The sequence below is a fragment of the Tritonibacter litoralis genome, assembly GCF_009496005.1.
Lineage (GTDB): Bacteria > Pseudomonadota > Alphaproteobacteria > Rhodobacterales > Rhodobacteraceae > Epibacterium > Epibacterium litoralis.
Genome location: NZ_WIBF01000007.1, coordinates 1 through 55529 on the forward strand (window position 1 = coordinate 1; position 55529 = coordinate 55529).

General features: G+C 57.7%; 57 protein-coding genes, 1 other RNA gene and 1 riboswitch (1 of these 59 running past the window's edge). Of the genes, 38 read left to right on the forward strand and 20 right to left on the reverse strand.

The genetic code is table 11. The features are described 5' to 3' along the window. Positions 1-1273, reverse strand: a 1273-nt coding sequence (locus GFB49_RS11930) for a DNA polymerase III subunit gamma/tau (protein WP_153216115.1), incomplete at its 3' end; no start/stop codon positions are given. A gap of 333 nt (positions 1274-1606) precedes the next feature. On the opposite strand from GFB49_RS11930, the gene GFB49_RS11935 reads away from it, so the two are divergent. Then, the gene (locus GFB49_RS11935) at positions 1607-2038 is read left to right on the forward strand and encodes a protein-tyrosine phosphatase family protein (protein ID WP_246149699.1); all 432 of its coding nucleotides are present in this window, start codon (positions 1607-1609) and stop codon (positions 2036-2038) included. A gap of 19 nt (positions 2039-2057) precedes the next feature. Here GFB49_RS11935 and GFB49_RS11940 read toward each other — a convergent pair whose 3' ends face one another. From GFB49_RS11940 to GFB49_RS11950, 3 genes are all read right to left on the reverse strand, one after another. Continuing rightward, positions 2058-2474, reverse strand: a complete 417-nt coding sequence (locus GFB49_RS11940) for a hypothetical protein (RefSeq protein WP_194269333.1) — start codon at positions 2472-2474, stop codon at positions 2058-2060. Positions 2475-2602: 128 nt separating this feature from the next. After that, a riboswitch (cobalamin riboswitch) is annotated at positions 2603-2844 on the reverse strand. A gap of 123 nt (positions 2845-2967) precedes the next feature. Further along, an RNA gene (ffs, locus tag GFB49_RS11945) (signal recognition particle sRNA small type) lies at positions 2968-3066 on the reverse strand. Positions 3067-3162: 96 nt separating this feature from the next. Then, on the reverse strand, positions 3163-4953 hold the full coding sequence (locus GFB49_RS11950) for a 5'-nucleotidase C-terminal domain-containing protein (protein ID WP_246149700.1): 1791 nt from the start codon (positions 4951-4953) through the stop codon (positions 3163-3165). 328 nt (positions 4954-5281) lie between these two features. Between GFB49_RS11950 and nudC the strand changes: the two genes are divergently transcribed. Both nudC and GFB49_RS11960 read left to right on the forward strand, forming a co-directional pair. Further along, entirely contained in the window at positions 5282-6268 is a 987-nt protein-coding gene (gene nudC / locus GFB49_RS11955) for an NAD(+) diphosphatase (protein ID WP_153216118.1), read from the forward strand. A gap of 48 nt (positions 6269-6316) precedes the next feature. Further along, complete coding sequence (locus GFB49_RS11960) at positions 6317-6781, forward strand: SRPBCC family protein (RefSeq protein ID WP_153216119.1); 465 nt, start codon at positions 6317-6319, stop codon at positions 6779-6781. 24 nt (positions 6782-6805) lie between these two features. Here the strand turns inward: GFB49_RS11960 and GFB49_RS11965 are convergent, their stop codons facing one another. Continuing rightward, on the reverse strand, positions 6806-7639 hold the full coding sequence (locus tag GFB49_RS11965) for a prephenate dehydratase (RefSeq protein ID WP_153216120.1): 834 nt from the start codon (positions 7637-7639) through the stop codon (positions 6806-6808). A gap of 118 nt (positions 7640-7757) precedes the next feature. Here GFB49_RS11965 and GFB49_RS11970 point away from each other — a divergent pair, with 118 nt between their 5' ends. The 5 genes from GFB49_RS11970 to GFB49_RS11990 all read left to right on the forward strand — a co-directional run bounded on the left by GFB49_RS11970 (position 7758) and on the right by GFB49_RS11990 (position 14173). Then, positions 7758-8252: a c-type cytochrome gene (locus GFB49_RS11970; protein ID WP_153216121.1), complete on the forward strand. Its 495-nt coding sequence runs from the start codon at positions 7758-7760 to the stop codon at positions 8250-8252. A 184-nt stretch (positions 8253-8436) separates the two neighbouring features. Beyond that, positions 8437-10353 (forward strand): extracellular solute-binding protein, encoded by a 1917-nt coding sequence (locus GFB49_RS11975; protein WP_153216122.1) that lies wholly within the window; start codon positions 8437-8439, stop codon positions 10351-10353. Between the two features lie 2 nt (positions 10354-10355). Beyond that, positions 10356-11465 (forward strand): microcin C ABC transporter permease YejB, encoded by a 1110-nt coding sequence (locus GFB49_RS11980; protein WP_153216123.1) that lies wholly within the window; start codon positions 10356-10358, stop codon positions 11463-11465. Beyond that, positions 11466-12587 carry an ABC transporter permease gene (locus tag GFB49_RS11985; protein WP_153216124.1) on the forward strand — a complete coding sequence of 374 codons (1122 nt, stop codon included), beginning with the start codon at positions 11466-11468 and terminating at the stop codon, positions 12585-12587. Continuing rightward, positions 12584-14173: an ABC transporter ATP-binding protein gene (locus GFB49_RS11990; RefSeq protein WP_153216125.1), complete on the forward strand. Its 1590-nt coding sequence runs from the start codon at positions 12584-12586 to the stop codon at positions 14171-14173. The genes GFB49_RS11985 and GFB49_RS11990 overlap by 4 nt, the downstream gene beginning before the upstream one ends. A gap of 230 nt (positions 14174-14403) precedes the next feature. Here GFB49_RS11990 and hemN read toward each other — a convergent pair whose 3' ends face one another. Next, positions 14404-15759, reverse strand: a complete 1356-nt coding sequence (gene hemN / locus GFB49_RS11995; protein ID WP_153216126.1) for an oxygen-independent coproporphyrinogen III oxidase — start codon at positions 15757-15759, stop codon at positions 14404-14406. Positions 15760-15820: 61 nt separating this feature from the next. Here hemN and fnrL point away from each other — a divergent pair, with 61 nt between their 5' ends. After that, entirely contained in the window at positions 15821-16558 is a 738-nt protein-coding gene (gene fnrL, locus GFB49_RS12000) for a transcriptional regulator FnrL (protein WP_194269334.1), read from the forward strand. Between the two features lie 178 nt (positions 16559-16736). Here fnrL and GFB49_RS12005 read toward each other — a convergent pair whose 3' ends face one another. Then, positions 16737-17576, reverse strand: a complete 840-nt coding sequence (locus GFB49_RS12005) for a universal stress protein (protein WP_153216128.1) — start codon at positions 17574-17576, stop codon at positions 16737-16739. A 178-nt stretch (positions 17577-17754) separates the two neighbouring features. On the opposite strand from GFB49_RS12005, the gene ccoN reads away from it, so the two are divergent. Genes ccoN through ccoP form a run of 4 tightly spaced genes read left to right on the forward strand, consistent with a single transcriptional unit; the run spans position 17755 to position 21163 of the window. Continuing rightward, positions 17755-19359 carry a cytochrome-c oxidase, cbb3-type subunit I gene (gene ccoN / locus GFB49_RS12010; RefSeq protein WP_153216129.1) on the forward strand — a complete coding sequence of 535 codons (1605 nt, stop codon included), beginning with the start codon at positions 17755-17757 and terminating at the stop codon, positions 19357-19359. Between the two features lie 14 nt (positions 19360-19373). After that, positions 19374-20102: a cytochrome-c oxidase, cbb3-type subunit II gene (gene ccoO / locus GFB49_RS12015; protein WP_153216130.1), complete on the forward strand. Its 729-nt coding sequence runs from the start codon at positions 19374-19376 to the stop codon at positions 20100-20102. Between the two features lie 12 nt (positions 20103-20114). Further along, the gene (locus GFB49_RS12020; RefSeq protein ID WP_153216131.1) at positions 20115-20300 is read left to right on the forward strand and encodes a cbb3-type cytochrome c oxidase subunit 3; all 186 of its coding nucleotides are present in this window, start codon (positions 20115-20117) and stop codon (positions 20298-20300) included. Then, the gene (gene ccoP / locus GFB49_RS12025; protein WP_153216132.1) at positions 20297-21163 is read left to right on the forward strand and encodes a cytochrome-c oxidase, cbb3-type subunit III; all 867 of its coding nucleotides are present in this window, start codon (positions 20297-20299) and stop codon (positions 21161-21163) included. The genes GFB49_RS12020 and ccoP overlap by 4 nt, the downstream gene beginning before the upstream one ends. Before the next feature lie 193 nt (positions 21164-21356). Here the strand turns inward: ccoP and GFB49_RS12030 are convergent, their stop codons facing one another. Further along, the gene (locus GFB49_RS12030) at positions 21357-21563 is read right to left on the reverse strand and encodes a hypothetical protein (protein WP_153216133.1); all 207 of its coding nucleotides are present in this window, start codon (positions 21561-21563) and stop codon (positions 21357-21359) included. A 99-nt stretch (positions 21564-21662) separates the two neighbouring features. On the opposite strand from GFB49_RS12030, the gene GFB49_RS12035 reads away from it, so the two are divergent. From GFB49_RS12035 to GFB49_RS12095, 14 genes are all read left to right on the forward strand, one after another. Continuing rightward, on the forward strand, positions 21663-22535 hold the full coding sequence (locus GFB49_RS12035) for a LysR family transcriptional regulator (protein ID WP_153216134.1): 873 nt from the start codon (positions 21663-21665) through the stop codon (positions 22533-22535). A 139-nt stretch (positions 22536-22674) separates the two neighbouring features. Beyond that, positions 22675-24105 carry a cytochrome c oxidase accessory protein CcoG gene (gene ccoG, locus GFB49_RS12040; protein WP_343032554.1) on the forward strand — a complete coding sequence of 477 codons (1431 nt, stop codon included), beginning with the start codon at positions 22675-22677 and terminating at the stop codon, positions 24103-24105. 2 nt (positions 24106-24107) lie between these two features. Further along, positions 24108-24581, forward strand: a complete 474-nt coding sequence (locus GFB49_RS12045; RefSeq protein WP_153216136.1) for a FixH family protein — start codon at positions 24108-24110, stop codon at positions 24579-24581. Beyond that, positions 24578-26764 (forward strand): heavy metal translocating P-type ATPase, encoded by a 2187-nt coding sequence (locus tag GFB49_RS12050; protein ID WP_153216137.1) that lies wholly within the window; start codon positions 24578-24580, stop codon positions 26762-26764. Before GFB49_RS12045 ends, GFB49_RS12050 begins: the two co-directional genes overlap by 4 nt. Before the next feature lie 13 nt (positions 26765-26777). Continuing rightward, on the forward strand, positions 26778-26936 hold the full coding sequence (gene ccoS, locus GFB49_RS12055; protein WP_153216138.1) for a cbb3-type cytochrome oxidase assembly protein CcoS: 159 nt from the start codon (positions 26778-26780) through the stop codon (positions 26934-26936). A 264-nt stretch (positions 26937-27200) separates the two neighbouring features. Beyond that, positions 27201-28271: an aldo/keto reductase gene (locus GFB49_RS12060; protein ID WP_153216139.1), complete on the forward strand. Its 1071-nt coding sequence runs from the start codon at positions 27201-27203 to the stop codon at positions 28269-28271. A 187-nt stretch (positions 28272-28458) separates the two neighbouring features. Beyond that, positions 28459-28626, forward strand: coding sequence for a hypothetical protein (locus tag GFB49_RS21020; protein WP_194269335.1), 168 nt, complete (start codon positions 28459-28461; stop codon positions 28624-28626). A gap of 68 nt (positions 28627-28694) precedes the next feature. Next, positions 28695-28892, forward strand: coding sequence for a hypothetical protein (locus GFB49_RS12065; RefSeq protein WP_153216140.1), 198 nt, complete (start codon positions 28695-28697; stop codon positions 28890-28892). A 79-nt stretch (positions 28893-28971) separates the two neighbouring features. Beyond that, positions 28972-29829 carry an urea carboxylase-associated family protein gene (locus tag GFB49_RS12070; RefSeq protein ID WP_153216141.1) on the forward strand — a complete coding sequence of 286 codons (858 nt, stop codon included), beginning with the start codon at positions 28972-28974 and terminating at the stop codon, positions 29827-29829. A 391-nt stretch (positions 29830-30220) separates the two neighbouring features. Then, on the forward strand, positions 30221-31507 hold the full coding sequence (gene ccrA, locus GFB49_RS12075) for a crotonyl-CoA carboxylase/reductase (RefSeq protein WP_153216142.1): 1287 nt from the start codon (positions 30221-30223) through the stop codon (positions 31505-31507). Between the two features lie 410 nt (positions 31508-31917). Next, positions 31918-32658 (forward strand): helix-turn-helix transcriptional regulator, encoded by a 741-nt coding sequence (locus tag GFB49_RS12080; RefSeq protein WP_246149701.1) that lies wholly within the window; start codon positions 31918-31920, stop codon positions 32656-32658. A gap of 91 nt (positions 32659-32749) precedes the next feature. Continuing rightward, positions 32750-33403 carry an acyl-homoserine-lactone synthase gene (locus GFB49_RS12085; RefSeq protein ID WP_153216143.1) on the forward strand — a complete coding sequence of 218 codons (654 nt, stop codon included), beginning with the start codon at positions 32750-32752 and terminating at the stop codon, positions 33401-33403. Between the two features lie 70 nt (positions 33404-33473). Further along, positions 33474-35006, forward strand: a complete 1533-nt coding sequence (locus GFB49_RS12090) for an ATP-dependent DNA helicase (RefSeq protein WP_153216144.1) — start codon at positions 33474-33476, stop codon at positions 35004-35006. After that, positions 35003-35740, forward strand: coding sequence for an SDR family oxidoreductase (locus GFB49_RS12095; RefSeq protein ID WP_153216145.1), 738 nt, complete (start codon positions 35003-35005; stop codon positions 35738-35740). Before GFB49_RS12090 ends, GFB49_RS12095 begins: the two co-directional genes overlap by 4 nt. A 112-nt stretch (positions 35741-35852) precedes the next feature. Here GFB49_RS12095 and GFB49_RS12100 read toward each other — a convergent pair whose 3' ends face one another. From GFB49_RS12100 to GFB49_RS12145, 10 genes are all read right to left on the reverse strand, one after another. Next, positions 35853-36638, reverse strand: a complete 786-nt coding sequence (locus GFB49_RS12100) for a TIGR02186 family protein (RefSeq protein ID WP_153216146.1) — start codon at positions 36636-36638, stop codon at positions 35853-35855. 1 nt (position 36639) lies between these two features. Next, positions 36640-37554, reverse strand: coding sequence for a sulfite exporter TauE/SafE family protein (locus GFB49_RS12105; RefSeq protein ID WP_153216147.1), 915 nt, complete (start codon positions 37552-37554; stop codon positions 36640-36642). A gap of 118 nt (positions 37555-37672) precedes the next feature. Continuing rightward, a complete protein-coding gene (locus GFB49_RS12110) occupies positions 37673-38683 on the reverse strand; it encodes an ABC transporter permease (RefSeq protein ID WP_153216148.1) in 1011 nt (336 codons plus the stop codon). Then, positions 38683-39783 carry an ABC transporter permease gene (locus GFB49_RS12115; protein WP_153216149.1) on the reverse strand — a complete coding sequence of 367 codons (1101 nt, stop codon included), beginning with the start codon at positions 39781-39783 and terminating at the stop codon, positions 38683-38685. Before GFB49_RS12115 ends, GFB49_RS12110 begins: the two co-directional genes overlap by 1 nt. After that, positions 39783-41312: an ABC transporter ATP-binding protein gene (locus GFB49_RS12120; protein WP_153216150.1), complete on the reverse strand. Its 1530-nt coding sequence runs from the start codon at positions 41310-41312 to the stop codon at positions 39783-39785. The genes GFB49_RS12115 and GFB49_RS12120 overlap by 1 nt, the downstream gene beginning before the upstream one ends. A 203-nt stretch (positions 41313-41515) precedes the next feature. After that, on the reverse strand, positions 41516-42514 hold the full coding sequence (locus GFB49_RS12125; RefSeq protein ID WP_153216151.1) for a BMP family lipoprotein: 999 nt from the start codon (positions 42512-42514) through the stop codon (positions 41516-41518). Positions 42515-42718: 204 nt separating this feature from the next. Then, a complete protein-coding gene (locus tag GFB49_RS12130; RefSeq protein WP_246149702.1) occupies positions 42719-43144 on the reverse strand; it encodes a GNAT family N-acetyltransferase in 426 nt (141 codons plus the stop codon). Then, positions 43137-43757, reverse strand: coding sequence for a tRNA (adenosine(37)-N6)-threonylcarbamoyltransferase complex dimerization subunit type 1 TsaB (gene tsaB / locus GFB49_RS12135; protein WP_153216152.1), 621 nt, complete (start codon positions 43755-43757; stop codon positions 43137-43139). The genes GFB49_RS12130 and tsaB overlap by 8 nt, the downstream gene beginning before the upstream one ends. Then, the gene (locus GFB49_RS12140; protein ID WP_153216153.1) at positions 43747-44310 is read right to left on the reverse strand and encodes a NifU family protein; all 564 of its coding nucleotides are present in this window, start codon (positions 44308-44310) and stop codon (positions 43747-43749) included. Before GFB49_RS12140 ends, tsaB begins: the two co-directional genes overlap by 11 nt. A 150-nt stretch (positions 44311-44460) precedes the next feature. After that, positions 44461-45075: an FMN-dependent NADH-azoreductase gene (locus tag GFB49_RS12145; protein WP_153216154.1), complete on the reverse strand. Its 615-nt coding sequence runs from the start codon at positions 45073-45075 to the stop codon at positions 44461-44463. A gap of 130 nt (positions 45076-45205) precedes the next feature. On the opposite strand from GFB49_RS12145, the gene GFB49_RS12150 reads away from it, so the two are divergent. Further along, positions 45206-45787, forward strand: coding sequence for a CGNR zinc finger domain-containing protein (locus tag GFB49_RS12150; RefSeq protein ID WP_153216155.1), 582 nt, complete (start codon positions 45206-45208; stop codon positions 45785-45787). Between the two features lie 53 nt (positions 45788-45840). On the opposite strand, the gene GFB49_RS12155 is transcribed toward GFB49_RS12150, so the two are convergent. Beyond that, entirely contained in the window at positions 45841-46296 is a 456-nt protein-coding gene (locus tag GFB49_RS12155; protein ID WP_153216156.1) for a universal stress protein, read from the reverse strand. 195 nt (positions 46297-46491) lie between these two features. Here GFB49_RS12155 and rpe point away from each other — a divergent pair, with 195 nt between their 5' ends. The 6 genes from rpe to GFB49_RS12185 all read left to right on the forward strand — a co-directional run bounded on the left by rpe (position 46492) and on the right by GFB49_RS12185 (position 52201). Next, positions 46492-47181, forward strand: a complete 690-nt coding sequence (rpe, locus tag GFB49_RS12160) for a ribulose-phosphate 3-epimerase (protein ID WP_153216157.1) — start codon at positions 46492-46494, stop codon at positions 47179-47181. Between the two features lie 260 nt (positions 47182-47441). Next, the gene (gene phnC, locus GFB49_RS12165) at positions 47442-48266 is read left to right on the forward strand and encodes a phosphonate ABC transporter ATP-binding protein (protein ID WP_343032555.1); all 825 of its coding nucleotides are present in this window, start codon (positions 47442-47444) and stop codon (positions 48264-48266) included. 66 nt (positions 48267-48332) lie between these two features. Next, positions 48333-49241 (forward strand): phosphonate ABC transporter substrate-binding protein, encoded by a 909-nt coding sequence (gene phnD, locus GFB49_RS12170; protein ID WP_153216159.1) that lies wholly within the window; start codon positions 48333-48335, stop codon positions 49239-49241. 68 nt (positions 49242-49309) lie between these two features. Further along, a complete protein-coding gene (gene phnE / locus GFB49_RS12175; protein WP_153216160.1) occupies positions 49310-50185 on the forward strand; it encodes a phosphonate ABC transporter, permease protein PhnE in 876 nt (291 codons plus the stop codon). Between the two features lie 3 nt (positions 50186-50188). Beyond that, on the forward strand, positions 50189-51502 hold the full coding sequence (gene phnE / locus GFB49_RS12180) for a phosphonate ABC transporter, permease protein PhnE (protein WP_153216161.1): 1314 nt from the start codon (positions 50189-50191) through the stop codon (positions 51500-51502). An 84-nt stretch (positions 51503-51586) separates the two neighbouring features. Beyond that, on the forward strand, positions 51587-52201 hold the full coding sequence (locus GFB49_RS12185) for an LbetaH domain-containing protein (protein WP_153216162.1): 615 nt from the start codon (positions 51587-51589) through the stop codon (positions 52199-52201). A gap of 211 nt (positions 52202-52412) precedes the next feature. On the opposite strand, the gene phnF is transcribed toward GFB49_RS12185, so the two are convergent. After that, on the reverse strand, positions 52413-53132 hold the full coding sequence (gene phnF, locus GFB49_RS12190) for a phosphonate metabolism transcriptional regulator PhnF (protein ID WP_153216163.1): 720 nt from the start codon (positions 53130-53132) through the stop codon (positions 52413-52415). 137 nt (positions 53133-53269) lie between these two features. Here phnF and phnG point away from each other — a divergent pair, with 137 nt between their 5' ends. The 4 genes in view from phnG to GFB49_RS12210 are tightly spaced (at most 3 nt apart) and all read left to right on the forward strand, a layout consistent with a single transcriptional unit that may run on beyond the window. Next, positions 53270-53734, forward strand: a complete 465-nt coding sequence (phnG, locus tag GFB49_RS12195; RefSeq protein WP_153216164.1) for a phosphonate C-P lyase system protein PhnG — start codon at positions 53270-53272, stop codon at positions 53732-53734. Continuing rightward, positions 53734-54312 (forward strand): phosphonate C-P lyase system protein PhnH, encoded by a 579-nt coding sequence (gene phnH / locus GFB49_RS12200; RefSeq protein WP_153216165.1) that lies wholly within the window; start codon positions 53734-53736, stop codon positions 54310-54312. Before phnG ends, phnH begins: the two co-directional genes overlap by 1 nt. Before the next feature lie 3 nt (positions 54313-54315). Next, positions 54316-55407, forward strand: a complete 1092-nt coding sequence (locus tag GFB49_RS12205) for a carbon-phosphorus lyase complex subunit (protein WP_153216166.1) — start codon at positions 54316-54318, stop codon at positions 55405-55407. Next, positions 55404-55529, forward strand: the beginning of a protein-coding gene (locus GFB49_RS12210) for an alpha-D-ribose 1-methylphosphonate 5-phosphate C-P-lyase PhnJ (protein ID WP_153216167.1). 753 nt of this gene lie beyond the right edge of the window; 126 of the gene's 879 nt are visible here — the first part of the coding sequence; its start codon is at positions 55404-55406; the stop codon falls past the right edge of the window. Before GFB49_RS12205 ends, GFB49_RS12210 begins: the two co-directional genes overlap by 4 nt.

The following is a 55529-nucleotide window of genomic DNA, read 5'->3' on the forward strand; positions in this document are numbered from 1 at the left end:
CGCCCCCTCCGCTCGCCGCAGGCGCGCCCGCGCTCTGTGCGGGCATGCCGCCGCCAGGGCCACTGGGGCCGCCCGGCAGTGGCGGTGGTGGGGTGTCCTGCAGTTTGCGCAGCAATTCTTCGGGGCTAGGCAAATCGGCCACATGGGTCAGGCGGATCACGGCCATTTCGGCTGCCATCATCGCATTGGGTGCGGCTGCAACCTCTTCCAGCGCCTTGAGCAACATTTGCCACATCCGGGTCAGCACCCGCATTGGCAGGGCCTCGGCCATGGCCTGACCACGCGCGCGTTCATCGGGGCTGATGGTTGGGTCTGCGGCGGCGTCCGGTGTGATTTTTACAACCGAAACCCAATGGGTGATCTCGGCGAGATCACGCAACACCGCCAGAGGATCTGCGCCGGCGGCGTATTGTGAGGAGAGCTCGGTCAGGGCCGCAGCGGCATCGCCGCGCAGGATCATGTCGATCAGATCCAGAACCCGACCCCGGTCGGCCAGACCCAGCATGGCGCGCACCTGATCCGCTGTGGTTTCTCCGGCACCATGAGAGATCGCCTGATCCAACAGCGACGTTGCATCCCGGGCTGAGCCTTCTGCAGCGCGGGTGATCAGGGCCAGCGCGTCCTCGGCAATCGCGGCCCCCTCGGATGTGGCGATCTTGCGCATCAGCGCGATCATCACTTCCGGTTCGATCCGGCGCAGGTCAAACCGTTGGCATCGCGACAGAACCGTGACCGGAACTTTGCGGATTTCGGTGGTGGCAAAGATGAATTTCACATGGGCTGGTGGCTCTTCCAGCGTTTTCAACAGCGCGTTGAAGGCCGAGGTTGACAGCATGTGCACTTCGTCGATGATATAGATCTTGTAGCGGGCCGAGGCCGCGCGGTAGGCGACGCTGTCGATGATCTCGCGGATGTCATTCACACCGGTGCGCGAGGCGGCGTCCATTTCCATCACATCGACATGGCGACCTTCCATAATGGCGCGGCAATGTTCGCAGACGCCGCAGGGTTCCGTGGTTGGTCCGCCGTTGCCATCGGGACCAATGCAGTTCATCCCCTTGGCAATGATCCGCGCGGTGGTGGTCTTGCCGGTGCCGCGGATGCCGGTCATCACAAAGGCCTGCGCGATCCGGCCCGTCTCAAACGCGTTTTTCAGCGTGCGCACCATCGCGTCTTGGCCGACCAGATCGGCAAAGGTCTCGGGCCGGTACTTGCGGGCAAGGACCTGATATTTGGGCGTATCGCCCGCTTCGCCCATGGGGGTGTCGCTCATGATTGTATACCGGATTCGTATTCTTTTGATAGTCCGGCCCAAGGTAAGGAAGCGGGTCAGTTTCGTCCACCGCTCATCTGCCCGAAGCAAGCTTGGCTGATCGAAAGACGAGCAAATCACCCAGAGGTAAAAGAAAACTCTAGGCGCGGGACGCATTCCAGAGTTAGAGTTTGAAGGTAGGAGTGGCGGTACTCTGGCCCAGCTGGGGAGGCGCTGATGCGGATGGAACGCACAACAACTATGACCCCGGGTTCACAGCTACGCGAACCCGGTCAAGCAACACTGACAATTCATGCCCTTTCGGTGGCGAACGGGAGTTTGGCCTTGTGCCGAATGCCTGGGGAGACCGGACACTATCGCGCGGATTTGCAGGATATCAATGATTGGAAGCCCGGGCTGGTGTTGTCGATGACCACCGGAGCTGAACAGGAGGCTGTGGGCGCATTGACGCTGGGGGCGGACATTCAAAGCATGGCGAGCCGATGGTTTCATCTGCCGGTGCCGCGCTGTGGTATCCCGCCGTCAAACGTGCTGTTCAAATGGCCCAAAGCCAGCCATGCCGCGCGCAAAGCATTGGTGGGCGGGGGCCGGGTCTTGGTCCATGCAGGTTGCGGCTCTGGCCGGGCGGGCATGGCGGTGTTGCGTCTGATGATCGAAGTGGGGGAGCCGCCGCATGCGGCTTTGAACCGGCTGCGCAGCTTGGATCCCTTGGCGGTTGAAACGGATGAGCAATTGGCCTGGGCCATCTCGGCGCGCCGTGTGTAACCCCGATTAAACCGCCCGATTAAACCGGCTGTCTGAGGGCTGTATCAATGTGTCGGGTCGTGGCGATCTGCAAAGGCAATGCCTGTGCCACGGCGCAGGGCAGATGGTCGCTGGAGGGGCGCGCTATGCTGGGTATGAGGTCGTTGGAAAACATCGCATCCGCCAGCTGATCCAAAACCTTCTGTTCGGCGCTGTCAGAGACATCACAGAACACGCGTATCTGGGCGTGGGAGGCGACAAAACGGGCTTGGCAGCCTGCGCCACAGGCCTTCAGCGTGCTGTGACCTGTCATTTCAAAATCATCTTGTGTGACGGGTTTGGCCTGGGTCATGGCAGCGCTCAAAGCTTGGAGCATCTCCAACGCGGCAGGACAGGGGCGGCCAAGTTTTGGGCAGTGGGTTGCCGCCATTTCATGGGTTTCACCGGTCCAGATCATTGCATCCTCCATCCGCAAAATTTGCTAGACAGGGCGCAGGTCAGGTCAAAGGCGGTTGTGGTCTCCCCGGGCGTTGCCCTGTTCCAAACCCGCATTTGGATCCCGCCCCGGAGCACCCCGCCCGGTTTCGAGTTATCGTTTTGATGGCAGGTCTCCTGACTTGCGGGTCATCGCGTCCCCGAACCTTCCCGGCGGGTGATCCAGATCACCCATGGCCAGTGGTTCGTTTCGGGGCAGCTCGCCGCTTACAGTTGCGGGGGCAGTCGCGGCATTAAAACAACCTGTGTCACAGGCGTGCTTTGCACCGTGTTCCCTTTTCATCCGGGCCACACATAACGCGCGGCCAAGAACCATCACACACAGGGGTAAAGAACAGGCCCCAGAGTCGTCAAACGAATTCCGGTGTGGCCCGTGTTAATACGGGTGCCGAAGCATGGCATGCGACAAAGCACGCAGGAGATCCGGTCATTTGCGGAAAAATGAGAGTGTGGGAAAGTGAGAGGTTGGACATCGACCCAAGCGGGGCTCGTTGTGGCTGCTTCCTTCCGGACCTGACCAGGTTGGCGAGGCGCCTGCCCGCGCCAACCTCTCGAATCCGGATATAGAGGGCGAGGCCTAGAATGACAAGAGCGTGACAGAAGTTATCGAGGCTCTGCGCGAAGGGGGGCGTTTCGCGCAGAGCCTGTGATCAGAGCTGCAATCGCAGCCCTAAAAACCCGTTGGTATCCACGGGCAAGAGTGAAAGACGATCGGCTGGCAGTTCGGCGATATGGGCCGAAGCCGCGGGGCCTGTGCGCAGTAAAACCTGGGTGTCGCCTATTGGCGCGAACCGCCAAGGGGAGGGAGCTTCTTCCAGCGGGTCGCGCATGAGTTGGCCGGAAATGTAATCCCGAACAACATCGCGCAGGCGGACCTGTGGCAGCGACAATTGCGGAGCATAGCGTACCATATTGAAATGACCGCCGCCGCTGGCGCGATAGCTGCTCAAAGCCACCAGAAAGCGTTGGTCTGGGCGTATAAGGTCGCCGTTCCAGCGCAGGTTTCGGATGCGTTTTGCGGTTGGATTCACCAATGTGCCAACGGCATTGAAACGCGCAGGTTGGGTTACATCAATGTCATATTCAATGCCAAAGATCACATCGTAGTTGTGGCCCGCGCGCGCTTCGTCCACCAGCGCAGCATCCTGGCTGCCGGGGGTGATGCGGTTGAAAATGCCTGCAGACATTTCCAACCAATCCAACAGCTCTATCCCGGTGATCTCCACCGCGCGCAATTGGTTGGGGAATATTTGTAGATCTGTCACATGCCGCATGGTGACGGGGCCCGCAGGTACATCCGTGTAAAAGCTCGGCCCAGCCCGTGCGCCAAATTTGCTGGGAGCGGCGGCCGACAACAAGGGCAAATCGGCCGCGGGCGTTCCAGCCACATAAGCGCGCACAGCAGCCGCCTGCGCACTGGCCGTGAGCGCAAGGGAGCGGTCATGTGAGAAAAAGGTGAAAAACGAATGTAGGGGGGCGTCGACCCGCCCGACGGGCTGGTTGAGGCGGCCGCAGGCTTCGATGTGATCATCATGCAAGGCGGCTTTGAGTTGTGCGTCTTCAGCTACCATTGCAGAGTCACTTGGGGCAACGCTTTGCAATGTGGCCTTCGTGTTCTGGACTTGCCAACCTGTGCCATCCCAGTGAAGCGCGATGTCGATCAGCCCCAAATGGCTGCCAAAGGCGCCGGGCATGACCACGGGGCTGGTTGTGGGAGTCTGCGGATCCGGCAGCGCCAGATGGGTATGGCCGGCAACATAAGCGTCAATGTCAGGCAGAGCCATCAACGGGTAAAGCGCGTTCTCCATATTGAGCACCGCGTCCTGGTCGCCCAGCCCGGTATGCGCCAATGCGACCACCACGTCACAGCCCTGGTCGCGTAAGGCGCGGGCGGCATCCTTGGCGGCGTTGACCATATCCTGAACAACCACCCGTCCTTCCAGGAAATAGGCATCCCAGATTACCGTTTGCGGCGGCAGGACCGACAGGATACCGATCCGCAACGGTGGCGCGTCAGGCACAGCTGGGATGGTTTTGTCGACGATTGTTGATGACACAAAGGGTAATTCCAGACCCGGTTCAATCGCGCTCATATTAGAGCAGATCGCAGGGCAGGGGGCGTCCTTTAACAGCCGGGCCAATGTGGGCAACCCATAGTTGAAATCATGGTTGCCAAGCCCCATCGCGTCATAGCCCATGATCGAAAACGCAGTCATCAGCGGGTGGCGCGCCTCTTGGCCGTGCAGGATGTTTTCGCCCAGGGGCGCACCCTGAAACCCGTCGCCATTGTCCACCAACAAGGTGGCGTTTCCGTCCTCTTGGGCTTTGGCCCTTGCGGTTTTTACAAGTGTTGCAACGCGGGTTAGGCCAAGTGGAATTCCGGAGCTGTCAGAGTAATAATCATGCGCCACAAGATGCGCATGCAGGTCTGTTGTCGCCATGACGCGTAGCCGAGCCGGTTGGCTTTGCGAGGGCGATTGTCTTCCTGTCATTTTGCCGATGCTGGGCGCATATTGAGCCTGCTCACAGTTTGAATTCTTCTATATTCTTACACATAGAAGCAATGTTTAAAGCATGTGCAAAGGGTAGAATCTTAACAATTCGCCATTTTTGGGGGGGTCGAACAACTAGGGCGAGAGGTTGGCGGTAAAATATTGGCAAAGAAGCGATTTTTTGCGAAAACTTGCCGCGAGGTTATTTGAATTTTGCAGGCTGTGAGCTAAGCGAACGCCGTGTCCTGTTAATCTTTAGGCAATAGGCAACGAGCAGATGAAAAACGCAGAAACGGTGACTTTTGGCGGGGGCGGGCTCAATCGGGCGGCGCACCTCCGCAATGATGCGGCAGGGCTTGGACAGCGGTGGGAAAACGGCGGGTTGGTGCTGCTGTTCTGGGAAGGTAAACCGCTGGTGCAACGCAATGATGTGGATGGTGAGGCAGGGCCCGATCAACTGGTTTGGTTAAGCAGCGACCACCCATTGGTGACGGGTGCCGCCGCGCGGTCGGTGTTCCTGGGGCTGAATTCAAGCGGTGACGCGTTGTTTGCCGCCGAGCTTTTGGAGTGGCAGCCGGATGGCGAGGATCTGAGCCAGATCGGTGCCTTTCGTGATCTGACCGAGCAACAACACCCGGATCTGCCAGAGGGTCAGATCTTTGCCGAGCTGCGCAGTTTTATGGCTGGTTTGTCGCCCTGGGATGCCGAAGTTGCCGCCACTGGCAAAGCGGTTTTGGCTTGGCATCACACCCATGGGTTCTGCGCCAAATGTGGCGCAAAAAGCGAGATGATCGAAGGCGGTTGGCAGCGGCAGTGCCCGGACTGCGGTGCGCGCCATTTCCCCCGCACGGACCCGGTTGTGATCATGCTGATCACCCGTGGCGACAAGGTGTTGATCGGGCGCTCTCCGGGGTGGCCAGAGGGGATGTATTCACTGTTGGCGGGCTTTGTGGAGCCCGGCGAAACCCTGGAGGCTGCGGTTCGGCGTGAGGTGTTTGAAGAGACCGGCGTCACGGTCGGGCCGGTTGGTTACCTGGCTAGCCAACCCTGGGCATTTCCGATGTCCTTGATGTTTGGCTGCTGGGGAGAGGCGACCAGCGAAGAGATCACCATTGATCCCCATGAAATCGAAGATGCGCTGTGGGCCAGCAAGCAGGACATCATGGAAGCGCAGGCGGAAATGCACCCAAAAATCCGCCCCGCCCGCAAAGGCGCAATTGCGCGTTTCCTACTTGATAACTGGCTTGCGGATAGACTGCAGTGAAAGAGCCCGCCCATTTTGTGCATTTAGCCGTTGCGAACAGGTGAACACATGGAATTGAAAACGTCCGAAGACATCGATGCCCCGATTGAGCAGGTTTTTGGCCTGTTGTCGGATTTTGACAATCTGGAACGCCTGGCCGCCCGTCGCGGTCTGGAGGTTGAACGGTTGAGCCAAGGCGCTGTGCAGGAGGGGATGGAATGGCGTGTCGGCTATCGCCTGCGTGGCAAGGATCGCAGTCTGGATCTGCGGCTGACCCAACTGCAGCCCTCCACCTTTATGGCGGTGACAGGCGAAGGCAGCGGCGTGTCCGGCCAGTTCGGGATCGAGCTGCTGGCGCTGTCGCCGCGGTGCACGCGGGTGTCGATCTCGGTCGATCTGGCCGCCAGCAGCCTGCCGGGGCGGTTGTTGCTGCAATCGCTGAAACTGGCGCGCGGCAAGGTTGAAAAGCGCTTCAAAGAACGCGTTGGTCGGTTTACGGCCGTGTTGGAAGAGCGGCTGAACGACTACGCCTGAGGCCGCAAGGGGTGGGCCTGCAGCTTAGTGGCGCTGCAGGCTGGCCGGGAAGACGCCCAGGATCTTGATGTTGGTGGTGAAATAGGCCAGCTCGTCCATGGCGAGCTGGACATTGGGGTCGTCGGGATGGCCTTCGATGTCGGCGTAGAACTGGGTCGCGGTGAACGAGCCGTCGACCATATAGCTTTCGAGTTTGACCATGTTGATCCCATTGGTCGCAAACCCCCCCATGGCCTTGTAGAGCGCGGCGGGGATGTTGCGGACCTGAAAGACAAAGCTGGTGACCATCCCATGTTCGCCGCGGCGCTCATAATTGGCCTGACGATCCATAATCAAAAAGCGCGTCGTGTTGTTGCCATTGTCCTCGATATGATGGGCAAGGACGTCCAGCCCGTAGATCTCTCCCGCCAGCTCACTGGCCAGCGCCGCAATGGTTGGATCATTGCGTTCCGCAACGTCACGGGCGGCACGGGCGTTATCGGGGCTGACCCGGCCAATGATGTTGCGCTCTTTCAGGAAGCTTGCGCATTGGGGCAAGAGCACCAGATGGGAATAGGCTTCCTTGACATCCGACAAGGTGGCGCCCGGCACGCCCAGCACATTAATGTGCACCCGCACAAAGGCTTCGTCCACGATGTGGAGGTTGGATGTGGGCAAAAGGCGGTGAATATCCGCCACGCGCCCATAGGTGGAGTTTTCAACCGGCAGCATGGCTTGGTCGGCGACGCCTGAGTTTACCGCATCAATCGCTTGTTCAAAGGTGCGGCACGGCAGGACCTCCATATCGGGGCGGGCTGCGCGGCAGGCTTCGTGGCTATAGGAGCCAAGCTCTCCTTGAATGGCGATTTTGCGGGTCATTTGCGTCACTTCCGTAGAAAACATCAATAAACGGGCATTTGGTCGCGCTGTCTATACCTTGTCAGACTATAGGGGAAGCCTTAGACACCTTGGCAGACAGCTAAATGGAAAAGCGATCATGTTCGACACGATGACCCTTACCAAAGCGACCGCAGGCTTCTGTGGCGCCTTTCTCGTTTTCCTGCTCGGCAAATGGGCGGCGACTGAGATCTATGCAATGGATAGCCATGGTGAGGCATCCTATGTGATCGAAGTGGCTGACGCGGGCGGCGCCGAAGAAGTGGAAGAAGTAAGCTTTGAAGAGCTTCTGGCTTCTGCTGACGTCGGCAAAGGGGCCAAGGTTTTCAAAAAATGCGCAGCTTGCCACAAGCTGGAAGATGGCGCCAACGCAACCGGCCCGTATCTGTTTAATGTGGTCGGGCGCGACATTGGCTCGGCCTCCGGCTTTGGCTACTCGGGCAGCTTGCCGGCAGGCGCGTGGACCGAAGACGAGCTGAACGCCTTCCTGACCAAACCGTCCGACTATGCGCCGGGCACATCAATGAGCTTTGCGGGTCTGAAGAAAGACACCGACCGCGCAAACCTGATCGCCTACCTCGCGACGATCAAATAAACACGAGATTGTGTTTCGATGAATTTCAGGCCGTTGTCCCCTGGGACAGCGGCTTTTTATGTTTGCGGGCAGCACTTCGCCTCTTCACGGGCTGTTCACATTCTCTAAACTTGTATTAGCTGTGCTTGGACACATACAAGTAATCCATAACTCTGGCAGTAGAACCCAAATGGAGGATCCGTCGATGCAGTCACCCCGAGCCGAGGCCCGTGTAACCGTCGCCCCGCGAACTGGAACGCTGATGAGGTTGATGGGTATGGGGATTGGCGCGCTGATCCTGGCCGCAGGCATGGCCAAGGCCGAAGAGGGCATCATCAAAAGCCACGGGTATTCGTATTTTGGAAATCTCGACTATCCGGCGGACTTCAAACATCTGGATTATGTGAACCCGGATGCGCCCAAAGGCGGAGAGATGGCGCTGGCCGCATCGGGCACGTTTGACAATCTGAACCCCTATACGGTCAAGGGACGGTCCGGCGCGCTGACGACGTTGCAATATGACAGTCTGATCGACAGCACCGTGAACGAGGTTGGACAGTATTACGGGTTGTTGGCCGAAAGCCTGGAATATGACGAAGGGCGCAATTGGGTGATCTTTCACATGCGGCCCGAGGCGACGTTCTGGGATGGCACACCGGTGACGGCCGAGGATGTGGTGTACAGCCACACGCTGTTCATCACCCAAGGTCTGCCATCCTATGCGCAGGCGGTCAGCCATATGGTCACCGGGGCCGAGGCGCTGGATGATCACACGGTCAAATTCACGTTTAACCCGGATGTGTCGCGACGCAGCTTGATCGAAACCGTAGGCAATACGCCGGTGTTCTCCAAGGCTTGGTTCGAAGCCGATGAAAGCCGCCGTCTGGATGAACCCCGCTACGAGGTCGCGGTGGGCTCTGGTCCTTACAAGCTGGACAGCTATGACGTGAACCGCCGCATTGTGTACAAACGACGGGATGACTATTGGGCCAAGGATCTGCCGATCAATGTGGGTCGCCACAATTACGATACGATCCGGATTGAGTATTTTGCCGATCAGACCGCATCCTTTGAAGGGTTTAAGGCCGGTGAATACACCTTCCGGATCGAATCCGATGCCAAGGTCTGGGCAACCAGCTATGATTTCCCAAAGCTGAGCGAAGGCCTGGTGGTCAAAGAGGAGATCGCCGATCAAAGCGCGCCGTCTCCGTCTGGGTTTGTGTTCAACTTGGGCAAACCGCAGCTAGCGGATAAATCCGTGCGGGAGGCGCTGGCGCTGGCGTTTAACTTTGAATGGGTGAATGAATCGCTGTTGTTTGGCCTGTCCACGCAACGCAGCTCCTTTGTTGAGGGCACCCATCTGGAGGCCAAAGACGTGCCGAAGGATGGTGAGCTGACGTTCCTGAATGGGTTGGGTGATGTGGTTCCTTCTGAGGTTCTGACCACACCGGTTTCTGCAAGCCATACGTCAAAATCCGAACGTCTGCGGGATCGCCGCAACCTGCGCAAGGCGGCCAAGATGCTGGATGCGGCCGGCTGGCCTGTCGGCGAAGACAAGCTGCGCCGCAATGCTGCCGGAGAGACGCTGAAGATTGAAATCCCCTATGCCACCAGCATTCCGGAAACAACTGCCACGATGATTGAGACCTATGTCCAGAACCTGCAGGCGCTGGGTGTGGATGCCAAAGCCGAGAAGGTCGATCCCTCACAGTTCACCCTGCGCCAGCGCGAACGCGATTACGATATGGTCTATTCGGCGCGGTACGGCTCATTCCTGTCCACCGGCGGCGGGCTGACACAGATGTATGGGTCCAAAGAAGCGGCCTTTAGCCTGTTTAACCCAGCGGGGCTTGCCAGCCCCTTGGTTGACGCCATTATCGAGGCCTCCTTTGAAACCACCAATCAGGCAGATCAGGATGCAGCCTTGATGGCCCTGGACCGGGCGTTGCGCTATGAGTTTTTTGTGGTGCCGGACGGCTATGTGCCCAATTACTGGGTCAGCTATTTCGACATGTATGAACACCCAGAAAATATGCCCAAGTTCGCGCTGGGCTGGTTGGATCTGTGGTGGGTCAACCCTGAAAAAGAAGTCGAACTGAAAGCCAAAGGCGCGTTGCGGTAACCATGGCAGCCTATATCCTTCGACGCCTGTTGTTGGTGATCCCCACGCTGTTGGGGATCATGATTGTGAACTTTACCCTGGTGCAATTTGTCCCCGGCGGTCCCATTGAACAGATCATTGCCCAGCAACAGGGGCAGGGCGATGTATTCGCCGGATTTGCCGGTGGTGGCGGGGACAACCTGTCAGAAATCGAAAATGACCTGACCCTTGGCGGCAGTGGGGGAGAGGAAAAATATGCCGGTGCCCGCGGCCTGCCACCCGAGTTCATCGAGGAGCTGGAGCGCGAGTTTGGGTTTGATAAACCACCCTTGCAACGGTTTCTGCTGATGCTTGGCAATTACGTACGCTTTGATTTCGGGGAGAGCTATTTCCGCAAGATCGGTGTGATTGATCTGGTGCTGGAGAAAATGCCGGTGTCGATCACGCTGGGACTTTGGTCCACGCTGATCGCCTATGTGATCTCGATCCCTTTGGGCATTCGCAAGGCGATGCGGGACGGTTCCCAATTCGACACGTGGACCAGTGGTATCATCATCGCGGCCTATTCCATTCCGGGGTTCCTGTTTGCAATTTTGTTGTTGGTTCTGTTTGCTGGTGGGTCCTATTGGCAGGTCTTCCCGCTGCGGGGGCTGACGTCCGATAACTTCAGCGAGCTGAGCCTGATTGGCAAAATTGGCGACTATTTCTGGCACATTGCGCTGCCGGTTCTGGCCTCGACCATTGCAAGCTTTGCGACGCTGACATTGCTGACCAAAAACTCCTTCCTGGATGAGATCAAGAAGCACTATGTCATGACCGCCCGAGCCAAGGGGCTGACCGAGAACCGGGTGCTTTATGGCCATGTGTTCCGCAATGCGATGCTGATTGTGATCGCAGGCTTCCCGGCCGCATTCATGAGCGTGTTTTTTGGTGCCAGCCTGATTATCGAGACGATTTTCTCGCTGGATGGGCTGGGGCGTCTGGGGTTTGAGGCCGCCGTTGCGCGGGATTACCCGATTGTCTTTGGCACGCTGTTCATCTTTGGTCTAATGGGGCTGTTGATCGGCATCATCTCGGACCTGATGTATGTGCTGGTCGATCCGCGCATCGATTTTGAAAGTCGGGAGGGGTAAATGGCTGGATCTGTGTTCAAACTGTCTCCGCTGAACCAACGCCGCTGGCGTAACTTCCGCAACAACAAGCGGGCCTATTGGTCGCTTGTTCTGTTCTCCATTCTGTTTGGCCTGTCACTGCTGGCGGATGTTGTGGCCAACGACAAACCGATCCTGGTGCAATATCGCGGCTCGTTCTATGTGCCTGTGGTCCATTCCTATGCCGAAACCACCTTTGGCGGTGATTTCGAGACCGAAGCCGCCTATCGCGATCCTGAGGTGCAATGTCTGATCCGCTCCGGAGGGGTTGAGGATTGTTTTGACGACCCCGAAGGCATTATCGATGAGATCAACGCTGGCACCTATGCGGCGGATGGGTTTGAAAAAGGCTGGTCGATCTGGCCGCTCATTCCCTATTCCTTTGACACGCCGGTGGATCGTCCGGGTGCGGCACCGTTGCCACCCAATGGCCAGAATTGGCTGGGCACCGACAGCCGCAAACGCGATGTACTGGCGCGGGTGATCCATGGCTTCCGCCTGTCCATCGTCTTTACGCTGATGGTCACCGTGGCGGCGACGGTGATTGGTATCATTGCTGGCGCGGTGCAGGGGTATTTTGGCGGCTGGCTGGATCTGATCTTCCAGCGTGTGATTGAGGTCTGGGCCTCGACCCCTTCGTTGTATGTGATCATCATCCTGTTTGCCATTTTGGGGCGCAGTTTCTGGCTGTTGGTTCTGCTCAGCGTGCTGTTTGGCTGGACCGCGCTGGTGGGCGTGGTGCGCGCGGAATTCCTGCGCGCACGGAACCTGGAATATGTGCGCGCGGCCAAGGCCCTGGGCGTTGGCAATATGACCATCATGTTCCGCCATATGCTGCCCAATGCAATGGTGGCCACGCTGACGATGCTGCCCTTTATCGTGACGGGTACCATTGGCGCGCTGGCCAGTCTGGATTTTCTGGGCTTTGGTCTGCCATCCTCGGCGCCCTCACTGGGAGAGCTGACCTTGCAGGCAAAACAGAACCTGCAGGCCCCCTGGCTGGCCTTTACTGCCTTTATTACCTTTGCCCTGATGCTGTCGCTTCTGGTCTTCATCTTTGAAGGCGTGCGCGATGCCTTTGACCCAAGAAAGACCTTTTCATGAGCGCAGTTTTGCAAGTGAAAGACCTCCGCGTGGCCTTCCAGCAGGACGGCCAATTGGTTGAGGCGGTAAAAGGCGTATCCTTTGCGGTCGACAAGGGGGAAACCGTGGCCTTGGTCGGGGAATCCGGGTCGGGGAAATCGGTCTCGGCACTGTCGACCGTGTCCTTGCTGGGAGATAACGCCCATGTGAGCGGCTCTGTCACCTACGGCGGCACAGAAATGGTGGGCGCGGATGAGGCCCATCTGCGTCAGGTGCGTGGCAATGATATCTCGTTCATTTTTCAGGAGCCGATGACCTCGCTCAACCCGCTGCACACGCTGGAAAAACAGCTGGCGGAAAGCCTGGCCCTGCACCAAGGCCTGGTGGGAGAGGCAGCACGAAAGCGGATCCTGGAATTGATGGATCGGGTGGGGATCCGGGACGCCGAAAGCCGTCTGAACGCCTATCCCCATCAGCTGTCCGGCGGGCAGCGCCAGCGGGTGATGATCGCCATGGCGCTGGCCAACAAGCCCGATATCCTGATCGCGGACGAGCCGACAACGGCGCTGGATGTGACCATTCAGGCGCAGATCCTGGATTTGCTGGCCGAGCTGAAAGAGATCGAGGGGATGGGTGTTTTGTTCATCACCCATGACCTGGCCATCGTGCGCCGGATTGCCGACCGTGTCTGTGTGATGAAAGACGGTGAGATTGTTGAGGCCGGACCAACGGCCGAGATCTTTGCCAATCCGCAGCACCCCTATACGCAAAAGCTTTTGGCGGCTGAGCCTTCTGGGGTGCCAGATCCCGTGGCCGAGGACGCCCCTATGATGGTGGAAACCGAAGGGTTAAAGGTCTGGTTCCCGATCCAGCGCGGTTTTCTGCGCAAGACGGTGGGGCACGTCAAAGCGGTGAACCCCTGTTCGATCTCAATCCGGGCCGGGGAAACCCTGGGCATTGTGGGCGAGTCAGGCTCGGGCAAGACAACAATGGCACTTGCGATTATGCGGCTGATTGCATCCGAAGGGGCGGTGTTGTTTCAGGGGCAGGACTTGCGGCATTGGTCGAGCAGAGATCTGCGCGGCCTGCGCAAGGATATGCAGATTGTGTTCCAGGACCCCTTTGGCGCCTTGTCGCCACGGATGACCTGTGCCCAGATCATTGCCGAAGGCCTGTCGGTCCATGAGGTGGACAAAGGGCGCAACCCCCGCGAATTGGTGGCCGATGTCATGGAAGAGGTGGGGCTGGATCCGGTGGCCATGGACCGTTATCCGCATGAGTTTTCCGGCGGGCAACGGCAGCGGATTGCGATCGCGCGTGCCATGGTGCTGCGCCCCAAGCTGGTGGTGCTGGATGAGCCCACATCCGCGCTGGACATGACGGTGCAGGTGCAGATCGTAGAGCTGCTGCGGGATCTGCAGAAACGCTATGGGCTGGCCTATATGTTCATCAGCCACGATCTGAATGTGGTGCGGGCGATGTCTCACCAAGTGGTGGTGATGAGCCAAGGCGATGTGGTCGAGAGCGGGACGGCAGAACAGATCTTCTCAGCCCCCAAAGAGCTTTATACGCAGCAACTCTTGTCCGTTGCGTCCCCGGCTGGGTAGGCCGGGTCGCACCTTACGTGTCGGACGGATTGCCAACAACGGGGTACTCCCGCGCCCGCAGGTGCCTTGCCTATGGCAAGACCCCTTGGCGGCCTTGGGCCAGGCTCGGCGCGAATGCGCCGAGCCTGGCCCAACGGGAACGGTGCATGTCATACATGCGCCAGTGACGGGCGGGAGCCTTTGGTGGGACGTGCTGCGCGGATAGTGCAAAGGCGCACAGCCCGGCGGGCTTAGATCGCAGCGCTGTGCCCGGCTTTGCTAAGATCATACGCGTCAAAAGCACGCGCGATGACCCGGGTCAGGGGCTGGGCGCGCGGTGGGATCAGGAAATCATTACCCTTCAGCTCCACCATGTCCGGGAACTGAACCGCTACCCGTTCAAACAGGCTGTTGAGCTCCGTTGCGGACACAGCAAACCGCGCCATCACCTCTGCTCCGTCAATGCGGAAGTCGCACATCAAGGCTTCGATCAACCGGGCGCGCAGCTTGTCCTCATCCGTGAACACATGTCCGCGTGACGTCGAAAAACGCCCCGCGCGCACCGCTGAGGTATGCGCGGATGTCGCCGGTGCATTCTGGGCGTAACCCTGTGGAAAGCGGGAAATCGAAGACGCGCCCAGACCGATCAGAACTTCGGAGCGGTCATCGGTGTACCCTTGGAAATTGCGACGCAGCTGCCCCAGCGTCTGGGCCACGGACAACCCGTCTTCGGGGCGGGCGAAATGGTCGATGCCGATGTCTTTGTAGCCGTCCCACCGGAACAGTTGCTGCGCCGTTTCAAAGAGCTCCAGCCGCGCCTCGGGTGTGGGCAGCGCCTCGGACGGGATCATGTTTTGACGACGCGCCATCCATGGCACATGGGCATAGCCATAAAGCGCCACCCGGTCTGGCGACAAGGACAAAAGCTTTTGCACGCTGTCGGCCATGCGCCGGTTGGTCTGATGCGGCAGGCCATAGAGGATATCCGCATTCAAACTGTCGATCCCATTGGCGCGCAGCATTTCAACCGTTGCCAGTGTCGTCTCATAACTTTGCGGGCGCCCGATGGTTTCCTGGATCTGCGGATCAAAATCCTGCACTCCGATCGAGGCGCGGTTCATGCCCGCCGCAACCAAAGCCTCAATCCGCGCGCTGTCGATCTCATTCGGGTCGATTTCGACTGAGAATTCGGCGTCCTTGGCCAAGGGGGCAACCGCAGCTATGGAGGCTGCGAGATCGCGCATCATATCCGGGGACAACAGAGTTGGCGTGCCCCCGCCCCAATGTAGGCGCGACAGCGTCACACCTTGTGGCAAATGCTGGGCCAGCAGGTCCAGTTCAGCCTTGAGAACATCCAGATAGGCACGCACCGGAGAATCAGACTGTGTGCCTTGCGTGCGGCAAGCGCAAAACCAGCATAACCTGCGGCAAAATGGTACATGCACGTAAAGCGAGATAGAGCTGTCGGGGGTAATTGCGCTGATCCACCTTGTAAACAAGGTAGAATCCACAGATGACCCAAAATGAGGCGCTGTTGGGTAACTGGTATAGCGCGGCACTTTGGCGTCGAATAAACCGAGGCGGGCCAATTGTGATTTCGTATCCATGACTATAGTTTAAGAAGAACACACTCCCCAGGTCATTGACCCAGATCAATTGGAAAAAATGATGGCAGCCCCTGTACTCACCCATGTCAAATGCGCTGACTGCCCCATTCGGCACCGTGCTGTGTGCGCGCGATGTAATGCGGATGAGCTGGAGGAACTTGATACGATCAAATACTATCGCAGCTACGAGGCCGGTCAGCCGATTGTCTGGTCAGGCGATTCAATGGATTTTGTTGGCTCTGTGGTCTCTGGCGTAGCGACGCTGACGCAGACAATGGAGGATGGGCGGACCCAGATGGTTGGCCTGTTGCTGCCATCGGATTTTGTGGGTCGCCCAGGACGCAGCGGTGCGGCCTATAATGTGGTGGCAACGAACAACGTGATGATGTGCTGTTTCCGCAAGAAGCCCTTTGAAGAGATGATGGCGCGGACACCGCATATTGCCCATCGTCTGTTGGAGATGACGCTGGACGAATTGGATGCGGCGCGGGAATGGATGCTAGTGCTGGGGCGCAAAACAGCGCGTGAAAAGATCGCGAGCCTGTTGTCAATTATCGCCCGCCGGGATGCGTCGCTGGAAAAAGGACCGCTGGACCGGCTTGAATTCGAACTGCCTTTGACCCGCGAAGCCATGGCCGATTACCTGGGTCTGACACTGGAAACTGTCAGCCGCCAGATCTCAGCCCTCAAGAAATCCGGCGTGATCGAGCTGGAAGGCAAGCGCCATATCATCGTGCCCGATATGAGCCGGCTGATGGATGAAGCCGGCGACGACAGCGACGGTGGTTTTCTGGGCTGATTGCGGGCGCGGCCCAGTCCGTCTGAAAGCAGCCCATCAGGATGCCGGTCGACGCGAGACGCCTTTGAAAAAAGGGACCCGCACCGGGATGGAATGGGTGCGGGTCAACCGAGCCGCCCACCGGAAATTTGGAGACATGGTGCGCGGGCTCGTCCGGGGAAACCGGAGATTGCAGGTTTTAATGCGCCATCAAGACGGGGCGGTTCGCCGCCTCAAGGATGTTGCGGGTGGCTCCACCCAGGATGGCTTCGCGGAACCGGGAGTGGCCATAGGCCCCCATGACCAGCAGATCCGCATCTGTGTCCTCAGCATGACGCAGCAGCACATCAGCGGTGCGCGGCAGGGATTTCGACAGCACGTTGACCTCGCAATGGATGCCATGACGCGACAGCATTTGACACAAAAGCCCACCGGGGTCTGAGCGATCCGGACCATGGCGCGGTGGGTCAATAACCACCACATGGACAGAGCGCGCGGCTTTTAGGAAGGGCATCGCCTTGCGCACGGCGGACAGGGCTTCGGCGCTTTCATTCCAACCGATCTGGACCGTTTTGGGAACCTTCAGGACCGGTGTGTCCTGTGGCACCACCAGAACCGGGGCTGCGCTTTCAAACAGTCCGGCCTCTACAATCGCCTCGCCTTCGATGGCCGCATTGTCCCCATAGGGTTTGGCAACAACCATCAAATCACAAAAGCGCCCGCGGCGCGCAATATGGCGGGTGACTTCGCCCAGCGGCGCAACCGCTGTGGTGGCCGAGAAGGGCAGGCCGTTGCGGGCCAGATGCTCTTCGGCAAAAGCCTGCAGCGCGGCGGCCTGGTCGCGCGCCACTTGCAAGGATTGTTGCAGCAGCATCGCGTTGGCCATCCCATAGTCATAGCTGGTCTGGGTGCGGTCGATGCCCAGACAAAGCGCATCTGTGTGGGCCTCAAACTGCTGTGCCAAAGCGCTGGCTTGATCCAGCGGTGCCTTGGCTTGGTCAATGTCACTGATCACGGTCAGCAAAGTTTTATAACTCATCTTGCACCTCATCCGGTTCAAGGGTTGCGCGTCTCGTCTTGTTTCATGCCACGGTTTGCCGCGTCAGGTTTTGATGCAGATCAAGGCTAGGTTTTGCCAATTCAGGCATCACGGCGTCGGTCTGTAACCGCCCGAAGTCTCTCAAAGAATCGATAAGGGCAAGGTAAAGGGACGAGAAATGTCTAACTATATCAAGCTGATAGCGCTTGGTCTCATCACGTTCTTCGCGATGCTTGGGATCAACTTTGCGCGCGACTTGGCGTATCAGGTGCATGCTGTGATCATCATGCTGGTGGCGGGAGGTTTGTTCCTCTACACGCTGCGCAAGACCGATGAGCCGGTCGCACCTCTGCCAACCAATGAATATATGGACGGCGTAGTACGCGCCGGTGTGATTGCCACTGCGTTTTGGGGTGTCGTCGGGTTTCTGGCGGGCACCTTTATTGCGTTCCAACTCGCCTTTCCGGCGTTGAACTTTAACTGGGCCGAAGGCTTTGCCAACTTTGGTCGCCTGCGCCCGCTGCATACGTCAGCTGTGATTTTTGCCTTTGGCGGCAACGCCTTGCTGGCATCGTCCTTCTATGTGGTGCAACGGACATCGGCGGCACGCCTGTGGGGCGGGAACCTGGCGTGGTTCGTGTTCTGGGGCTACCAGCTTTTTATTGTGCTGGCAGCAACAGGCTACCTGCTGGGCGGCACCCAGTCCAAAGAATATGCGGAACCTGAATGGTATGTTGACCTGTGGCTGACAGTGGTCTGGGTGGCCTATCTGGCGGTCTACCTCGGCACAATCATCAAACGCCGCGAGCCGCATATCTATGTGGCCAACTGGTTCTTCCTCGCCTTTATCGTCACCGTTGCGATGTTGCACGTTGTGAACAACCTGACCATTCCGGTGTCGATCTGGGGGTCCAAATCCGTCATCGTCTGGCCCGGCGTCCAAGACGCGATGGTGCAATGGTGGTATGGCCACAATGCGGTGGGCTTCTTCCTGACTGCGGGCTTCCTGGGCATGATGTACTATTTCATCCCAAAACAAGCTGAACGGCCTGTGTTCAGCTATAAGCTGTCGATCATCCACTTCTGGGCGCTGATCTTCATCTACATCTGGGCCGGTCCGCACCACTTGCATTACACCGCGCTGCCTGACTGGGCCTCGACCCTAGGTATGGTGTTCTCGGTTGTGCTTTGGATGCCCAGCTGGGGTGGTATGATCAACGGTCTGATGACCCTGTCCGGTGCCTGGGACAAGCTGCGCACCGATCCGGTTCTGCGGATGCTGGTGATCTCGGTTGCCTTCTACGGCATGACCACTTTCGAAGGTCCGATGATGTCGATCCGTGCAGTGAACTCGCTGTCGCACTATACCGACTGGACCATCGGTCACGTACACTCTGGTGCGCTGGGTTGGAACGGTATGATCTCCTTTGGGGCGCTGTATTACCTGACACCGGTTCTGTGGAAACGCGACCGTCTGTACTCGCTCGGCCTGGTGTCCTGGCACTTCTGGCTCGCGACCATCGGAATCGTGCTTTATGCCGCGTCGATGTGGGTCACCGGTATCATGGAAGGCCTGATGTGGCGTGAAGTGGATGCCAACGGCTTCCTGGTCAACTCCTTCGCTGACACCGTTGCTGCGAAATTCCCGATGTATGTGGTGCGCGGCCTGGGTGGGGTGATGTACCTCAGCGGTGCGTTGATCATGTGCTACAACCTCTGGATGACTGTCCGTAAGGCCCCGGCTAAAGAAGCCAGCCTGTCGGTTGCAGTCCCGGCTGAATAAGGAGGGCTGCAGAGATGGCAATTCTTGACAAACACAAGGTCCTTGAGACCAACGCGACCCTGCTTTTGATCTTCTCTTTCCTGGTGGTGACCATCGGCGGTCTGGTTCAGATCACCCCGCTGTTCTACTTGGAAAACACCATTGAAAAGGTCGAAGGCATGCGCCCCTACACGCCGCTTGAGCTGGCGGGGCGCGAGGTCTACATCCGCGAAGGCTGTTATGTCTGCCACAGTCAGATGATCCGCCCGATGCGAGATGAGGTCGAACGCTATGGTCACTACTCCCTGGCGGCCGAGTCCATGTATGATCACCCGTTCCAGTGGGGGTCCAAACGCACCGGGCCGGATCTGGCCCGTGTGGGTGGCCGTTACTCGGACGATTGGCATGTGGACCACCTGCGGGATCCGCAGTCGGTGGTGCCGGAATCCGTGATGCCGAAATATGGCTTCCTGGAACGCACTATGCTCGAAGGTGAGTACATCGGCGACCTCATGGCGACCCAAGCGATTGTTGGTGTGCCTTATACTGACGATATGGTTGCGCAAGCGCAGATCGATTTCCGTGTCCAAGCTGACCCGGACAGCGATTATGATGGTTTGCTTGAACGCTATGGCGAAGACATCAATGTGCGTAACTTTGATGGCCAGCCCGGTGTTTCCGAGGCCGACGCGCTGATCGCTTATCTGCAAATGTTGGGGACTTTGGTTGATTTCTCGACCTTCACCCCCGACGCCAGCCGCTAAGGAGGGGATGATATGGAAATCTATACGCTCCTTCGGCAGTTTGCTGACAGCTGGATGCTGCTGATGTTGTTCACCTTCTTTATCGGCGTTGTTGTCTGGGCCTTTCGGCCCGGCAGCACCAAGGTCTATGCCGACAGCGCCGATATCCCTTTTCGCCATGCGGATAAACCCGCCGAGCCCGAGGAGACCCGGACATGAGTAAGAAACCGGTCCAACCTCATGAGATCCCAACCACCGGCCACAGCTGGGACGGGATCGAGGAATTCGACAACCCGATGCCGCGTTGGTGGCTGTGGACCTTCTACCTTTGTATCATCTGGGGGATTGGCTACACCATCGCGTTCCCGGCCTGGCCTTTGGTCAGCGGTGCCACTGCTGGTCTCTTGGGCTGGTCCACACGCGGTGATGTTGCGGCGGATATTGCGGCCGTGGATGAGGCCAATGGCCCAATCAACGCCCGTCTGGAAGCGGCTGACATGACCGCGCTGACCTCTGATCCAGAGCTGCATGGCTATGCGGTATCTGCCGGTGCGGCGGTGTTCAAAACCTGGTGTGCCCAATGCCACGGCTCTGGTGCCGCGGGCGCGGTGGGCTACCCGAACCTGCTGGACGATGACTGGCTGTGGGGCGGCACCATCGAGGACATCCAAACCACCGTGGCGCACGGCATCCGCAACGAAGAGGATGACGACGCGCGGTACTCCCAGATGCCCGCCTTTGGTCGTGACGAGCTGCTTGAGCAGACAGAGATCGCGGCGATTGCCAACTATGTGGTGTCTTTGTCGGGTGAGCCGCAAGATGCATCCGTAGTTGCAAACGGCGCGGTTCTGTTTGAGGAAAACTGCGCATCCTGCCACGGGGAAAACGCCGAAGGCGACATCTACCAAGGGGCTCCGAACCTTGCGGATGCGATCTGGCTTTACGGCGGGTCCTATGCGGATGTGGTTGAAACCATCTCCAATGCCCGCTTTGGCGTGATGCCCGCATGGTCTGGCCGCCTGAGCGAGGCTGAGATCCGCTCGGTCACGGCTTATGTGCACCAGCTGGGTGGCGGCGAGTAACGTCAACCTTTCATTCACACCATTAAAAAGGGCCGCAGTCAGCGGCCCTTTTTGTTTGCGAACATGTTAACAGGTTTTCTCTGTCGGTTTGATGCAGATCAAAGTTCGCGCCTGGCAAAGCTGTCACAAGTAACGCGTGGGTCTTGTGCCGGTTTCGATCGGCGGTCCAAGACAGACCTTCCCCTTTTCGTGCTTACTTTAAGCGCGATGTCGTCGCCGGTGCTTCGTATTGTTCGCGCGTTTCCCGAAGTGTCGGCGACGATTTTTTCCAGACTTCAAAACGTCTTGGTGCCTTTTTGCGGCGCGGTTTCTGGGCGTCATCAATCGGTGGCAATTGGGAGCTATCAAAGCCTGCTGCCGTCAAAAACACATGCGCATAAACATTGGTCAACATCGTCATTCTCCTGATCCTGATTGGGTGTGCCTTGCCTGTACCCTTGCCAATTTTGCGCCTTTATGCGATTCAATAAAAAATCGATTATGTAAGTTGGGATTACATATGGATTGGATGAAGATGCCGCCACTGTCGGCGCTGCGCGCCTTTTCCGCCTTTGCGGAACAGGGGGGTGTTGCCGAAGCTGGGGCCAGCCTGAATGTGAGCCACGCTGCTGTCAGCCAACAGATCAGAGCGCTGGAAAAGCATATGGATGTGGCGCTTGTCGATCGTCAGGGTCGCGCGCTGGAGCTGACGTTTGCTGGTCACCGATTGGCCCAAGCACTGCAACTTGGGTTTGGCGCGATTGGCACGGCGGTGCAGGATCTGGCACAAGAAAGCGACGCGCGGCCAGTGAAAATGACATTGACCCCGATGTTCGCCGCGAAATGGCTGATGCCACGGCTTGGCGATTTTCGCGAGAAACACCCTGACATTGATCTGGTTCTGGATCCAACCGGCGCTGTTGTGGATATGCGAAACGGTGGTTTTGATCTTGCCATTCGGTATGGTGACGGGAATTGGCCCGGTCTGGAGGCGCATATGTTGTTGCCGGTGCAGCGTATCGTGACAGCCGCGCCTGCTTTGTTGAAAAACGAGACAATCACGACCCCTGCGGATTTGCTGGATCTGCCATGGGTCGAAGAGCTGGGCACAACCGAGGCATCATCCTGGCTACGAGAGCGCGGCGTGACCTCAGAGCCCCGAGGCCCACGCATTCGTGTTCCCGGCAATCTGTTGCTGGAAGCGGTGTTGAACGGGCAGGGCGTGGCGGTCAAAATCCGTGAGTTTGTGCAGGACGAGTTGGACAGTGGGCGCCTGACCGAGCTGTTCCATGAAGAAGATGATTGCGGATATTACATCGTTACGCGGCCAGGGGATCTTCGCAGCTCTGCGCGGCGTTTTGTGACATGGCTGCGCCGTCAGGGGCAAAGTTAACACCGCCGCGACAATTTGCGCAGGGAGAGCGGCGCGAAAACATCCATGCGCAATGCCCTTTTTGATCCACGTCAAAGTCGGTTTTGCGCATGTTTGGCAAAAGTCGGGTCGGTCCTATAATTATTCTTGGAGCACGCCCGTGAGCGATTCCAGCCAAACCCCCAGCCTTTATGCCGCCAGGGAACCTATTTTTCCGCGACGCGTTTCTGGTAAATTCCGCAACCTAAAATGGATCATCATGGCGGTGACCCTTGGGATTTATTACCTGACTCCGTTTCTGCGGTGGGATCGGGGGCCGAACCTGCCGGATCAGGCGGTGTTGGTGGATCTGGCGAACCGGCGGTTTTACTTCTTCTGGATCGAGATTTGGCCGCATGAGTTCTATTTTGTGGCGGGTCTTTTGATTATGGCAGGCCTTGGCCTGTTTCTGTTTACATCGGCTCTGGGTCGGGTCTGGTGTGGCTATACCTGCCCACAGACCGTTTGGACCGACCTTTACATACTGGTGGAGCGTTGGATCGAAGGGGATCGTAACGCCCGTCTGCGTTTGCACCGGCAAAAGAAACTGGACCTGCGCAAGATCCGCTTGCGGGTGACCAAATGGATTGTCTGGCTGTTGATCGGCATGGCAACGGGCGGGGCCTGGGTCTTTTACTTTGCGGATGCGCCGACCTTGGCTGTGGATTTGTTCACCGGGCAGGCGCATATCATCGCTTACTCCACGGTCGCCATTTTGACCTTTACCACCTTCTTGTTTGGCGGTTTCGCACGGGAGCAGATCTGCATCTATGCCTGCCCCTGGCCGCGTATTCAGGCGGCGATGATGGATGAGGATACGCTGACGGTAGCCTATCGCGACTGGCGTGGGGAGCCGCGCGGCAAACATCGCAAGGCCAATGCGGACAAGCCTTTGGGCGATTGCGTGGACTGTATGGCCTGTGTGAACGTCTGCCCGATGGGGATCGACATCCGCGAAGGCCAGCAGATGGAATGTATCACCTGCGCGCTGTGTATCGATGCCTGCGATGACGTGATGGACAAGCTGGGCCGCCCCCGTGGGTTGATTGACTATATGGCCCTGTCGGATGAGTCGCGCGAACGGGACGGTGGCAAGGCGAAACCGGTCTGGTCACACATCTTGCGCCCGCGTACCGTCCTTTACACCGCTTTGTGGTCGATGGTTGGCGTCGCGCTGGTCTATGCGCTGTTTATCCGGCCCGAGGTGGATCTGACGGTCGCGCCGGTGCGCAACCCAACCTATGTCACCTTGTCGGATGGATCGATCCGCAACACCTATGACGTGCGCCTGCGCAACAAACACGGCGATGCGCGCCCGTTTGAGGTCACGGTCTCCGGTGACCCTGCCTATCAGATCGAGTTGGAAAATGTTGCGGGTGCTATTGTCGAGGTGCCAGCGGATGCGGCGCATTTGCAGCGTGTCTATGTGATTGCGCCCAAAGAGACCGGGCCTGCACAGGGCGAAGCCACCGATGTACGCATCTGGGTCGAAGACACTGTCAGCGGTGAACGGGCCTACAAAGACAGTACCTTTAACGGACGGGGACAGTAACGATGGAAAAGCCACAGCGCGAATTTACTGGTCGCCATGCTTTGATGCTGTTTGGTGGTGCCTTTGCGATCATCATCGGCGTCAACATCACCCTTGCGGTCAAGGCGGTGTCGACCTTTCCGGGATTGGAAGTTGCGAACTCTTATGTGGCTAGCCAAGAGTTTGATGCGCGCCGTCAGGCGCAGCAGGCCCTAGGCTGGGAGGTTTACGGCGAAGTTCAAGACGATGTCTTGCGCCTGTCGATCACCGACCGTGACGGGCAACCGGTTGAGGTTGCCAAGCTGACCGCCACCTTTGGGCGTGCGACCCACGTCAAGGATGACCAGACGCCGGATTTCACCTTTGATGGCAGCGCCTATGTGGCGCCTGTCACGGTTGGAGGCGGCAACTGGAACCTGCGGATGGTGGCCCGCGCCACGGATGGGACCGAGTTCACCCAGCGTGTGGTGATCCACGTGCGTGAGGGGCAAGAATGAGCGCCAACGCCGATCCGCATCGCCCGCATATAGCTGTCTGCCCAGGCTGTATCGCGGCTCCGGACGGACCTGTCGAGGCCGCGCCGACCGAAGCCCGGTTGGCGTTGTCTTTGCCAACCATCCATTGCCAGGCCTGTATCTCCAAAGTTGAACGCGGTCTGGCCGATGTTCCGGGGATCCGGTCGGCCCGTGTTAACCTGACCTTGAAACGTGCGTTGATCGAGGCCGATCCAGACCTTCATGCCGCAGATTTGATCCCGGTTGTCGAAGGGCTGGGGTATGAGGCGCACGAACTGGATCTGGCGCAGCTGTCCAGCACCCAGACCGATCGGGTTGGGCGTGACCTGGCCATGCGACTGGCGGTTGCGGGCTTTGCCTCAATGAATGTGATGCTCTTGTCGATCTCGGTCTGGTCGGGGGCGTCGGATGCCACGCGGGATATGTTCCACTGGATCTCAGCGGCGATCTCCCTGCCGGCCGTGGCCTATGCGGGCAAGCCGTTTTTTGTCAACGCGTGGAGCGCGTTGCGGGTGCGACGGCTGAATATGGATGTGCCGATTGTGCTGGCCCTGTTGTTGGCTTTGGTGACCTCACTGTGGGAAACCAGCCTCAGCGGGGAACACGCCTATTTCGATGCGGCGCTGACGCTGACATTTTTCCTGCTGGCCGGGCGGTATCTGGATCAACGCACCCGCGCTGTTGCGCGCTCGGCCGCCGAAGAGCTGGCCGCGCTGGAGGTGCCACGCGCCCTTCGCGTGGTGGACGGCGAGGAGACCGAGGTGGCCGTGACCGAATTGGCCATTGGAGATCACGTCCGCGTGCGTCCCGGTGGGCGCATGCCGGTGGACGGGGTCATTGTAGAGGGGCAGTCCGAATTGGATCGCTCGCTTTTGACGGGGGAAACGGTTCCGGTTTTTGCATCCGCGGGGCAGGTCGTGTCGGCGGGTGAGGTGAACCTGACGGGGCCGCTGATGGTCCAAGCCACCGCTGTGGGCGAAGAGACCTCGCTGCATCGAATGGCCGATTTGGTTGCCATCGCCGAAAGCGGGCGGTCACGGTACACATCGCTTGCGGATAAGGCTGCCAAGCTTTATGCGCCGGGTGTTCATATCCTGTCGGCGCTGGCCTTTGTGGGTTGGTATCTGTGGACGCTTGATCTGCGCACCGCGCTGAACATTGCTGCGGCCGTTTTGATCATCACATGTCCCTGCGCCCTTGGGTTGGCGGTGCCTGCCGTCACCACTGCGGCGTCGGGCCGTCTGTTCAAGCGCGGTCTTCTGATCAAAAACGCAACCGCGCTGGAGCGCTTGGCCGAAGTGGACACGGTTGTCTTTGACAAGACCGGCACCTTGACCGAGGGCGCGCCCGCGGTGACCAACCTGGGCGATCACAGCCGCCGCGACCTTGAGGTGGCGCTGGCCCTGGCTGAGGCGTCTTCGCACCCATTGGCGCAGGCGCTGGCGCGGGCTGTGCAGTCTGCAGGCATCAAACCAGCGCGGGTCTCGGATGTGGTTGAACTGCCGGGCTTTGGCACCGAAGGACAGCTGCATGATCAGACCGTGCGTCTGGGGCGTTTGGAGTGGGTTGGCGGCACGCCGGTTGAGGCGACAGCGGCCTATCTGGATGCAGGCGACGGCAAAATCCGTGTCTTTACCTTTGCGGACAGCCTGCGGGCTGGCGCAGAAGAGGCTGTGGCAGCCTTGCAAGCGGCCGGCAAACAGGTGGTTCTGTTGTCGGGTGATACCGAAGGCCCAGTGGCCGCGCTGGCAACACGGCTTGGCATTGCAAACTGGACGTCGGCCGCCTTGCCTGAAGACAAGTTGGAACGAATTCATGCGCTTACTGCGGATGGCCACAAAGTACTGATGGTGGGGGACGGCTTAAACGACACTGCCGCACTGGCGGCCGCGCATGTTTCGATCTCCCCGGCAACCGCTCTGGATGCGGCTCGTGTTGCCTCAGATGTGGTGCTGTTGGGGCGCGATCTGGCTCCCATTGCAGAGGCGTGCACCACCGCGCAAAAAGCCACCCGCCGCATCCGCGAGAACTTTCGTCTGGCAACGGCCTATAACGTGATCGCCGTGCCTTTGGCCATTGCCGGTCTGGCGACGCCTTTGATTGCTGCTTTGGCGATGTCGCTGTCGTCCATAACCGTTTCGCTGAACGCGCTGCGTCTGCGATAAAGGAGGGGTGCGCATGACCGTGATTTCATATTTGATCCCGATTTCCCTGATCCTGGGCGGGCTTGGACTGGCGGGATTTGTGTATACCATCCGCTCCAGCCAATATGACGACCCCGAGGGGGATTCACGCAGGATCCTCAGCGATGATTGGGACGAACATCCCAAACCGTGACACGACTTTTGCCGTGAAATGACAGCACAGATGCACCCGAACCGTGCGGTTCGGGTGTTTTTGTCTGGAAAAATCCGATGAAACCGCTGCGTTACGGCTTCGCAAAAAGAGGGTACAAAATGTTGCGGGAAAAACATCGGAAATGTTTGGGGTGAAGTTGGTTCACCTGTTGAACTGACGCCGTCGGCTTCTTATCCTTTGGTAAACTCAAAGGTTTACCAAAGCCGTCGGCAGGGACGGCGATTTCTTAAGAAAGAGAGCTTGATGCAATACCGTAAGCTTGGAACCAGCGATTTGAACGTATCGCGGATTTGCCTGGGGACCATGACCTGGGGCGTGCAGAACACCTATGAAGAGGCAGCAGCGCAGATGGATCTGGCGCTGGAGCATGGGGTGAACTTCTGGGACACTGCCGAGATCTACCCGGTGCCGCCGACCAATGACACCGCCGGGCGCACCGAAGAGATTATTGGCCAGTGGTTTGAGGCCACAGGCCGTCGTGATGAGGTGCTGATTGCCACCAAAATGGCTGGACCTGCGCCGCTGTGCCGAGGCCGTGGTCTGACCCCTGCGGATGTGGAAGAGGCGGTTGATGGCTCGCTGAAGCGGCTGAAAACCGACGTGATCGACCTGTATCAGCTGCATTGGCCGCAGCGTCAGACCAACACCTTTGCCCAGCGGGATTTCCAGCCCTTCCTGCACACTTCCGATTGTGGCGAGGACATAGAGGGCATGTTGGAGGCCCTTGGCAAGATGGTCGAAAAAGGCAAGATCCGCGAGATTGGCGTGTCGAATGAGACCTCGTGGGGGATCATGAAATACCTGAAGCTGGCGGAAGAAAAAGGCCTGCCGCGCATTCAGTCGAGCCAGAACCCATACAGCCTGCTGCAGCGCAATTGGGATACGTCGACCGCTGAGGTGGCGATGCAGGAGCGGGTCGATCTGCTGGCCTATTCGCCGCTGGCGGGTGGCATTTTGTCGGGCAAGTATCTGGACGGGATGTCGCCGCAAGGGGCGCGGTTTGATCTGCCCTGGGGGCAGGGGATTATGAACCGCCATTACAGCAACCGTGACAGTGTTTATGTGCGCCAATATGTGGATCTGGCCAAGGACCACGGGTTGACCCCCACCCAGCTGGCCATCGCCTTTGTAAACTCACGCCCCTATTTGGGGTCGAACATCATTGGGGCCACATCAGTGACCCAGCTGGAAGAGATCCTGTCCGCCGAGGATGTGACGTTGAGCGAAGAGGTGCTGGACGCCATCGAAGAGCTGCACAACGCCTTCCCAAGCCCATCCTTGGGTCGTGAGGGGCCGAGCGACAACCGCCGGTAATCCGGTGTGACCCGTGGCGGCGCGCGTCCCCTGCGGTGCGCGCCGTTTTTTGTGAATAAGGTGATTGTATACCGCTGCATTGCAGCATTTGCATAGCGAGACTGCAAAATCGTCTGATGTAACAGCTCTGTAAAAGCCTTTTATTGGTGGCATCACGAGACTCACATCCGATCAAAGGAAGCTCGAAATGTCGCAAGCTGTAAACCTGTCCGAGACCCAAAACGCAAAGGCCGCGCAAGAGGCGCTGGCTGTTTTGAACGAAGCCTGGAGCTATTATACCCCCGAGGCGTTGCCTGCAAAAGACGAAGCAGAACCCAAGGCGGGTTATGTGGATTACTACTCCGAAGCTGCGTAATCGCTGCGTGTTAAAGCAACGGCGCCCCAGACGTTGAAACGGGGCGCCGCTTTGGGGTATGGGGCCTTATGCCCGTGATCCTTATTGTCCTTTTGGTGGGTGTGCTTGCCTATTTGCTGTGGAAGCGCAAAACCACCACATTGACCCGCAATTGCCGATGGCGGCGATCCGTGGCGGCGCAGGACTGGCGCTGTGCATATTGTGGGGCAAAATCTGACGACGCAGAGGCGCCCAAATGGTGTGCCAATCGCGCCAAGCCCAACTGAGCGCAAGGATCTGCGCGCATACGGGGGCTTGCATTCTCTGATCCTGCCGGATTGTGTGGGGGAAAACAGGGAATGGACAATGACCAAGCAAGAGATAACAGCACCTGCAGATGCGGCGGCGCGCCGGGCGGTGGCCCCGGTGATTTGTTACCCCAACGAGACCCTGCCTACTGTGGCGATGGATCTGTACCACGCCGCGCGTGAAACGGCGCAAAAGGTGGATGAGGTTCTGGTGCCGCCGCGTGATGCGCGCAGTTTCACTGTTCCACAGGGGCAGTTCTTTCGCATCACCTCGGTTGAGGGGCCACAGGTGGGGGATTTGAACCTGTGGAACGCCAAGGATCTGGGCGAACGGTTTTATTCCGGCAAGACCCGCGCATTACATGGTACTCATCTGACCGCAGGGGAGCAGATGTGGTCGTCCTTTCCCACATTGCGTCCCATGGCGACGATCACCGCAGATACGCTTGGCTGGTATGGGATCGATGAATTTGGGGGATCGGTCCATGATGTGATTGGAACGCGCTGCGATCCCTATACGGGGAAGTTGTTGAAGGGCGTCGATTATCACAACTGCTGCCATTCCAACCTGACGCGGGCATTGGCGGATCATCTGGGCGTGTCCCTGGCAGAGGCCGAACCCCATGTGCATGATGTGTTGAATGTGTTCATGTGCACAGGGTTCACCCGCGACACCGGCCAGTATTTTATGAAGGCGAGCCCGGTGCGCCCTGGAGATTACCTTGAATTCTTTGCTGAAATCGATCTGGTGGGAGCGCTCAGCGCCTGTCCTGGGGGGGATTGTTCATCGGAACATACCAGCGATGCTGCGGCCTGCTATCCGTTGTTGGTTGAGGTCTTTGCCCCCGCCGATGGCGCGCTGGGCGATCGGCAGCCGCCTGCCGTCAATACATATGACCGCAGTCACGGGCGGTGATCTCTGGCGGAGGCCCAAAGCAGCCAGAGGGGTGAACGCAGCTGATCTTTGTTGGTCAAGCCAGCGAGGCGGAACAGGGATTGATCCAGGATCAAACTCCCCGAGAGCGAGCGGCACGAGCACAAAATTGCGCGCGAGCTGAGACAGTTAAAGGCATTCTCTGAATCTCTTCGTGGCTGATGAACACGTCAGCTGTGATTTTGCGCGGTGGGTCTCGTTGGTCATCTTCTAAAGGTCGGTTGATCGCTCATCAGTAGGGAATTATTTGTCGCGACACAAAATTACAAAATAAGTACCTATGGGGTTGCAAAATTACTCTCCTGTTTCTATCCCTACTAGGGAAGTCGCGATTCTGCATTGCGGCAATTTAGTTTGAGGGAAGGAGGCCATGATGGCTTTGGACAATGAAAATCTGACGCTGGCATATGATGCGCCAGAAAAAGACCTCTATGAGATTGGTGAAATTCCTCCTATGGGATTTGTGCCGAAACAAATGTACGCTTGGGCGATCCGTCGCGAACGGCAGGGTGAGCCAAACAAGGCCATGCTGCAGGAAGTTGTGGATGTTCCAGAGCTTGACAGCCATGAGGTGCTGGTTCTGGTGATGGCCGCTGGCGTGAACTACAACGGTGTCTGGGCCGGCCTGGGTGTTCCGATTTCCATGTTCGACGTGCACAAGCAGCCCTATCATATTGCCGGTTCTGATGCTTCGGGCATTGTTTGGGCCGTTGGCGATAAGGTAAAGCGCTGGAAGGTTGGCGATGAGGTTGTGATCCACTGCAACCAGGATGACGGGGACGACGAGCACTGCAACGGTGGCGACCCCATGTTCTCGGACAGCCAACGTATTTGGGGCTATGAGACTCCGGATGGGTCCTTCTCACAGTTCACACGGGTTCAGGCCCAACAGCTGATGCCGCGTCCCAAGCATCTGACCTGGGAAGAAAGCGCCTGTTACACGCTGACGCTGGCGACTGCCTATCGGATGCTGTTTGGTCACGAACCACATGATCTGAAACCAGGCCAGAACGTTCTAGTGTGGGGCGCGTCGGGTGGTCTGGGCTCCTATGCGATCCAGTTGATCAACACCGCAGGTGCCAATGCAATCGGTGTGATCTCGGATGAGAGCAAGCGTGACTTTGTCATGGGGCTGGGTGCCAAAGGAGTGATCAACCGCAACGACTTTAGCTGCTGGGGCCAGCTGCCGACCGTCAACACGCCTGAGTACAACGATTGGCTGAAAGAGGCGCGTAAATTCGGCAAGGCGATCTGGGAGATCACTGGCAAAGGCGTCAATGTCGACATGGTGTTTGAACACCCTGGCGAGAAGACGTTCCCTGTGTCGTCTCTGGTCTGCAAAAAAGGCGGCATGGTTGTGATCTGTGCCGGGACGTCTGGCTTCAACTGCACATTTGATGTGCGCTACATGTGGATGCATCAGAAACGCCTTCAAGGCAGCCACTTTGCCCACCTGAAGCAAGCGGCAGCTGCAAACCTGCTGATGGTTGAACGCCGTCTTGACCCTTGCATGTCCGAGGTGTTCCCCTGGGCTGAACTGCCCGATGCGCATATGAAAATGCTGCGCAACGAGCACAAGCCAGGCAATATGTCGGTGCTTGTTCAAGCTCCTAAAACCGGGCTGCGCACCCTAGAGGACGTACTAGACGCTGGCCGCTGAGGCGAGCCTCAATCCAGGGAAAAATTGGCCTCGCCTCATCAGGAGTTTCTCCGGTGTGGCGGGGCTTTTTTTGTTTTTGAGCGGACTTACCTCGCAGCGGAGCGGATTACCGCATTGTCGCTTGTGCAGTTGAATGGCTAGGGATTTTGCGCGGTTGCTATAGCACGTGGTGGACGGCTTGCGGTGGTGAAAGCTGACTTTGAAGGCTTTCAGAAACGTGAATGTAACGTATCAACGTGAATGAAAGTGTTCACATACAGAACACTGTGCTACAAAATAAGAACAAATTTAGCGGCTCAGAGATCTTTTCCTTGACCAAAAATATATTAGAGCGGAAACGTGTTAATCGTTAACATATGATAAAAATCGAACTAGGGTGACCGAGGAATGTTGCCTTGATTTCGAGATTAATGGAATTGAATCAGTATATTATGGAGAAAATACAAGACTTGGATCAGATCCTTGATCTGTTGGCAGCGACACGTACTTTGCCGAGCTTGCAGCAGATTGTGGAAAAACTGACCGAGTACCTCCAAGTCGATCACGCCGTATACCATTGGGTCGACAGTTTGGGCGATCATTACCATTTTGGAACCTATCCCAGCGACTGGGTCGAGCGTTATCAAAGCGAAGAATATGTGCGTATCGACCCAGTTGTTACTGGCTGCTATCAAAGCTTTCATCCGGTGGATTGGCGGCGATTGGATTGGTCCCCGCGCAAGGTACGCTTGTTTCTGCGTGATGCGTTGGCACATGGAATAGGGAACCAAGGCTATTCGATACCGATCCGCGGACCAAGTGGCCAGTTTGCGGTATTTACCATCAGTCACAACTGTGACGATTCGGATTGGGACGCGCTGATCTCGAACTACAACCGAGAGCTTCTTCTTCTTGCTCATTTCTTCAACCGCAAAGCACTGGAATTTGAGCCAGGGCGTCTCGACACACAAGAAATCAGCCTATCGCCACGCGAAATTGATGCACTAACTTTGTTAGGACAGGGTCAAAGCAGGGCACAGGTGGCGCAGGCTTTGTCCATATCTGAACATACGTTACGGGTATACATAGAAAGCGCGCGATACAAATTGGGTGCGGCCAACACAACTCATGCGATTGCACGTGCCACGAGTTATGGTTTGATCGTCATATAACGCCTGGATGACTGTCGTTTAATATTAGTGCTTTGGCCCACCCTTTGGGTCGTGCCTAACTGTCCTCGTTTCAAGCAAAAGGGGACAAATTATGCTTCGTTACATCTATCGCCATGACCTTCACCTGTTTCCGAAACTGCGTCGCTCGATGCATCTGGACCGTGCCGACCAGTTTCACACCCGGCTTGGCTGGGAGGTCCAAGTGGATGAGACAGGGGAAGAGCATGATCAATATGACCAACTCGACCCGCTTTATGTTATCTGGGAGAAGCCTGATGGCAGCCATGGTGGTTCGATGCGGTTTTTGCCAACCACAGGGCCAGTTATGGTGAATGACTTCTTCCTGGACTTGAACAACGGGGTGCCCTTGCAAAGCCCGTTGATCTGGGAAAGCACACGGTTTTGCCTGTCGCGTGATGCTTCGGGCAATGTGGCCGGTGCGTTGACCCTGGCCGGGATCGAGATCATGCGCAATTTTGGCATCCAGCATTTCGCCGGTGTCTTTGACCGGCGGATGGTACGTATCTATCGCAGTCTTGGGTTCAGCCCCGAGGTTGTTGGCCGCCGTGGAGAAGGGCGCGATCAGATCTGCCTGGGACTTTGGGAGTTTTCACCCGAAGTGTATGAACGGGTGGCAGAGCGGGCGGGCATTGCACCGCACACCTCGCAGGCTTGGTTTGATCATTCTTTTGGGGCCATTTCAAATGCGGCTGTGATGCCAGCAGCGCATATCGCTGCAGAATAATGCACAGGTGAAGGACGGGGGCGGCGCGTCGTGTCTGGCGCTGCCGGCCCCATCCCTGTAGGGTCGCGCCATGACAGCGATCCCCGTACAATTCTCCGAAGATCAGGCCTCGGCCTTTGACAGTGTAACCGAGCTTTTGCGTGGCGCGGGCGTCGACCTTGATGATGGCCTGTTGCAACCGCCCAAAGGGGAAAGCGGCGTGATGGCTGTGATCGGCAAAGCGGGGTCGGGCAAAACGCTGTTGCTGGCCGAACTGTATAAAGCCTTGGAAAATGCAGGGGTTGATGTGGTTTCGGGCGATTATGAGAACCGCAAGAAAGGCGACCGGCGGACCCTGGCGATTTTGGCCCCCACAAACAAAGCCGCAAGTGTTCTGCGTCTGCGCGGCGTACCTGCCACCACGATCCACCGTATTCTCTACACCCCGGTCTATGATCCCGAATACGAAAAGATCGCGGAATGGCTTGCCGATCAGGGCGATGAGCCTGACATTGAAGGTCTGACCGAAGAAGCGCTGGCGCGTGCCAAAGGTTTTTATGAGAAGAACAAATCCATCCCCGGTGCGCTGGCAGCGGCCGGGTTGCGGGGCTCTGATTTTATCACCGGCTGGAAACGGCGGGAGGAGCCATTGGACATCGGCTTTGTCGACGAGGCCTCGATGCTGGATGACCGCCAATTTGATGACCTAAAAGAGATCTTCCCCAATCTGGTGCTGTTTGGCGACCCGGCCCAGTTGGCACCGGTGAACCAATCGGGTTCGATGGTGTTTGACGGGCTGGAGGAGGATCGCCGTTTGATCCTGAACCGGATCCACCGGCAAGAGGCCGGGAACCCTATTCTGGATCTGGCGCATGCGCTGGCGGACCCGCAGCTGGGGTTTGAGGACTTTGAGCGCATGGTCGAAGAGACGGCCCGCCGGGACGACCGTGTGGTCTGGGGGCAGCGGGTTGAGGTTGATCTGATGGCGCGCTCGCCGGTTCTGGTGTGGCGCAACAACACGCGCATACGGCTGATCAATGCCTTTCGGGCCGTCTATGGCGCGCCCGAGGATGAGCTTTTGCCGGGCGAGCCGCTGATCTGCGACGGGATTGAGCTGCCGATGAAACATCGCAAGAAACGATTGGATCTTGAGGCACGCGGGCTGATCAAAGGGGCGCAGGTGGTGTATCTGGGCCCCGGCCGCAAGCCCGGGTTTTCGCGACTGCATGTGATGGGCGCCGAAGATCCGCAGGTGTCGGCGGCCTCGATTGTAAAGATCGAAAAGCCTGAGGAAGAAGAACCCTTTATCCCGTTTGCCGCGCGGATGGGGGCGACGTTTCTGCATGGGGCAGCGGTCACGATCCACAAGGCGCAAGGGTCACAATGGGACACAGCGCAGGTGTTTGCGCCGGATATCTATGCGGCCGCGCGAATGGGCCGGGTTGAGGCCGGGCAGCCCTTGTGGAAACGGTTGGCCTATGTGGCGATCACCCGCGCTCAGGAGCGGTTGATCTGGGTGGTGCGCAATCGGTTGGCCAAACCCAGCGGGACCTTGCGGGTGGATGATTTGAAGACTGCGCCCGTGGCACTGCAGTTGGAAACACAGCTGGAGGGAGAGATATGAGCAAGTCGATCCTAATCACCGGTGCCAGTTCAGGGATCGGGCGGGCAACGGCAGAGCTGTTCCTTGGGTCCGGCTGGACGGTGGGTCTGTTGGCACGGCGGGCGGACCGTCTGGAGGAGGTCGCAAACGGTCATCGCCGTGCCATTGTGTTGGCAGCAGATGTCACCAAGCCCCTTGAGGTCGAAACGGCGGTGGCAGAATTTGCCACACAGGCGGGACGCTTGGATGTGGTGTTCAACAACGCCGGGATCTTCACCGCTTCGGGGTTGATTGATGAGATCCCGCTGGAGGATTGGTATGCCTCGCTCAATGTCAATCTCTCTGGCATGTTCCTAACCGCGCGTGCGGCTTTTGCTCAGATGCGGAACCAAGCGCCAATCGGCGGTCGGATCATCAACAATGGCTCGATCGCAGCGCATGTGCCACGGCCGCAATCTACACCTTATGCGACGACCAAGGCCGCGATCACCGGGCTGACCAAGTCGCTGTCACTGGATGGCCGCGCATATAATATTGCTTGTGGTCAGATCGACATCGGTAATGCGCGTACCCCGATGGTGGAGGATCTGATCGCGCGCGCCGCAGATGCGGATCCAAATGCGCCGGTGATGGAAAGCTTTGCGGTTGAAGACGCAGCCAGATCTGTTCTTCATATGGCAGAGCTGCCCCTGGAGGCCAACGTACAGTTTATGACGGTTATGGCGACCAAAATGCCCTATATCGGGCGGGGGTGAACACCGGCGACGGCGTTCTCCCGCCACCCCCTTTGAGGCCGCAAGCGGCCACAGGGGCTGTTGGGCCAGGCCTCTGGCCCGCGATGCGGACCAGAGGCGGTTTGCGTCCAGATCACCCGTAGCGCAGAAGACGGAAAATTGCAGAGGCACCCCAACCTGCGACCATGGCGATCGCCAATGCGAGCAGCCCGTAGATCACCGGTTGTTCGCGCGATAGGGTGAACAAGAACCGTTCCAAACCAACTTTGCGGACATCGATGCTGCTGCTGTGGTCGGCAATGACCTGCCCGTCGCGGGTCAGGAGAATACGCGCCTGGTATTCCCCTTCGGTGAGGTCAGGGGGCATCTGAATACGTGTGCGAAACAGGGTCTGCTGGTCGACTTGGACGGTGTCTTCCAACAGGATGTATTTCTCTTGGTTCTCGCGGATGCGGACCAGAGCGGCCACGTAATCCTCAGCCTCGGCATGAGCAACCTTTGCACCAATCGAGAGAATGGCGCGCTCAATCGATACGCGGTAGCGGCGGTCGTTGGACTGGCTCAACATCTCTTCAAACGGGGCGCTGGTGGCGACGGCGTAAAAGATCGGTGCCTTGTCTACGGTGACTGAATCCACATTGGTCCAGATGCCAAAGAGTTTCCCCTTGCGTCGAACAACGGTTGGGAGAGAGGGGCCGGACAGGGTGACAAGCACATGCAGGGGGGCGCTGGTTGGAATAGGCCCTTCGCGTTTCACAGCGCCGAAAATCAAAATCTCGGACCCATCAAAATCCGTGGTGATTTCTACCCGGTTTTGGCTGAGCCCAAGAACAACCTCTTCTTTGTCGGTGGTTTGCGCGGTTGCCATGCCGGAAAGCGCCAGGAAACCAAAGGCAAGGATCGTCAGAAACAGGCGCATCTTATCCTCGCTTCAAAATGCTAACAGAAAACAGCTCTGAGGGTTCCAGCAACAGGTCCAGCGCCAGCTTGCCGCAAACCGCCAGAACGATAACAGCCAGCAAAATGCGCAGCTGTTCCGCTTTGAGGTAGGTGCCCAGCCGGGTGCCAAATTGCGCCCCGACCACGCCGCCAATCAAGAGCAGCACGGCCAAGACGATATCAACTGTCTGGTTGGTGATCGCATGCAACATCGTGGTGGCACTGGTGACGGTTATGATTTGGAACAGGGACGTGCCGATCACCACCTTTGTAGGGATCCCAAGCACGTAGATCATCGCGGGCACCATAATAAATCCACCGCCCACCCCCATGACAGCGGTCAGGATCCCCACGAGGAAACCGACCAGAATCGGAGGCAGCACCGAGATGTAAAGCTGGGAGGTGCGAAACCGGGTTTTGAACGGCATCTTGTGCACCCAGTTGCGCTGTTTCCGCTTGGGCGGGGCACCGCGTTTGGATTTGCGCAGAGCGTTGACGCTTTCGATGAACATCAACCCGCCGACAATGCCCAAGAACACGACGTAACACAGCGTGACAAACAGATCGACCTGGCCCAGAGATTTCAGGTAGTTAAAGACCGCCACACCAAAGGCGGCCCCAATCAGCCCGCCGATTTGCAGCACGATCCCCATTTTGAAATCCACCGTGCGTCTTCGCAGATGCGCCAGCACACCAGAGACCGAGGAGGCTACAATCTGGTTGGCACCGGTGGCCACGGCAACAGCTGGGGGAATGCCGATAAAGAACAACAGCGGCGTTAACAGGAAACCACCGCCGACCCCAAACATACCCGACAAGATGCCAACAAGCCCGCCGAGACCGAGCAACGTGAAGGCGTTGACCGAAATTTCCGCGATGGGAAGGTAAATATTCATGGCACTTGTTAGCCCCGAGCTTAGGACAAAATCAATACAATTTGCTGCTGTGCGGCATGGCAACGTGCCAATCCTGTGGGAGGCCAATTAAATAATCAGCCTCCCACAGAACAGCGTATCAGCGTTCTTTCACGTAGGGTTCACCACCTGCTTTGGGCGGGATCGCCTTGCCGACAAAGCCTGCCAGGATCACAACAGTCATAATGTAGGGCAGGGCGCCAAGGAGTTGAGCTTGGATTTTGACGCGCAGCAGAGATTCCAGCACATCCGGGCGCAGTTCCAGCGCTTGGAACAGGCCAAAGAGCAGGCAAGCGCCCAATGCGTGCCACGGTCGCCATTTGGCAAAGATCAGCGCAGCCAATGCGATGAAGCCACGGCCTGCGGACATCTCTTTGACAAATCCGGCCTGTAGCGCGGTCGACAGATAGGCACCGGCCAGACCACAGAGGATCCCGCAGATGCCCACAGCGGCAAAGCGCAGCGTGATGACCGAGACACCCGCGGTATCCACGGCCGCTGGGTTTTCCCCAACGGCCCGCAGACGCAGACCAAAACGGGTGCCAAACAGAACCCAAGCTGTCAAAGGCACCAAGAGGATTGACAGGTACACTAGGATCGAATGGCCCGAGATCAGCTCAGAATAGGCTTGTTGGATTGGACCTGCTTCTGCAAGCAGTTGGGACAGCGGGCGACCTGCAGCCTCGGCTTCGGTCGGGCCAATGGCAAAGGGCAGTTCAATCGGTTCAAACCGCGCGCCCTCTGTGAGGGAGGGGGTGCGACCACCTTGTTTGAACCAGTGCTGGGCCACCAGTACCGTCAGCCCCGAGGCAAGGAAGTTGATGGCAACGCCTGAGATCAGCTGGTTGCCGCGAAAGGTGATAGAGGCCACGCCGTGAAGTGCCGCAAGCACAAGGGACGCTGCAACGCCAGAGAACAGGCCAAGCCACGCGTTGCCGGTTGTGGCCGCAATCGCCGCCGAGAAGAACGCGGCCATCAGCATCTTGCCCTCAAGACCGATGTCAAAAATCCCTGCGCGTTCCGAGAAGAGGCCAGCCAAGCAGGCCAGCAACAGCGGAGTGGCCAAGCGGACAGAGCTGTCGAAAATCTGGATCAGAGTGAGAAAATCCATCAGGTCTTCTCCCGGTGCAGGGCAATCGCCGTAAAGAGTTTTTCAAGGGGCATACGCACCATATTGTCCAAAGCGCCGGTCAACAGGATCACCAGCGCCTGAATAACGGTAATCAGCTCACGCGGGATCGAGGTCCACAGCGCCAGTTCGGCACCGCCCTGATACAGAAAGCCAAAGAGGATCGCGGCCAGAAAGACCCCAAACGGGTGGTTTCGCCCCATGAGCGCCACGGCGATGCCGATAAAACCAGCGCCCTCGGTTGCATTCAGAACCAAACGCTCTGCCTCGCCCATCACATTGTTGATCGCCATCATGCCGCACAGCGCGCCAGAGATCAGCATGGCAATCATGGTGATCTTAAACGGGGACATGCCCGCGTAACGCGCGCCGGTTTCGGATTTGCCATAAGAGCGGATTTCATAGCCAAGCCAGGTGCGCCAGATCAGCAGCCAGACCAGAACACAGGCCACAAGACCCACCAGCAGGCTGACGTTTGCGGGCGCGGATTTGGAGAAGTTGATGCCCAGCGGCAAGAGGATCTCATGCAATGAAGGCAAATGCACGGTTTCAGAGAAACGCGCAGTGGCTGGATCAAAAGAGCCTTCGGGCTTCAGAACGTTCACCAGCATATAGTTCAGCAAGGCTGCAGCGATGAAGTTGAACATGATGGTGGTAATCACCACGTGGCTGCCCCGTTTGGCTTGCAGGAAGGCGGGGATTGCCGCCCAAGCTGCGCCAAAGATGCCGGCGGCAAGCGTTGCAAACAGCAAGGCGACGGTCCAATGGGGCCAGTCGATGAACAGGCAGACATAGGCCACACCCAGCCCTCCAAGCATCGCCTGACCTTCGCCGCCGATGTTAAACAGGCCGGCATGATATGCCACGGCCACCGCGAGGCCGGTAAACAAGAAGTTTGTCGCGTAATACAGCGTATACCCCCAGCCATAGGTCGACCCCAGAGCGCCATCAATCATGAGGCTAAGCGCTTCAACGGGGCTTTCACCGATCCCAAGGATCACCAGAGCTGACAACAGCGCTGCCAGCAAAAGGCTGATCAGAGGGATCAGGACAACGTCCGCCCATTTTGGCATTTTTTCCATTATGCGTTCTCCGATGCCACGCCTGCCATCAACAGGCCCAGCTCTTTTTCATCTGTGTCTGCGGCTTGACGTTCGCCCATGATATGGCCGTCAAACATCACCGCCACGCGGTCCGAGAGGGACAGGATTTCTTCCAGCTCGACCGAGACCAAAAGCACGGCTTTGCCTTGGTCGCGCAGGGCAACGATCTGCTGGTGAATAAACTCGATCGCGCCGATGTCGACGCCACGGGTGGGCTGGCCGATCAGCAACAGATCCGGGTTGCGTTCGATTTCTCGCGCGACGACGATCTTTTGCTGGTTGCCGCCGGAAAAATTCTTGGCCGCAAGCCAGGGGTTTGGCGGTCGAACGTCAAACTTTTCCATCTTGGCAGCGGTATCCGCGCGCAACGCCACATTGTCCATCAAGGGGCCCAATTGGAATTCGGGCGCGCGGTGATAGCCAAAGGCCACGTTCTCCCATGCATAAAAATCCATGATCAGGCCTTCGCGCTGACGGTCTTCGGGCACATGGCCAATATGCGCTGCCCGCCGCGACCGCCCGTCGGCACCTTGGCCAGACAATGGCAGAGACGTGCCATGCAGTTTCACGGAACCGGCACCCGGGCGCATTCCGCCCAAAACCTCCAGCAATTCGGACTGGCCATTGCCCGCAACGCCAGCAATGCCAAGGATTTCACCAGCGCGTACCGTCAGGTTGATGCCTTTGACGCGTTCGACACCGGCATCATCCGAGACGCGCAGGTTCTCGACTTCCAGGATGGGTCTGCCGGGCATTGCAGGAGTTTTGTCAACTTGCAAGAGCACCTTGCGCCCGACCATCAATTCCGCGAGTTGTTCTGGACTGGTCTCAGCGGTTTTGACGGTTGCGGTCATCTGTCCCCGCCGCATAACCGATACAGTATCGGTATATTCCATGATTTCGCGCAGCTTGTGCGTGATCAGGATGATCGTTTTGCCCTCGCTGCGCAGGCGGTCAAGGATGCGAAACAGCTGGTCGGCCTCGGCCGGGGTCAGAACACCGGTGGGTTCGTCCAAAATCAGTATGTCCGCGTGGCGATACAGCGCCTTGAGGATTTCGACCCGCTGCTGCATGCCGACGCCGATTTCATCGATGCGCGCGTCTGGGTCGACGTTCAGTTCATATTCAGTTGCAAGGCTTTGCAGGGTCTTGCGAGCCTTCGCAAGGGACGGACGCAGCAACCCGCCGTCTTCGGCACCCAGGATGATGTTTTCAAGAACCGTAAAGTTCTCCACCAGTTTAAAGTGCTGGAACACCATGCCAATCCCTGCGGCAATCGCGGCCTGGCTGTCTGGTATCTCGGTTCTTTGTCCGTTGATCCAGATCTCGCCTTTGTCCGCTTTGTAAAACCCGTAAAGGATGCTCATCAACGTGGATTTACCAGCGCCGTTTTCGCCGATGATCCCGTGGATGGTACCGGGTTGTACGCGGATTGAGATGTCCTTGTTGGCCTGAACGGGACCAAAGGATTTGGAAATGCTTTTGAGCTCGATTGCGGGGGCGGTCATCGGGGCTCCTGTTGTCGTCTCGGGCGTTACTTATATCGTCTCGGGGCGGGGTGGTTTCTTCGCTGGTTGAGGCGACATTAAATTCAAAGGGCAGCCCGGTATCATGGTAAATCAGGATGCGAAACCCGGAAGACGCAATGGTGGCGCCCTCCGGGTGAAGAATTATTGAGAGAGTGCAAACTCTCCCAGTTTGGATTTTCTGATTAGAAGTCCAGAACCGGGCAGCTGCTGTCGGTGTAATAAGAGACCACGTTCAGCTCACCATCGATGATTTTTTGACGTGCTTCCGTAACCTTAGCCGCCATCTCTTCGCTGACGAGGCTGGCGTTATTTTCATCCATCGCAAAGCCAACGCCTTCTTCGGCCAGGCCCATGCTGAACACACCGGTCTCAACGTCCGCGCCTGCTTTCATTGCTTCATATACCGCAACGTCAACACGCTTCAGCATAGAGGTGAGAACCTTGCCAGGGTGCAGGTGATTCTGGTTGCTGTCGACGCCGATGGACAGGATGCCCTCGTCCGCAGCAGTCTGCAGAACGCCAACCCCTGTGCCACCAGCCGCAGCGTAGACCACATCGGCACCTTGGGAGATTTGCGCCTTGGTCAGCTCAGAGCCTTTAACCGGATCGTTCCAAGCAGCCGGGGTTGTGCCGGTCATGTTAGCCACAACGGTTGCGTCCGGGTTCACGGCTTTGACGCCCTGTGCGTAACCGCAGGCAAAGTGACGGATCAGAGGAACGTCCATACCACCGATGAAACCAACGGTGCCGGATTCAGAGGCCATCGCAGCCAGCATGCCCACAAGATACGAGCCTTCATGTTCCGCAAAACCAACCTGGCGCAGGTTCGGCGCATCCAGCCAGTTCACGTCGATTACAACAAATTTGGTGTCAGGATAGTCGCCAACAACTGTGGTCAACGGATCCGCCATGCCAAAGCCCATGGTGATAATTGGGTTTGACCCTGCTTCGGCAAAGCGACGCAGCGCCTGTTCCCGCTGGGCTTCGGACTGCAGTTCGATCTCACGGTATTTGCCACCGGTTTCCTCTGCCCAACGCTCGGCACCATTAAAGGCCGCTTCGTTGAAGGATTTGTCGAATTTGCCGCCCAGATCAAAGATCAGCGCCGGTTCTGCGCTCGCCAGACCAGCGGTGACGGCCAAAGTTGCGGTTGCGCCCAGAAGGGTTTTCATCAGGCTCATGGTGTTACTCCCAAGTTGGTGTCTTTTGACAGGTTATGTGCTGGCCCATGTGGGGGCAATTGTCGTTTTTTGACCAATCGATTAAGGGCACAGTGACTGGTATGGTCAATGGTTTTTTACACATTGATGTGACCTTGCCGGCGGGAAAAGTAAAAACGTGGAGTAAATTCTGGGCAGACAGTGATGTTGGACGGTGTCTTCCGCTCAAACAAATGCGTGACGCATCACCAGCGCATCCACGTCTGGCCCGTCGGATCTTGCGTAATATCCAGGCCGGGTTGCCACGGTTTCATATGCGCATGTGTCATATAGGCGACGCGCGGCTGAGTTGTCTGCTGCGACTTCCAAAAAGGCATGCTGCGCCCCACGCTGTTGCGCAACTCTGTGCCAGTCCTCCATCAGACCACGGGCCAATCCATGGCGCTGGTGGTCTGGATGTGTGGCCAAGGTGAGCAACTCAGCCTCATCCGCAACCACACGAACCAGCGCGAAACAACGGTTGTCGCCATGGGCAAAGACCAGCGGGCTTTGCAAAAGGGATGTGAACTCCGCCGACGTCCAGGCGCGCCCCTTGGAAAATGCGGCCAGATGGGTTTGGGCCAGCTGGTCTGCGGTCAATGCCTCAGCCATCCAATAACACAGGCCCTTGATCTTTGGACGGGGCGGCGTCTGCGGGCTTCAGATAGAGGGGCGCGGGGGGCGGCAGATCCGTTCCACCCTGTGCCATCATTGCTGCCGCAGATTGGGCAATTCGACCGGCGATGTCAGGGGGGCTGGCCACAGACACCAAGGTCAGCCCCGCGCCGCGGGCGATCTCTTCGGCCTCAGGCATCGGCAGAAGACGCGGCGCTTTGCCCGGCGGCGACACATAGACATGGTCGCGGGGGGCAGGAACCGCGGCCAGTGTGCCGTCAGTTTGACGGCTTTGAAACCCGTCAATGCCAATGGCCGGGATGCCAAGACCCAGGGCCAGACCGCGCGCAGCAGAAACCGAAATGCGGATTCCAGTAAAATTCCCTGGCCCAACGCCCACACCGATGGCGGTCAGATCAGACCAGGATGTTCCAGCTTCCGCCAGAACCTCGTCCAGCAGTGGTATCAAACGTTCGGCCTGTCCGCGCGCCATGGGCTCCAGCCGTTCAGCCAATATCTGATCACCCCAAAGCACGGCGGCCGCGCAATGCGCGGCCGATGTATCAAATGCCAGGACGATGGGACCGCTTGCGACTGGATCAGACGGCAACGGGGCGCACCTCGATCACCTCTGGAATATAATGGCGCAACAGGTTTTCAATTCCCATCTTCAAGGTCACGGTGGACGAGGGGCAGCCAGCGCAAGCGCCTTGCATGTGCAGATACACAATCCCACGATCAAATCCGTGGAAGGTGATGTCACCCCCATCCTGTGCCACGGCTGGACGCACGCGACTGTCCAGAAGCTCTTTGATCTGGTTCACAACTTCTGCGTCTTCACCTGTGTGTTCGGAATGGCCCGAGCTGGTTTCCGCATCCGACGCCATCACTGGCTGGCCGGATTGGAAATGTTCCATCACAGCACCAAGGATGGCCGGTTTGATGTGATCCCATTCCACCGTTTCTGATTTTGTGACGGTGACAAAATCATTGCCAAAGAACACACCTTCAACGCCAGCCACAGCAAAGATGCGCAGCGCCAAAGGGGATTTATCCGCCGCATCAGCGGTTGGAAAATCAGCTGTTCCCGTGTTCAGAACCGTTTGACCGGGCAAAAACTTGAGCGTTGCCGGGTTTGGCGTGGATTCGGTCTGAATAAACATGCGGGATCCTCCTTTGGGGTGCCCAAGGGATATGCGCTTGCAACAGGAATAAGTCAAGTTTTGGAATCGTTCTAAAACAATAAAAACGGCCGCACGAGACGCGCGACCGTTCTTCTTTTCCGCTCCTAAACCCAAAGGGGCGGATAAACCTTACAGCGCTTTCAGCTCCGCCAGTGCCGCGTCATAGCCCGCTTGCGGGTCTGCGGTCAGCAGGGAGGGTTGGTAACGTACGGTATCGACGTCCTTGATACCGATGGTTTCCAGCCACCACTGCAGGTAGTTCGAGTGGAAGTCCGTGCCGTATTTCGCATCTGCACCGGGTGCCCAAACGCCGGAAGACACAACCAAAGTGGCTTTTTTGTTTTCCAGCAGGCCAAAGTAGCCTTTTTCCGGATCAAAGCCGAACAGCATGCCAGGTTGCGTGATGATGTCGATGTAGTGCTTCAGACGATAAGAAACGCCACCGTTCCACATCGGCGCGCCGATGACGATGTGATCTGCAGACATGAAACGCTGGGTGATAGACGCAACCTGATCCCAGGCTTTTTCTTTTGCCGGGTCCATTTCGCCAACGCCAAAGAATGTCATCTTTGCAGCGGCTGGATCGCCGTCAAATGCAGGCAGCTCTTCTGCGAACAGGTCCAGGACGTCAACTTCCAGGCCTGGGTTCTTTTCTTTTTGGGACTCAACAAAAGCCGTCGCCAGAGCGTTGGATTTCGATTCAGCGCCACGCGGGGAGGCAACAATATGCAGCAGTTTGGTCATGGATCATCTCCGTAACTATCTAAGTGATGCTTAGATGGTTACTGGCGACTCGCGTAACTTGTCAAACTCTGTTATGGTGGTTGCAGCATTGCACACAGAGTTGTGAAGAGATTGACCGGAAGGCGGAATAATGGCGTCAAAACTACCCGACCCCTATCTGATCGCAGACCACAAGGGGCTGGAGATCGTGAATACAATTGGAGCTCCTTATGGGGAGGAGCTGGACTGGATTTTTAATGGTCAGGAACTTCTGGCTTGGATGCAAGCGGTGGAATTACTGACCGCAGCCGAGTGCGAAAGCCTGCAGAAACGCCTGACTATTGAAGAGCTAGACGCGGCAGCGCAAAGCCTTCGAGAACTGCGTGCAGAGGTGCAGGAAAACGTACCGGATGCCTCGCCTGCGTTTCTGGAGCGTCTGAACCAGATGCTGACGCAGGGGCGGGGGCATTATGAGATCACGACAACCAAAGATGGCGTGCGCACAATGCGGTTCCAACCTCTGTTGGAAACAGCCGAGGACCTTGTGGTGCGTGTGGCTGTTGAGGTCGCCGAGATGTTTTGTCTCAATGCACCAGATCGGATCCGCAAATGCGCGAATCCCTCGTGCACCTATTGGTTTCACGACACCACACGCAACAATCGCCGCCGGTGGTGCAGCATGGCTGTTTGTGGCAATCGGGCCAAAGTGGCAGCACATCGGGCGCGTCAATAAAAGCGGTGGCGTGCCGGGGACAGGCAGGTCCGGCACGCAAGAGTGACCTGTGATCAGGTGATCTCTTCCAGCTTTTCCTTGGACAGATCACCAGGGACAATGGTGACGGGCACCGGCAAACTGCCGGATGATTTTGTCAGCTGGCTGACCAACGGACCTGGACCTTTGCGTTCAGTGCCCGCTCCCAGAACCAGAACGCCGATTTCTGGATCCTCGGTAATCTGGGCCAGGATCTCGGGCACTGCATCGCCTTCGCGGATCACCAGTTCAGGGTCCACGTTTTGACGGTCACGCATCCATTTGGCGAAGACCTCATAGTGAACTTCGATCCGTTCCCGTGCCTCTTCACGCATTACTTCGCCGACACCAATCCAATGGTTGAACTCATCCGGCGGGATGATCGACAGGATGGTGACGCCACCGCCTGTATGGGCCGCGCGCATCGCCGCAAAGCGCATCGCGTTCAGACATTCGCGACTGTCATCAAGAACAACAAGGAATTTACGCATCCGGTTTCCATTTGCAACGTGTTGAGCGATCATGACGCAAGCGCGGGAAGGGCGCAATAGAGGCAACTCTATCGCCGGTCTCCTTTTCGGTATGTTAGCGATTTCTGGGCCAGGGATTTGCGGGCATTGCCTTGTATGCCTAGCGCTCCTGTCGCTATAGAGACCGCAAATCATCTTATGACAGGACCGAGACCCATGTCTTTTGACCGTAAAATCAAAATCGCCCCGTCCATCCTTTCGGCGGATTTCGCCAATTTCGGCCAAGAGATCCAGGCGATTGAAGGGCAGGGCGCGGATTGGGTCCATATCGATGTGATGGATGGTCATTTTGTTCCGAACCTGACCTTTGGCCCGCAAGCGGTTAAATCCTTTCGTCCGCACGTCAAAACGGTCATGGACGTGCATCTGATGATCGCCCCGGTGGACACTTACATTGACGCCTATGCCGAGGCGGGTGCGGATGTGCTGACCGCCCATATCGAGGCTGGCCCCCATATTCACCGGACGCTGCAGGCCATTCGCGGCGCAGGGATGAAGGCGGGGGTTGCCTTGAATCCTGGCACGCCGGCGGAGGCTGTCGAACATCTGCTGGACCTCACAGATCTTGTCTGCGTCATGACCGTGAACCCCGGTTTTGGCGGGCAGAAGTTCATCGATATGACGGCCAAGGTGCGCAAGCTGCGCGCCATGATCGGCGATCGCCCCATCCATATCGAGATCGACGGAGGTGTGGACCCCAAGACCGCGCCGCTGGTGGCAAAGGCCGGAGCGGATGTGTTGGTGGCAGGTTCAGCGGTGTTCCGTGGTGGTTCCGTCGAAAATCCGGATGTCTATGGTGAAAACATCAAGGCGATCCGTGCGGCTGCCGAAGGCGTTTGGGTGTGATTCATATTCAAAACGCAATGTGTTAGAAGGGGCCGCCAGCGTAAGGCGGCTTTTTTCCGATTTTGCGACAGGGATGAATGGGAATTTGCAACGTTCTAGAACGTGACTATTACTGAAGAGCATTAAAAGCGCTGCGGTACTTTGAATGGGGCACAAGCTTAACCAGACACCCTTGGTGTGTCATGAAACCTTTACGTAACGTTCACAAATCCTTTGAGGCCGCTCATTAAGACCTCCGTCAACTGAGATGGGGGCCGCACGTGCTGCGTATTGAAAAACTAACCAAACGCTTTGGCGATAAGATCGCGGTCGACAGCGCGACTTTGGAAATCGACAAGCCATGTATGCTGGGCATTATTGGTCGCTCTGGCGCAGGTAAATCGACTTTGTTGCGGATGATTAACCGCTTGGGTGATGCCTCTGAAGGCTCGATCAATTTTGAAGGTCGTGAGATCACCACATTAAAAGGATCGGCTAAGCGCGCATGGCAGTCCGAATGCGCGATGATCTTTCAACAGTTTAATCTGGTGCCGCGTATGGATGTTGTGTCCAACGTGCTGCACGGAACGTTGAATCGCCGCTCCACATTGGCCACGATGTTCAACCTGTATCCGATGGCGGATATTCACCGCGCCATTGATATTCTGGACCGTCTGGGGATTGCTGAACACGCACCCAAACGCGCTGAGGCTTTGTCGGGTGGTCAACAGCAACGTGTGGCGATTGCCCGCGCGCTGATGCAGGACCCCAAGATCATTCTTGCGGACGAGCCGATTGCATCGCTGGACCCGATGAACGCACAGACCGTGATGCAGGCCCTGCGCCGCATCCACGAAGAAGATGGCCGCACCGTGGTCGCCAACCTGCACACGCTGGACACGGCACGCCGGTATTGTGACCGGGTGATTGGTATGCGGGACGGTCGCATCGTCTTTGACGGATTGCCGGACCAACTGACCACCGGCGTCGCGCGCGAGATTTACGGCGCGGGCGAGGAATTCTCGGAAGCGGCGACGTCGACCGAGATTGACACACTGGAAAAGACCGCAGGCGAATACGGCGCGGCCCCTGTTCCAGCGCAATAAACTTTCGTGTTTTCATCCTCCCGGAGTGAAAGCACTCCGGGGTAACCAACCTGGAGAGCTTTTGAGATGAAAAAAGTAATCGCGGCCGTTCTGGCCACCACAGCCCTGACCACCCCTGTTTTTGCAGAAGGTATCACTGAATTCCGCATCGGCATCCTGGGCGGCGAAAACGCACAGGACCGTCTGAACGCACATGAGTGCCTGAAGGCGCATGTTGAAGAAACTCTGGGCGTTCCAGTGAAAATCTTCACCCCTGCTGACTATGCTGGTGTTATCCAAGGTCTCGTAGGCGGCACCCTGGACTATGCATGGTTGGGCGCGTCTTCTTACGCTGCGACCTACCTGCAGGACCCGGAAGCGGTTGAGCCTGTTCTGGTTAAAATCAACGTTGACGGTTCTTTTGCTTACCACTCCATCGGTTTTGCCCGCGCAGACAGCGCGATCGCATCCCTGGACGACATGGAAGGCAAAGTCTTTGGCTTTGGTGACCCGAACTCCACTTCCGGCTACCTGATCCCTTCCATCGAGATCCCGACATACAAAGACGGCATCACCATGGAATCTGGCGACTACTTTGGTGAAGTAAAGTTCACCGGCGGTCACGAGCAGACTGTTCTGGCGGTTGTAAACGGCGACGTTGACGGCGGCGTAACCTGGGCCGACGGTCTGGGCGAGTGGGAAGATGGCTACAACTCTGGCCAGCTGCGCAAGATGGTCGACAACGGCCTGATCGACATGAACGACCTGGTTCAAATCTGGAAATCCAAGCCGATCCCAGAAGGCCCGATTGTTCTGCGTAAAGCGCTGCCTGCTGACGTAAAAGAGAAAATGGTCGCTCTGATCGACGGCATGTATGAGAACGACAAAGAGTGCGCCTACAACATCTCTGCAGGTGAATCCCTGGGTTTCGATCCGATCACACACGACGCTTATGAATCCATCATCGGTGCGCGTCTGGCGAAGTCCAAAAACTAATCTGGACTAATTCTATCAGGCGAGCTGGCTCAAAGCCGGCTCGCCGTTTTTAATACGGGGGCGCCCTGATGGCTGACTTGGCCACAACCAAACTGCACGCGGACGCTGTGACAGATGATTACATCGCACAGGTTTCGCGCAAGCGGCTGTACTCGGGGCTGATGCTCCTTCTTTTTGTCGTTCTCATGGTGTCTGGCTTCCAAGTTGCGTCAACGCGCAACGGCGGCAGCTTCTGGGGCGGGATTGACAACTTTTTTGACTACCCAGGTGAGGTAGTCTCAGAAGCATGGGCAAACCTGCATGCTTTGCCGGGCTTTATGCTGAAATACATCCCTGCATTGCTGGAAACGTTCAATATTGCGGCCCTGTCGACCCTATTGGGGGCGGCTGTGGCGATTGTCTTGTCATTGCTGTCGACCCGCGGCTTGGCGCGGTTCCCCAAGCTGATCCCGGTGTTTCGCCGGATCATGGATGCTTCGCGCGCAATCCCTGAGATTGTGGTGGCGCTGGTTTTGATTTTTATTATGGGCGGTGGTCCGGTTCCGGCGATGATCGCCATTGCCATTCACACTGCGGGTGCTTTGGGAAAACTGTTTTCCGAGGTGAATGAAAACGCTGACCTTAAACCCATTGACGGTCTTGCCTCGGTTGGTGCCAGCTGGTCGCAGCGGATGCTGTTGGGCGTTGTCCCACAGGTTGCTCCCAATTGGTTGAGCTATGCGCTGCTGCGGCTTGAGATCAATATCCGTGCCTCTGCGATCCTCGGCTTTGTTGGCGCAGGTGGTCTTGGCTATGAGCTGAAGAACGCGATCTCCTGGGGGCCGGGCCGGTTTGATGAAGCGGCAGCCATGTTCATCATTCTGTTCCTGACCATCATGGTGGTTGATCAGACCTCAAGCTATTTCCGCGACCGTCTGGTGCATGGCGCGGCGGGGAGGGCCTAAATCATGGCAATGCTCGATTCTTCTGCCGACCTGCCATTGCAGGCCACGCATTTGTTCCGCCGCAAGCGGATGATGACCTTTGCGGCACTTGCGGCTATTGTGGCTTATCTCGCCTATACATTCTTTGCTTTTGACATTCCGGGCCTGTGGCAGCGTGCCAATGCCGACAATGCCAAGACCTTGATTGCCGATACCTACAGCTACAAAACCCATGTCACGATGAACAACCGCAATGGGGAAATTGTCGTGGCGATCGAAGGTGATCGCAAGGCGCGGTATGGCGCCGAGCAAGAGCCAGAGTGGGTCACACGCGGTGGCGAGAACACCGAAATTGACCTGGGTGATGGTCACCTGATTACATTCTCGCCCGAGCTCATCACCTATGATGTGCCTGATTTTGGCCTCATGACCTTTGAAGTGTCCCGATCACAAGGTGTGATCCAGACCTATCCGGTGGACGCAGATCAATTGCCAGATTGGATCAACGCGTCCAAGAACCGCGTGTCCGTGAAAACAGATGCAGGTCGTCTGTCCGTGACGCGCAACCGCAGTGAAGTGTTCCGCTATTTCAACGGGTGGGAATTGTTCTTCTTTGCGCTCGACAGCCCGTACTATGGAAAAAGCGCGGGCGAAGTTGTGGCATTGGCTTTCCAAGGCGAGGCGGGCGCAATCTTCCATGACTTCTGGCACAACCCGCTGTGGCGCCATGGGGCGGTGGCCTGGGCGATTTTTGAAACCATCCTGATGGCCTTCCTGGGCACCTTGGGAGCTGCGATCATTGCTTTGCCGCTGGCCTTTATGGCGGCCCGAAATTTCGCGCCTTTTTATGCCGTGCGATTTGCGGTGCGACGTCTGTTTGATTTTGTGCGCGGCGTGGATGCGTTGATCTGGACCATCATCTTGACCCGCGCCTTTGGACTGGGGCCGTTGACGGGGGCTTTGGCGATCCTGATCACGGATTCAGGGACCTTTGGTAAAATCTTCTCAGAAGCTTTGGAAAATGTGGACGGAAAGCAGATCGAAGGCGTGCAGTCCACCGGCGCGAAACCGTTGCAACGCTACCGATTTGGGGTTCTGCCGCAGATCACGCCGGTTCTTATCAGCCAGATCCTGTACTTTCTGGAATCCAATACGCGGTCAGCAACTGTGATTGGTGCCATCACCGGTGGCGGTATTGGCTTGATGCTTGTGCAGGCCATCATCACACAGAAAGACTGGGAAGAGGTCTCTTACTACATTGTCCTCATTATCTTGATGGTCATGTTTATGGACTGGTTCTCTGGCTGGCTGCGCAAGCGGTTGATCCAAGGGAAGTGATCTTCCCTTATTGTTTCCTGGGGCGCGAGAGGTCTTCTCGCGCCCTTTTTACATGCTCATCACTGACACTCAAAGGAGGGGGACATGGCAAAACTCTCGGCTGACGTTCCGTTTGTTCATCCGGATTGCGAAATTTCTGAAGCCCGGTTCGGCGGCTATGTGGAAATCGGGGCAGGAACACGGCTCAAGAATGTGGAGATCGGAGATTACAGCTATTGTGACCGCAGCTGTGATCTGGCCAATGTGCACGTCGGGAAGTTTTCGAACATCGCAAGCTGTGTCCGGATCGGAGCGACAGACCATCCCATCGAGCGTGCGTCGCTGCATCACTTTATGTATCGCTCTGCATCCTATTGGGAGGGAGAGGCAGACGATAAGGGCTGGTTCGACAAACGCGCGGCGCGGGTGGCCTTCGTCGGGCATGATACATGGATTGGCCATGGGGCGATGATCAAACCGGAGGTCAAGATCGGAGACGGAGCAATCGTGGCGTCCAGTGCGATCGTGACCAAAGATGTGGCACCTTACACGATTGTCGGCGGCAATACAGCGAAGCTTATTCGGCGTCGGTTTTCGGAAGTTATTGCAGAACGGTTGCAGGAACTGGCCTGGTGGGATTGGGATCATGCAGCGCTGCAACGTGCATTGCCGGATTTCCGCGCGCTGTCGGTTGAAGCGTTTTTGGAGAAATACAGCTAGAACCGGTCCAAGCGATGGAGGGCTCCCGCGCCGATGGCTTGCCCTGCGGGCCACCCAGATCGCCTTGGGCCAAGCACCCCGACCTTTGGTCGGGCTGCGCCCCCGCGTGCCGCAAGCGCACGCCCCGCGTCAGCGGGGCGCCTGGCCCAACGGGTTTTGGCGGTTTTTTAAAGCCGACAAAACCGGGCGGGAGAGCTATGCCGCGAACGCTTCAGTCGAATTCATCCGGGGACAAGGTCAAGGTGATCCGTTGACCTGCGAAGAACGTTGTTCCGAACTCGATCGGTCGACCGTCTGGCGCGGTATTGACACTGACGGATCTCAACAGTGGATCGCCTTCCTTGACTCGCAGATGAAGGGCCTGCGTGGGTGTTGCAGCCACTGCGGTCAGCCGTGTCCAGGCGCGTGTGTAATCTGCGATGCCCAGCTTTCGAAAACTCTCGGTCACAGATTGTGTCTCTTGGTGCACCTTCGGAAATTCAGGGAAGAGATCTGCAGGAAAGCAGCTCTGGGCGACAGCCACCGGTTGCCCATCGGCCAGTGACAGCGAGTCCGTGACATGCACAGGAGCGCCGGGGGAGAGGGCGAGCGCCTCGGCCTCTTTGGTGTCTGCGCCGCGCGTGGTGATGGCCAAAAGCTGACCGCCAGGAGAGCGTCCGGCGGCGCGTAGGCTTTGGCGGAACCGCACGCGTTTACCCAAGGGATAATCAGTCGGCGAGGCTGCAACAAACACACCGGATCCGCGACGCGCGTGGACCAGACCTTTGTCGGCCATCTCTGCCAAGGCGCGCCGCACTGTATGGCGGTTCACTCCAAATCGGGCGGCCAGCTGGCTTTCGGCTGGGAGCTTGCTGCCGGTGTCGTAGCGGCCTTGCGCGATCTCTTCGGTTAGGGTCAGGCTGATGGATTTCCAAATTGGTGTTCCGCTCATGGCCTCAGTTCCATGGTTGATTCATTCGGATGTCTTGAAAAATTCACAAAACACCAATTGGCCGCAGGGGCCGACTCAGTTATTATTTGTATAGTTGTATAGGACAGGTAGACAAACTTGCCAAGGGATAATCCGAAATGATGACAGACGCGGCGACCACCCCTGCGACAGCGGCGCGCAAAGCCTGGATGGGCCTTTTGGCCAAGGCATCGCCCCAACGATTGCAGGAACTTTGGGCAGCCTATGACGTGGATCCTGCTTTTACCTGGCTGCGCCCGCCTGAGATTGGTGGCGTGATGGTGCGGGGCAGAATGGGCGGCACCGGTGCGCCCTTTAACCTTGGCGAGATGACCGTGACCCGCTGTGCCTTGTCGCTGGAAGACGGCACTGTTGGCCATGGATACGTTCAGGGGCGGGACAAGGTTCATGCGGAAACGGCCGCAAAGATTGATGCGTTGATGCAGGGTGAGGCCGCTGACGCCATCGAAGCGGCAGTGTTGACGCCCTTGCGGACTGAGGACAGCCAAGCCCGTATGGACCGCGCAGCCAAAGCCGCGGCGACCAAGGTTGATTTCTTTACACTGGCGCGAGGAGAAGATTGATGCAGGCCGAAACAAGCCAGTTCTCAGGTGGATTTGCCGCCCCCGCCATCGATGCCGCCCATGCGTTTCGGGCTGCAATGAATGCCATGGCGCGCCCTGGTAAAGTGTTTGACATTCATGGGGCCACGCCGCCATCCGTCATCTCACCCGCAGCGGGCACCTTGGTTTTGACGCTCTGTGATCCCGAGACCAAGGTTTTCCTGGCGTCAGATGTGGACACGCCGAGCTTGCGCGCCTGGATCACCTTCCACACCGGCGCGCCGATTGTATCGCCAGACGAGGCGGATTTTGCGCTGGGCGGATGGCAGGCTTTGCTGCCGTTGGAGCAATACAGGATTGGAACACCCGAATACCCGGATCGCTCTGCCACGCTGATTGTGGATCAGCCAGAGTTTGACACCCCCAATGCATCCCTGAGCGGTCCGGGGATTAAGGATCACATCGCCATGGGCCTGCCGGATGTCGCGCAATTGCAGCGCAATACGGTGCTGTTCCCGCTTGGGCTTGATCTCTTCTTCACCGCGGGCAGCCAGATCAAGGCGCTGCCGCGCTCCAGCCACATCAGCGAGAAGGCGTAACCCATGTATGTTGCAGTAAAAGGCGGCGAACGTGCCATCGACAATGCCCATGCCTGGCTGGCCGAGGAACGTCGCGGAGATACCTCTGTTGCAGAACTGAGCACGGATCAGATCCGGGAACAGCTGTCGCTGGCGGTGAACCGGGTGATGGCGGAAGGGTCGCTCTATGATCCTGACCTTGCGGCGCTGGCGATCAAACAGTCGCGCGGTGATCTGATTGAGGCGATATTCCTGATCCGGGCCTATCGCACCACCTTGCCGCGTTTTGGCGCAAGCCTTCCCGTAGAGACCGCGGATATGGCCTGTGACCGCCGGATCTCGGCCACCTTCAAGGATGTGCCGGGCGGGCAGGTTTTGGGGCCGACCTTTGATTACACCCATCGCCTGCTGGATTTTAAACTGGCCGCCGACGGCGAGGTTGCGCCTGCCGCCACCTCTGAGCCCCGCACCGAGCCGACACCACATGTGACCGGTTTTCTGGGGCAGGATGGCTTGATCCAGGATGAAACCCCCAGCGACGAGACCCCGCGCGACATCACCCGCGAGCCGATGTCTTATCCGGCAGATCGCGCCACACGGTTGCAGAACCTGACGCGCGGCGATGAGGGCTTTATCCTCAGCCTCGCGTATTCCACCCAGCGCGGATATGCGCGCAACCACGCCTTTGTCGGGGAATTGCGTATCGGAAAGGTTGCGGTTGAGATGGAGATCCCGGAACTGGGGTTTGCCATTGAAATCGGTGAGATGGAACTGACCGAATGTGAAACGGTGAACCAGTTTGCAGGCTCCAAGACAGAGCCGCCGCAGTTCACCCGTGGCTATGGTCTGGTGATGGGTCAGACCGAGCGCAAGGCGATTGCCATGGCGCTGGTCGACCGGGCGCTGCGGTGGAAAGAGCTGGGCGAAGATTTCCTGGGCGCTGCCGCACAGGACGAAGAGTTCGTGCTGAGCCACAGCGACAATATCCAGGCGACGGGCTTCTTGGAGCACATCAAACTGCCCCACTACGTCGACTTTCAGGCTGAACTGGAACTGGTCCGCAAACTGCGTGCCGAGGCAGAACAAAACGTTGCCACAAAGGAGGCAGCAGAATGAGCGACCAGAATTACAACTTTGCCTATCTTGACGAACAAACCAAGCGGATGATCCGTCGGGCGATCCTGAAAGGGTTGGCGATCCCGGGCTATCAGGTGCCTTTTGCCAGCCGTGAGATGCCG

What these genes read in the sequence shown, in the direction of transcription:
- GFB49_RS11935 (WP_246149699.1), top strand. Translation starts at nt 1,607, where the DNA reads ATGCCTGGGGAGACCGGACACTATCGCGCGGATTTGCAGGATATCAAT.
- GFB49_RS11940 (WP_194269333.1), bottom strand. Translation starts at nt 2,474, where the DNA reads ATGATCTGGACCGGTGAAACCCATGAAATGGCGGCAACCCACTGCCCA.
- GFB49_RS11950 (WP_246149700.1), bottom strand. Translation starts at nt 4,953, where the DNA reads ATGGCGACAACAGACCTGCATGCGCATCTTGTGGCGCATGATTATTAC.
- nudC (WP_153216118.1), top strand. Translation starts at nt 5,282, where the DNA reads ATGAAAAACGCAGAAACGGTGACTTTTGGCGGGGGCGGGCTCAATCGG.
- GFB49_RS11960 (WP_153216119.1), top strand. Translation starts at nt 6,317, where the DNA reads ATGGAATTGAAAACGTCCGAAGACATCGATGCCCCGATTGAGCAGGTT.
- GFB49_RS11965 (WP_153216120.1), bottom strand. Translation starts at nt 7,639, where the DNA reads ATGACCCGCAAAATCGCCATTCAAGGAGAGCTTGGCTCCTATAGCCAC.
- GFB49_RS11970 (WP_153216121.1), top strand. Translation starts at nt 7,758, where the DNA reads ATGTTCGACACGATGACCCTTACCAAAGCGACCGCAGGCTTCTGTGGC.
- GFB49_RS11975 (WP_153216122.1), top strand. Translation starts at nt 8,437, where the DNA reads ATGCAGTCACCCCGAGCCGAGGCCCGTGTAACCGTCGCCCCGCGAACT.
- GFB49_RS11980 (WP_153216123.1), top strand. Translation starts at nt 10,356, where the DNA reads ATGGCAGCCTATATCCTTCGACGCCTGTTGTTGGTGATCCCCACGCTG.
- GFB49_RS11985 (WP_153216124.1), top strand. Translation starts at nt 11,466, where the DNA reads ATGGCTGGATCTGTGTTCAAACTGTCTCCGCTGAACCAACGCCGCTGG.
- GFB49_RS11990 (WP_153216125.1), top strand. Translation starts at nt 12,584, where the DNA reads ATGAGCGCAGTTTTGCAAGTGAAAGACCTCCGCGTGGCCTTCCAGCAG.
- hemN (WP_153216126.1), bottom strand. Translation starts at nt 15,759, where the DNA reads ATGGATACGAAATCACAATTGGCCCGCCTCGGTTTATTCGACGCCAAA.
- fnrL (WP_194269334.1), top strand. Translation starts at nt 15,821, where the DNA reads ATGGCAGCCCCTGTACTCACCCATGTCAAATGCGCTGACTGCCCCATT.
- GFB49_RS12005 (WP_153216128.1), bottom strand. Translation starts at nt 17,576, where the DNA reads ATGAGTTATAAAACTTTGCTGACCGTGATCAGTGACATTGACCAAGCC.
- ccoN (WP_153216129.1), top strand. Translation starts at nt 17,755, where the DNA reads ATGTCTAACTATATCAAGCTGATAGCGCTTGGTCTCATCACGTTCTTC.
- ccoO (WP_153216130.1), top strand. Translation starts at nt 19,374, where the DNA reads ATGGCAATTCTTGACAAACACAAGGTCCTTGAGACCAACGCGACCCTG.
- GFB49_RS12020 (WP_153216131.1), top strand. Translation starts at nt 20,115, where the DNA reads ATGGAAATCTATACGCTCCTTCGGCAGTTTGCTGACAGCTGGATGCTG.
- ccoP (WP_153216132.1), top strand. Translation starts at nt 20,297, where the DNA reads ATGAGTAAGAAACCGGTCCAACCTCATGAGATCCCAACCACCGGCCAC.
- GFB49_RS12030 (WP_153216133.1), bottom strand. Translation starts at nt 21,563, where the DNA reads ATGACGATGTTGACCAATGTTTATGCGCATGTGTTTTTGACGGCAGCA.
- GFB49_RS12035 (WP_153216134.1), top strand. Translation starts at nt 21,663, where the DNA reads ATGGATTGGATGAAGATGCCGCCACTGTCGGCGCTGCGCGCCTTTTCC.
- GFB49_RS12045 (WP_153216136.1), top strand. Translation starts at nt 24,108, where the DNA reads ATGGAAAAGCCACAGCGCGAATTTACTGGTCGCCATGCTTTGATGCTG.
- GFB49_RS12050 (WP_153216137.1), top strand. Translation starts at nt 24,578, where the DNA reads ATGAGCGCCAACGCCGATCCGCATCGCCCGCATATAGCTGTCTGCCCA.
- ccoS (WP_153216138.1), top strand. Translation starts at nt 26,778, where the DNA reads ATGACCGTGATTTCATATTTGATCCCGATTTCCCTGATCCTGGGCGGG.
- GFB49_RS12060 (WP_153216139.1), top strand. Translation starts at nt 27,201, where the DNA reads ATGCAATACCGTAAGCTTGGAACCAGCGATTTGAACGTATCGCGGATT.
- GFB49_RS21020 (WP_194269335.1), top strand. Translation starts at nt 28,459, where the DNA reads ATGTCGCAAGCTGTAAACCTGTCCGAGACCCAAAACGCAAAGGCCGCG.
- GFB49_RS12065 (WP_153216140.1), top strand. Translation starts at nt 28,695, where the DNA reads ATGCCCGTGATCCTTATTGTCCTTTTGGTGGGTGTGCTTGCCTATTTG.
- GFB49_RS12070 (WP_153216141.1), top strand. Translation starts at nt 28,972, where the DNA reads ATGACCAAGCAAGAGATAACAGCACCTGCAGATGCGGCGGCGCGCCGG.
- ccrA (WP_153216142.1), top strand. Translation starts at nt 30,221, where the DNA reads ATGGCTTTGGACAATGAAAATCTGACGCTGGCATATGATGCGCCAGAA.
- GFB49_RS12080 (WP_246149701.1), top strand. Translation starts at nt 31,918, where the DNA reads ATGGAATTGAATCAGTATATTATGGAGAAAATACAAGACTTGGATCAG.
- GFB49_RS12085 (WP_153216143.1), top strand. Translation starts at nt 32,750, where the DNA reads ATGCTTCGTTACATCTATCGCCATGACCTTCACCTGTTTCCGAAACTG.
- GFB49_RS12090 (WP_153216144.1), top strand. Translation starts at nt 33,474, where the DNA reads ATGACAGCGATCCCCGTACAATTCTCCGAAGATCAGGCCTCGGCCTTT.
- GFB49_RS12095 (WP_153216145.1), top strand. Translation starts at nt 35,003, where the DNA reads ATGAGCAAGTCGATCCTAATCACCGGTGCCAGTTCAGGGATCGGGCGG.
- GFB49_RS12100 (WP_153216146.1), bottom strand. Translation starts at nt 36,638, where the DNA reads ATGCGCCTGTTTCTGACGATCCTTGCCTTTGGTTTCCTGGCGCTTTCC.
- GFB49_RS12105 (WP_153216147.1), bottom strand. Translation starts at nt 37,554, where the DNA reads ATGAATATTTACCTTCCCATCGCGGAAATTTCGGTCAACGCCTTCACG.
- GFB49_RS12110 (WP_153216148.1), bottom strand. Translation starts at nt 38,683, where the DNA reads ATGGATTTTCTCACTCTGATCCAGATTTTCGACAGCTCTGTCCGCTTG.
- GFB49_RS12115 (WP_153216149.1), bottom strand. Translation starts at nt 39,783, where the DNA reads ATGGAAAAAATGCCAAAATGGGCGGACGTTGTCCTGATCCCTCTGATC.
- GFB49_RS12120 (WP_153216150.1), bottom strand. Translation starts at nt 41,312, where the DNA reads ATGACCGCCCCCGCAATCGAGCTCAAAAGCATTTCCAAATCCTTTGGT.
- GFB49_RS12125 (WP_153216151.1), bottom strand. Translation starts at nt 42,514, where the DNA reads ATGAGCCTGATGAAAACCCTTCTGGGCGCAACCGCAACTTTGGCCGTC.
- GFB49_RS12130 (WP_246149702.1), bottom strand. Translation starts at nt 43,144, where the DNA reads ATGGCTGAGGCATTGACCGCAGACCAGCTGGCCCAAACCCATCTGGCC.
- GFB49_RS12140 (WP_153216153.1), bottom strand. Translation starts at nt 44,310, where the DNA reads ATGTTTATTCAGACCGAATCCACGCCAAACCCGGCAACGCTCAAGTTT.
- GFB49_RS12145 (WP_153216154.1), bottom strand. Translation starts at nt 45,075, where the DNA reads ATGACCAAACTGCTGCATATTGTTGCCTCCCCGCGTGGCGCTGAATCG.
- GFB49_RS12150 (WP_153216155.1), top strand. Translation starts at nt 45,206, where the DNA reads ATGGCGTCAAAACTACCCGACCCCTATCTGATCGCAGACCACAAGGGG.
- GFB49_RS12155 (WP_153216156.1), bottom strand. Translation starts at nt 46,296, where the DNA reads ATGCGTAAATTCCTTGTTGTTCTTGATGACAGTCGCGAATGTCTGAAC.
- rpe (WP_153216157.1), top strand. Translation starts at nt 46,492, where the DNA reads ATGTCTTTTGACCGTAAAATCAAAATCGCCCCGTCCATCCTTTCGGCG.
- phnD (WP_153216159.1), top strand. Translation starts at nt 48,333, where the DNA reads ATGAAAAAAGTAATCGCGGCCGTTCTGGCCACCACAGCCCTGACCACC.
- phnE (WP_153216160.1), top strand. Translation starts at nt 49,310, where the DNA reads ATGGCTGACTTGGCCACAACCAAACTGCACGCGGACGCTGTGACAGAT.
- phnE (WP_153216161.1), top strand. Translation starts at nt 50,189, where the DNA reads ATGGCAATGCTCGATTCTTCTGCCGACCTGCCATTGCAGGCCACGCAT.
- GFB49_RS12185 (WP_153216162.1), top strand. Translation starts at nt 51,587, where the DNA reads ATGGCAAAACTCTCGGCTGACGTTCCGTTTGTTCATCCGGATTGCGAA.
- phnF (WP_153216163.1), bottom strand. Translation starts at nt 53,132, where the DNA reads ATGAGCGGAACACCAATTTGGAAATCCATCAGCCTGACCCTAACCGAA.
- phnG (WP_153216164.1), top strand. Translation starts at nt 53,270, where the DNA reads ATGATGACAGACGCGGCGACCACCCCTGCGACAGCGGCGCGCAAAGCC.
- phnH (WP_153216165.1), top strand. Translation starts at nt 53,734, where the DNA reads ATGCAGGCCGAAACAAGCCAGTTCTCAGGTGGATTTGCCGCCCCCGCC.
- GFB49_RS12205 (WP_153216166.1), top strand. Translation starts at nt 54,316, where the DNA reads ATGTATGTTGCAGTAAAAGGCGGCGAACGTGCCATCGACAATGCCCAT.